The sequence below is a fragment of the Thermoanaerobacter siderophilus SR4 genome, assembly GCF_000262445.1.
Taxonomy (GTDB): domain Bacteria; phylum Bacillota; class Thermoanaerobacteria; order Thermoanaerobacterales; family Thermoanaerobacteraceae; genus Thermoanaerobacter; species Thermoanaerobacter ethanolicus.
Genome location: NZ_CM001486.1, coordinates 1,265,158 through 1,309,301, shown reverse-complemented (window position 1 = coordinate 1,309,301; position 44,144 = coordinate 1,265,158). Strand labels below are relative to the sequence as shown.

Annotated in this window: 44 protein-coding genes, 5 tRNA genes, 1 other RNA gene, 3 pseudogenes, 2 riboswitches and 1 other annotated feature (1 of these 56 running past the window's edge); of the genes and pseudogenes, 4 read left to right on the top strand and 49 right to left on the bottom strand. The window is 34.4% G+C overall.

The genetic code is table 11. The features are described from left to right. Positions 1-44: 44 nt before the first annotated feature. From THESIDRAFT1_RS06350 to THESIDRAFT1_RS06270, 18 genes and pseudogenes are all read right to left on the bottom strand, one after another. Positions 45-308 (bottom strand): DUF1657 domain-containing protein, encoded by a 264-nt coding sequence (locus THESIDRAFT1_RS06350; RefSeq protein ID WP_003869940.1) that lies wholly within the window; start codon positions 306-308, stop codon positions 45-47. Between the two features lie 81 nt (positions 309-389). Further along, entirely contained in the window at positions 390-662 is a 273-nt protein-coding gene (locus THESIDRAFT1_RS06345) for a pro-sigmaK processing inhibitor BofA family protein (protein ID WP_003869941.1), read from the bottom strand. A gap of 53 nt (positions 663-715) precedes the next feature. Continuing rightward, positions 716-988: a DUF2508 family protein gene (locus THESIDRAFT1_RS06340; protein WP_006569873.1), complete on the bottom strand. Its 273-nt coding sequence runs from the start codon at positions 986-988 to the stop codon at positions 716-718. Positions 989-1,037: 49 nt separating this feature from the next. After that, on the bottom strand, positions 1,038-2,210 hold the full coding sequence (locus tag THESIDRAFT1_RS06335; protein ID WP_006569872.1) for an HD-GYP domain-containing protein: 1,173 nt from the start codon (positions 2,208-2,210) through the stop codon (positions 1,038-1,040). Between the two features lie 54 nt (positions 2,211-2,264). Next, positions 2,265-2,648 (bottom strand): fluoride efflux transporter CrcB, encoded by a 384-nt coding sequence (gene crcB / locus THESIDRAFT1_RS06330; protein WP_003869945.1) that lies wholly within the window; start codon positions 2,646-2,648, stop codon positions 2,265-2,267. Next, a complete protein-coding gene (gene crcB, locus THESIDRAFT1_RS06325; RefSeq protein ID WP_006569871.1) occupies positions 2,645-3,052 on the bottom strand; it encodes a fluoride efflux transporter CrcB in 408 nt (135 codons plus the stop codon). Before crcB (THESIDRAFT1_RS06325) ends, crcB (THESIDRAFT1_RS06330) begins: the two co-directional genes overlap by 4 nt. Positions 3,053-3,113: 61 nt before the next feature. Next, a riboswitch (Fluoride riboswitch) is annotated at positions 3,114-3,173 on the bottom strand. Between the two features lie 48 nt (positions 3,174-3,221). After that, entirely contained in the window at positions 3,222-3,821 is a 600-nt protein-coding gene (gene recR, locus THESIDRAFT1_RS06320) for a recombination mediator RecR (protein ID WP_003869947.1), read from the bottom strand. Between the two features lie 9 nt (positions 3,822-3,830). Beyond that, positions 3,831-4,166: a YbaB/EbfC family nucleoid-associated protein gene (locus tag THESIDRAFT1_RS06315; RefSeq protein WP_004399453.1), complete on the bottom strand. Its 336-nt coding sequence runs from the start codon at positions 4,164-4,166 to the stop codon at positions 3,831-3,833. 66 nt (positions 4,167-4,232) lie between these two features. Further along, a pseudogene (dnaX, locus tag THESIDRAFT1_RS06310) lies at positions 4,233-5,788 on the bottom strand (DNA polymerase III subunit gamma/tau). A gap of 61 nt (positions 5,789-5,849) precedes the next feature. Beyond that, complete coding sequence (locus tag THESIDRAFT1_RS06305; protein WP_006569869.1) at positions 5,850-7,751, bottom strand: HD domain-containing phosphohydrolase; 1,902 nt, start codon at positions 7,749-7,751, stop codon at positions 5,850-5,852. Positions 7,752-7,884: 133 nt separating this feature from the next. Further along, an RNA gene (gene ffs, locus THESIDRAFT1_RS12965) (signal recognition particle sRNA large type) lies at positions 7,885-8,151 on the bottom strand. A 19-nt stretch (positions 8,152-8,170) separates the two neighbouring features. Continuing rightward, positions 8,171-8,264 (bottom strand) — tRNA-Ser (locus THESIDRAFT1_RS06300). A gap of 55 nt (positions 8,265-8,319) precedes the next feature. After that, positions 8,320-8,410 (bottom strand) — tRNA-Ser (locus THESIDRAFT1_RS06295). 4 nt (positions 8,411-8,414) lie between these two features. Beyond that, a complete protein-coding gene (gene tadA, locus THESIDRAFT1_RS06290) occupies positions 8,415-8,861 on the bottom strand; it encodes a tRNA adenosine(34) deaminase TadA (protein WP_003869951.1) in 447 nt (148 codons plus the stop codon). Positions 8,862-8,982: 121 nt separating this feature from the next. After that, on the bottom strand, positions 8,983-10,005 hold the full coding sequence (locus THESIDRAFT1_RS06285) for a DUF1646 domain-containing protein (protein ID WP_003869952.1): 1,023 nt from the start codon (positions 10,003-10,005) through the stop codon (positions 8,983-8,985). A 552-nt stretch (positions 10,006-10,557) separates the two neighbouring features. Then, entirely contained in the window at positions 10,558-10,905 is a 348-nt protein-coding gene (locus THESIDRAFT1_RS06280) for a hypothetical protein (protein ID WP_006569867.1), read from the bottom strand. A 1-nt stretch (position 10,906) separates the two neighbouring features. Continuing rightward, the gene (locus tag THESIDRAFT1_RS06275; RefSeq protein WP_006569866.1) at positions 10,907-12,544 is read right to left on the bottom strand and encodes a carbon starvation CstA family protein; all 1,638 of its coding nucleotides are present in this window, start codon (positions 12,542-12,544) and stop codon (positions 10,907-10,909) included. Between the two features lie 34 nt (positions 12,545-12,578). Next, on the bottom strand, positions 12,579-12,947 hold the full coding sequence (locus THESIDRAFT1_RS06270) for a hypothetical protein (protein ID WP_006569865.1): 369 nt from the start codon (positions 12,945-12,947) through the stop codon (positions 12,579-12,581). 267 nt (positions 12,948-13,214) lie between these two features. Here THESIDRAFT1_RS06270 and THESIDRAFT1_RS14575 point away from each other — a divergent pair, with 267 nt between their 5' ends. Further along, complete coding sequence (locus THESIDRAFT1_RS14575; protein ID WP_279624988.1) at positions 13,215-13,343, top strand: hypothetical protein; 129 nt, start codon at positions 13,215-13,217, stop codon at positions 13,341-13,343. A gap of 435 nt (positions 13,344-13,778) precedes the next feature. Here THESIDRAFT1_RS14575 and THESIDRAFT1_RS06265 read toward each other — a convergent pair. The 17 genes and pseudogenes from THESIDRAFT1_RS06265 to THESIDRAFT1_RS06185 all read right to left on the bottom strand — a co-directional run bounded on the left by THESIDRAFT1_RS06265 (position 13,779) and on the right by THESIDRAFT1_RS06185 (position 28,707). Continuing rightward, positions 13,779-14,800 (bottom strand): annotated as a pseudogene (locus THESIDRAFT1_RS06265) (DUF1646 family protein). A gap of 56 nt (positions 14,801-14,856) precedes the next feature. Then, positions 14,857-15,345: a 4Fe-4S binding protein gene (locus tag THESIDRAFT1_RS06260; RefSeq protein ID WP_006569864.1), complete on the bottom strand. Its 489-nt coding sequence runs from the start codon at positions 15,343-15,345 to the stop codon at positions 14,857-14,859. A gap of 15 nt (positions 15,346-15,360) precedes the next feature. After that, positions 15,361-16,509, bottom strand: a complete 1,149-nt coding sequence (locus THESIDRAFT1_RS06255; protein WP_006569863.1) for an NADH-quinone oxidoreductase subunit D — start codon at positions 16,507-16,509, stop codon at positions 15,361-15,363. A gap of 3 nt (positions 16,510-16,512) precedes the next feature. Continuing rightward, positions 16,513-16,989 carry an NADH-quinone oxidoreductase subunit C gene (locus THESIDRAFT1_RS06250; protein WP_006569862.1) on the bottom strand — a complete coding sequence of 159 codons (477 nt, stop codon included), beginning with the start codon at positions 16,987-16,989 and terminating at the stop codon, positions 16,513-16,515. Then, entirely contained in the window at positions 16,979-17,575 is a 597-nt protein-coding gene (locus THESIDRAFT1_RS06245; RefSeq protein WP_006569861.1) for a NuoB/complex I 20 kDa subunit family protein, read from the bottom strand. The genes THESIDRAFT1_RS06250 and THESIDRAFT1_RS06245 overlap by 11 nt, the downstream gene beginning before the upstream one ends. 23 nt (positions 17,576-17,598) lie before the next feature. After that, positions 17,599-18,483, bottom strand: coding sequence for a respiratory chain complex I subunit 1 family protein (locus tag THESIDRAFT1_RS06240; protein WP_003869957.1), 885 nt, complete (start codon positions 18,481-18,483; stop codon positions 17,599-17,601). After that, on the bottom strand, positions 18,480-20,354 hold the full coding sequence (locus THESIDRAFT1_RS06235) for an NADH-quinone oxidoreductase subunit M (RefSeq protein WP_003869958.1): 1,875 nt from the start codon (positions 20,352-20,354) through the stop codon (positions 18,480-18,482). Before THESIDRAFT1_RS06235 ends, THESIDRAFT1_RS06240 begins: the two co-directional genes overlap by 4 nt. 10 nt (positions 20,355-20,364) lie before the next feature. Next, on the bottom strand, positions 20,365-21,828 hold the full coding sequence (locus tag THESIDRAFT1_RS06230; RefSeq protein WP_003869959.1) for a complex I subunit 5 family protein: 1,464 nt from the start codon (positions 21,826-21,828) through the stop codon (positions 20,365-20,367). Beyond that, positions 21,825-22,187, bottom strand: coding sequence for a sodium:proton antiporter (locus tag THESIDRAFT1_RS06225; protein ID WP_003869960.1), 363 nt, complete (start codon positions 22,185-22,187; stop codon positions 21,825-21,827). Before THESIDRAFT1_RS06225 ends, THESIDRAFT1_RS06230 begins: the two co-directional genes overlap by 4 nt. A gap of 4 nt (positions 22,188-22,191) precedes the next feature. Next, the gene (locus THESIDRAFT1_RS06220) at positions 22,192-22,932 is read right to left on the bottom strand and encodes an MnhB domain-containing protein (RefSeq protein ID WP_004399468.1); all 741 of its coding nucleotides are present in this window, start codon (positions 22,930-22,932) and stop codon (positions 22,192-22,194) included. Beyond that, positions 22,922-23,164, bottom strand: a complete 243-nt coding sequence (locus tag THESIDRAFT1_RS06215; protein ID WP_003869962.1) for a Na(+)/H(+) antiporter subunit B — start codon at positions 23,162-23,164, stop codon at positions 22,922-22,924. Before THESIDRAFT1_RS06215 ends, THESIDRAFT1_RS06220 begins: the two co-directional genes overlap by 11 nt. A 1-nt stretch (position 23,165) precedes the next feature. Beyond that, the gene (gene mnhG, locus THESIDRAFT1_RS06210; protein WP_003869963.1) at positions 23,166-23,480 is read right to left on the bottom strand and encodes a monovalent cation/H(+) antiporter subunit G; all 315 of its coding nucleotides are present in this window, start codon (positions 23,478-23,480) and stop codon (positions 23,166-23,168) included. A gap of 1 nt (position 23,481) precedes the next feature. Continuing rightward, on the bottom strand, positions 23,482-23,733 hold the full coding sequence (locus THESIDRAFT1_RS06205) for a monovalent cation/H+ antiporter complex subunit F (protein WP_003869964.1): 252 nt from the start codon (positions 23,731-23,733) through the stop codon (positions 23,482-23,484). Beyond that, positions 23,730-24,203: a Na+/H+ antiporter subunit E gene (locus tag THESIDRAFT1_RS06200; protein WP_006569860.1), complete on the bottom strand. Its 474-nt coding sequence runs from the start codon at positions 24,201-24,203 to the stop codon at positions 23,730-23,732. Before THESIDRAFT1_RS06200 ends, THESIDRAFT1_RS06205 begins: the two co-directional genes overlap by 4 nt. Before the next feature lie 312 nt (positions 24,204-24,515). Beyond that, on the bottom strand, positions 24,516-25,241 hold the full coding sequence (locus tag THESIDRAFT1_RS06195) for an SGNH/GDSL hydrolase family protein (RefSeq protein ID WP_004399473.1): 726 nt from the start codon (positions 25,239-25,241) through the stop codon (positions 24,516-24,518). A 590-nt stretch (positions 25,242-25,831) separates the two neighbouring features. Further along, a tRNA-Arg gene (locus THESIDRAFT1_RS06190) sits at positions 25,832-25,908 on the bottom strand. A gap of 70 nt (positions 25,909-25,978) precedes the next feature. Continuing rightward, positions 25,979-28,707, bottom strand: a pseudogene (locus THESIDRAFT1_RS06185) (UPF0182 family membrane protein). A gap of 206 nt (positions 28,708-28,913) precedes the next feature. Between THESIDRAFT1_RS06185 and THESIDRAFT1_RS06180 the strand changes: the two are divergent. Further along, complete coding sequence (locus tag THESIDRAFT1_RS06180) at positions 28,914-30,131, top strand: LCP family protein (RefSeq protein ID WP_006569858.1); 1,218 nt, start codon at positions 28,914-28,916, stop codon at positions 30,129-30,131. Between the two features lie 61 nt (positions 30,132-30,192). Here THESIDRAFT1_RS06180 and THESIDRAFT1_RS06175 read toward each other — a convergent pair. From THESIDRAFT1_RS06175 to lepB, 4 genes are all read right to left on the bottom strand, one after another. Next, positions 30,193-30,286, bottom strand: a tRNA-Ser gene (locus THESIDRAFT1_RS06175). Between the two features lie 33 nt (positions 30,287-30,319). Next, positions 30,320-30,409: transfer RNA gene (locus THESIDRAFT1_RS06170), tRNA-Ser, on the bottom strand. An 82-nt stretch (positions 30,410-30,491) separates the two neighbouring features. Continuing rightward, positions 30,492-31,763, bottom strand: a complete 1,272-nt coding sequence (serS, locus tag THESIDRAFT1_RS06165) for a serine--tRNA ligase (protein ID WP_006569857.1) — start codon at positions 31,761-31,763, stop codon at positions 30,492-30,494. Between the two features lie 36 nt (positions 31,764-31,799). After that, positions 31,800-31,990: a binding site (T-box leader), on the bottom strand. A gap of 48 nt (positions 31,991-32,038) precedes the next feature. Beyond that, positions 32,039-32,569 carry a signal peptidase I gene (gene lepB / locus THESIDRAFT1_RS06160; RefSeq protein WP_004399479.1) on the bottom strand — a complete coding sequence of 177 codons (531 nt, stop codon included), beginning with the start codon at positions 32,567-32,569 and terminating at the stop codon, positions 32,039-32,041. Between the two features lie 137 nt (positions 32,570-32,706). On the opposite strand from lepB, the gene THESIDRAFT1_RS13385 reads away from it, so the two are divergent. Both THESIDRAFT1_RS13385 and ytvI read left to right on the top strand, forming a co-directional pair. Beyond that, complete coding sequence (locus THESIDRAFT1_RS13385; protein ID WP_003869971.1) at positions 32,707-32,877, top strand: hypothetical protein; 171 nt, start codon at positions 32,707-32,709, stop codon at positions 32,875-32,877. Between the two features lie 103 nt (positions 32,878-32,980). Beyond that, on the top strand, positions 32,981-34,045 hold the full coding sequence (gene ytvI, locus THESIDRAFT1_RS06155) for a sporulation integral membrane protein YtvI (RefSeq protein ID WP_006569856.1): 1,065 nt from the start codon (positions 32,981-32,983) through the stop codon (positions 34,043-34,045). Positions 34,046-34,063: 18 nt separating this feature from the next. On the opposite strand, the gene ribH is transcribed toward ytvI, so the two are convergent. From ribH to THESIDRAFT1_RS06105, 10 genes are all read right to left on the bottom strand, one after another. Then, positions 34,064-34,528, bottom strand: coding sequence for a 6,7-dimethyl-8-ribityllumazine synthase (ribH, locus tag THESIDRAFT1_RS06150; RefSeq protein WP_003869973.1), 465 nt, complete (start codon positions 34,526-34,528; stop codon positions 34,064-34,066). A gap of 73 nt (positions 34,529-34,601) precedes the next feature. Then, positions 34,602-35,792 (bottom strand): bifunctional 3,4-dihydroxy-2-butanone-4-phosphate synthase/GTP cyclohydrolase II, encoded by a 1,191-nt coding sequence (locus THESIDRAFT1_RS06145; protein ID WP_003869974.1) that lies wholly within the window; start codon positions 35,790-35,792, stop codon positions 34,602-34,604. Between the two features lie 36 nt (positions 35,793-35,828). Further along, entirely contained in the window at positions 35,829-36,452 is a 624-nt protein-coding gene (locus THESIDRAFT1_RS06140; RefSeq protein ID WP_003869975.1) for a riboflavin synthase, read from the bottom strand. 10 nt (positions 36,453-36,462) lie between these two features. Beyond that, the gene (ribD, locus tag THESIDRAFT1_RS06135) at positions 36,463-37,545 is read right to left on the bottom strand and encodes a bifunctional diaminohydroxyphosphoribosylaminopyrimidine deaminase/5-amino-6-(5-phosphoribosylamino)uracil reductase RibD (RefSeq protein WP_006569855.1); all 1,083 of its coding nucleotides are present in this window, start codon (positions 37,543-37,545) and stop codon (positions 36,463-36,465) included. 84 nt (positions 37,546-37,629) lie between these two features. Then, a riboswitch (FMN riboswitch) is annotated at positions 37,630-37,744 on the bottom strand. Continuing rightward, a complete protein-coding gene (gene ilvB / locus THESIDRAFT1_RS06130; RefSeq protein WP_006569854.1) occupies positions 37,742-39,406 on the bottom strand; it encodes a biosynthetic-type acetolactate synthase large subunit in 1,665 nt (554 codons plus the stop codon). Its footprint overlaps the riboswitch before it by 3 nt. Beyond that, a complete protein-coding gene (gene ilvD / locus THESIDRAFT1_RS06125) occupies positions 39,403-41,073 on the bottom strand; it encodes a dihydroxy-acid dehydratase (RefSeq protein WP_039929224.1) in 1,671 nt (556 codons plus the stop codon). The genes ilvB and ilvD overlap by 4 nt, the downstream gene beginning before the upstream one ends. A 5-nt stretch (positions 41,074-41,078) precedes the next feature. Continuing rightward, positions 41,079-42,146 (bottom strand): 3-isopropylmalate dehydrogenase, encoded by a 1,068-nt coding sequence (gene leuB, locus THESIDRAFT1_RS06120; RefSeq protein ID WP_003869979.1) that lies wholly within the window; start codon positions 42,144-42,146, stop codon positions 41,079-41,081. A 2-nt stretch (positions 42,147-42,148) separates the two neighbouring features. After that, entirely contained in the window at positions 42,149-42,631 is a 483-nt protein-coding gene (leuD, locus tag THESIDRAFT1_RS06115) for a 3-isopropylmalate dehydratase small subunit (protein ID WP_003867393.1), read from the bottom strand. Beyond that, entirely contained in the window at positions 42,631-43,887 is a 1,257-nt protein-coding gene (leuC, locus tag THESIDRAFT1_RS06110) for a 3-isopropylmalate dehydratase large subunit (protein ID WP_003869980.1), read from the bottom strand. Before leuC ends, leuD begins: the two co-directional genes overlap by 1 nt. Continuing rightward, positions 43,878-44,144, bottom strand: partial view of a 2-isopropylmalate synthase gene (locus tag THESIDRAFT1_RS06105; RefSeq protein WP_003869981.1) — the final stretch only. The gene runs 930 nt beyond the window's last position; 267 of the gene's 1,197 nt are visible here — the last part of the coding sequence; its start codon lies off the right edge, out of view — the gene reads right to left on this strand; the stop codon is at positions 43,878-43,880. Before THESIDRAFT1_RS06105 ends, leuC begins: the two co-directional genes overlap by 10 nt.

The window sequence follows — 44,144 nt, the reverse complement described above, 5'->3', positions numbered from 1 at the left end:
ATTAAAATAGAGCGGAGGCACAAGGCCTCCTATAAATTATCTTTTCACTTTTTATTTGTGAGAACATTTTGTTGATTTTGTTGTGTCGCTTGCTGTGTAGCTTGAGACTGTTGATTTAGTTTGTTATGGGCATTTATATAATTTAACCTATTAGTAAGCATAGTGACATGTCTTTGCATATCTTGTTGCATCTGTTGAAACATTTGTTTTGCAGCAGGGTCATCTGTAGAGCTTGCAAATTGCGCATAGGTTCCAAGAGCCGATTGTGCGGCTGCAATAGCTTTTTCCATATCACTCTTAACAGTCATAATAATCCTCCTTTTATCTTTTTTACACAATTATTATTCCAAAAAGGAGGCTTATTTAAACTGTTTATTTTTGTAGTGATTTCAAACAATATGCTGCAAAATTATCAAAAGGATAATTCCTGGAATACCCAAAAAGCCTACAACAAGAGCAGTCACAGGATTTATAGCAATATATAATCCAAGAGATTTTCCTATCAAATTGATAATAAACAAAATTAAGCCGCCAATAATTCCATTTATTATAATTCTTAGCAAAATTTTTCTTGGAACTACTAATAACCATCCTAAAAGATAAAGTAAAAACAAGCCAATTAAGTAAGCAATGATTATATTGTATTCAATGCTTATATTCATACAAAAACCCCCTAAGAGTCTACTGTTATATTTATACTTAGGGGGAGGACAAATTATGATAGGAGGGACGAAAAATTATCAAAATTTATTCCCTCTTCTTTTGCTTTTTTCAATAAATATATGTACTTTCTCTTTAAACTCTCTAACCGATATATAGCATAATCTACTAAGTCAGGGTCTGTGACACTTTGAAAATAAATTTCTGCATCTTTCAATTCTTTTATCGTTTGTCTCACTTCATTTACCAATTGATAGTTCTCACTATTGTAGTCATATATATTTTTTGTTACCGCAATCTCTTTTAAATAATCGAAAAGCATTCCCATAATATACCTCCTCAACCGTATTATTTCCTAAAATACGGTTGAGTATACATCAAAGTACCACTTCTTTTAAAATTTCTAAAGACTCTCCGCTTACTTTATTATCTTTCACCGATTTTGCAATAATGTCTATCGCCTGCTTCGGTTCAAGTCCCTTTCTATAAGGCCTGTCTTCTGTCAATGCTTGATACATGTCACAAACCGCCACATGTCTATCAATCTCTCCAATTTCGTCACCTTTTAATCCCTCAGGATACCCGCTTCCATCTAATTTCTCGTGATGATTTGCGGCCCATTCTGCTATATCATCTATTCCTCCTATTTCTTTGAGTATTTCTTTAGTATAATAGGTATGAGATTTTATAACCATAAACTCCTCTTCAGTAAGCTTGTCCGGTTTGTCAAGAATAGAATTAGGTATGGCTAGCTTTCCAAGGTCATGAAGCAATCCCGCAATTTTTATTTTCCTGGTCACTTCTTCATCATAGCCTATCACTTTGGCCATATTATATGCCAAGTTTGAAATACCTCTTGAATGGTTATATGTAAATCGGCTTCTATTATCGATAATCTGTGCAAAAACCTCTGCTATATCCTCTAATTCATTAATTCCTATTGAAACCGTGTCTTTAGGTTCAATCCTTTTTAATATACTTTTTATATCAAAAAATTTATAATCAAGCCAAAATTTTTCTTGTCTTGTAAGGTCAAGTAATGCATTTGCAACCACGGGATTAAACATCTTGCCAGTACCACTTTTTATACCTTCTTTGATATTATTCCGAATATTATACTCACTTTCTTTCCCAACCGATGAGGTGTACCGTATATCAAATTGATCAGATATAAAAACAATCTGAGCTCCTAAAGGAATAGAATCGCCATTTAGTTTAAAATGTCCGCTTCCATCGTAATTTTCATGATGATATCTTATAATATCCGAAAAATTTTCTCCAAAAGGCAACTTCTTTACAATTTCACTTCCTCTTTCACTGTGTTTCCACCATTCGTCTTTGTTAAAATCTTCGTATATATCTCCTTGTCCTATATCATGTAACAAAGCAGAATAATACACTTTTTTTGTTTCTTTTTCATCCAAATTCAGCATCTCAGAAATCCTTAGAGAAATATAAGCCACCCTTCTTGCATGTCCCATGTTCTTATACTCTTGCACGTCAAGGGCCAAAGATAAAGCAGACAGCAGATTATTATAATTTAAATTCACATTTTATTCCTCCTAACTGATATTTATTTTCTACTGACATATATTATACACCAATCAAATCAATTTTCCCATATAATTTCCGAGATAATATCCCAATACTCCTCCTATTAGTCCAAATATAATTGTTAAGGACATATATATAAATGCATGAAAATATTTTTTATTCTTGATTAAGTCTACTGTCTCATGGGAAAAAGTTGAGTATGTTGTAAAAGCACCTAGAAATCCCGTTGTCAGAAAAAGTTTAACATCATAGCTTAAATTTACATTTATTTTAGGACTTGATAAAAAGTTTAATAAAAACGCACCTAATACATTTATAATAAAAGTTTCGATAGGAATAACTATCTCTCGGTTTTCCTTTATATGCCGCGATATTTCATATCTCAATATTGCTCCCAAAATTCCTCCAATTCCTACATATAGTATACTTGTCACTCTTCTTCCTCCCGCTCCTTTAATAGTAAGTCAAAAGTTTTGTCAGCAAATTCAAATCCTAAATAAGACATCAAAAGGCCACCAAATATTGATAAAATTATATAACTTAGAGCAATATAATCTTTCCCTGCTTTTAATAAATTTATTGTTTCCATACTAAAAGTAGAAAATGTTGTAAAAGCCCCAATAAATCCCGTTGTTATCGCCAATCTCAAATTAGTATTTACCTTGTACTCATCCATAGTAAAATTAGCAATAAAACTTAACAAAAACGAACCTAAAATATTTATTACAAAAGTTTCAAAGGGAAATGCAGTGTGATACATCTTTGTAAAGTAAATTGTTATTAAATATCTTAGTACGGCTCCAAAAAACCCGCCAATCCCTATATAGATGTATTCCATGAAAATCTCCCTTTCTGTTTACATTTTTGGGCAATAAAAAGCTCCTATTAGGCCTTATATCATCCTAATAGGAGCCATCAGCGTTTCCGCATTTATGGCGAGCTCCATCGCCTTCTGTTATTTACCACAAATTTATTATAATAAAGTACAAATGAAAATGCAATACCTTTTACAATTCTCTTCTACCTTCAAGAGCCCTTGAAAGAGTTACAACATCGGTGTATTCCAAGTCACCACCTACCGGCACCCCATGAGCAATCCTTGTGACTTTTATTCCTAACGGTTTTAATAGCTTAGCAATGTACATTGCTGTCGCTTCTCCTTCTATGTCAGGATTTGTAGCAAGTATGACTTCTTTTACATTTCCATTTTTTACTCTGTCTAAAAGTTCTTTAATTTTTATATCTTCAGGGCCAACGCCCTCTATAGGAGAAATAACACCATGAAGTACATGATACACTCCTTTATACTCTCGTATTTTCTCCATTGCAACAACATCCATAGGATGAGAAACAACACATATAAGAGAATGATCTCTTTCTTTATCACTACATATGTTACAAACCTCTGTGTCAGTTATGTTATAACAAATTCTACAATACTTTATCTTTTCTTTTGCATCAATAATCGCTTGAGACAAGCTTTTTACCTCTTCCAAAGGCATATTTATTATGAAAAAAGCAAGCCTTTGTGCTGTTTTAGGACCTATACCGGGCAACTTTGACAGTTCTTCTATAAGCTTCGCTATAGAAGTAGAATAATAGTTCATTTTTTCACCTCAAAACAGTCCAGGAATGTTTAGTCCTCCGGTTATCTTTGCCATTTCAGAAGCAATCATTTCTTCTGCATTCCTTAACGCTTGATTAACCGCAGCTAATACAAGGTCTTCTAACGTTTCTACATCATCTTTATCTACAACATCAGGATTTATTTCAATACTTACAAGTTCTTTTCTGCCATTAGCAACTGCTTTTACCATCCCACCACCGGCAGTAGCTTCTACAGTCTTTTGCATTAGCTCTTCTTGCATTTTCTTTATTTCTTCTTGCATCTGTTGGGCTTGTTTAATCATGTTATTTATATTAAACCCGCCCGGAAATCCGCCTTTTGCCATAACACTATAACCTCCTAAATTTTATTCTAAAAATATTTATATGCTTTTTTGAATTATTTGTGAAAATTATATTATCTCTATATCTTCACCAAAAAACTCCTTAACTTGCTGTACAAGTAATTCCTCTTCATTTTTTCTTAATTCAAACTTCAAAGGAATTGCCTTCCCAACTAGTTCTTTTAATATTCCTTCAATAAAACTTTTGTTTTCCGCTTTGCTCAATTCCTCCTTTAATAAAGCATACTCTTCAGGATATTCTACCACAATTGTTCCTTTTTTAAATAAGGAATCCCTTTTTCTATAAAGGCATACAAAGCTATTCTTTCTTTTTTTATCATTTCTTTTACTTCAGCCCACACCTTTTCTAGATCTATATCCTCTTGCTGTACTATTTGCGATGCCACGTTTTCTTCTTTTCCTTCTTCTGGCGAATTTATTTTTTTATTTTTCTCTTCTTTTTCTTCCCTCAAAAAAAATTGTCCTTTTTCTAATTTGTCTTCTATTTGTTCTACTCTTGCTAACAAACTCATCATATCGTAAGAAATTTCCGGCTTTATCAACCTCAAAATAGTCACTTCTAAAAGGGTTAACGGAGATATAGCATATCTAACTTCTTTTTGTAGATTTGTAAATTTTTCTAAAGCGTTAGTCAAAAAAGCTGTACCAAAGTTTTGCACTCTTTCTTTTACAGTTTCTACATCGCTGTATAAAATTTCTTTTAATTCCTCTCCTCCTGTTTTGTAAAGCACCATATCTCTCAAAATATAAGTTAAGGACTTTAAAAAATTCCCCACGTCTATTCCATAAGACAAAATTTTATCTAATTGTTTCAATGAAGCTGCTACATCTTTAGCATTCATGTAATCTAAAAGAGAAAATAACATTTCATCATTAGCTACACCTAACATTTCGCATACATCTTCATAGGTTATAAGGCCTTCTTTATAAGAAGCACATTGTTCTAAAAGACTAATAGCATCTCTCATAGAACCATTGCCATAAAGTGCGATAGTTTTAAGACCCTTCTCTTCAATTTTTATGTTGCTGTCAATGCAAATTTTTTCAAGATTTTGCGCTATTAATCGAGTAGGTATTTTTTTAAAGTCAAACCTTTGACAGCGGGATAAAATAGTATCTGGCAATTTGTCCGGCTCTGTAGTCGCAAGAATAAAAATCACATGAGGAGGTGGCTCTTCCAATGTCTTTAAAAGAGCATTAAAAGCCCCTGTAGAAAGCATATGCACCTCATCAATTATATATACTTTGTACTTAGCTAGGGATGGAGAGTAAATTACAGATTCTCTCAATTCTCTTACATCATTTACACTGTTATTAGACGCAGCATCAATCTCTAAAACATCCATCGTAGTGTTGTTATTTATAGCTTGACAAATCTCACAAGAATTACAAGGCTCTCCATCTTTATTATTTAAACAATTAACTGCTTTTGCAAAAATCTTAGCTACACTGGTTTTTCCTGTTCCTCTTGTACCTGTAAAGAGATAAGCATGTCCTATCTTTTTTAACTTTATTTGGTTTTTTAAAGTTCTTACAATATGTTCTTGCCCCACCACTTCTTTAAAACTTCTTGGCCTATACTTTCTATACAAAGACTGATACATGTTTAACACCTCGTTATTTTCAATTGTAACAAAAAAAAGATATATTTCTACATCTAAAATTTTAAGAAACACTTTCAAATATCTGATTTTTTACTTCCTCTAGCTTTTGCCTCGCATTCATGTAAATTGAGATAAATACATCTACTATTTCAGGATGAAATTGAGTACCTTTATGTCTTAAAATTTCATTTACTGCTTCTTCAATAGTCATTCCTTTTCTATAAGCTCTATCAGAAGTCATTGCATCAAAGGCATCAGCCACACCAAGAATTGCTGCTTCTATAGGGATTTCTTCGCCTTTTAAACCATAAGGATAACCTTTCCCATCATATCGTTCATGGTGTTTGGAAATAGCTTCTAATATTTCTTTCGGCAGATCTATAGGCATTAAAATTTTTCTTGATATCTCTGGATGACTTTTTATAACGTTATACTCTTCTTCCGAGAGTTTGCCTTTCTTTAGAAGAATAGTATCAGATATACCTATCTTTCCTATATCATGTAATATCCCTGCAATCCTTAATTGTTCTATTTTTTCCCTTGAAAAGCCCATATATTCCCCTATTAAAACAGCATATTGAGATACTCTCATAGAATGTCCTTTCGTATATAAATCCTTTGCTTCCATTGCATAAGCTAAAGCTTCTATAGTCTTTATATAGACTTTTTTAATCTCGTCATACAGTTTGGAATTTTCAATTGCCACAGACACTGCGCTGGCAATAGATCTCAATAAACTCATATTTTTGACCGTATTTGCTGCAGTCCAAACTGTTAAAATTCCCTTAGTTTCATTTCTAAAAATTAAAGGCACTATCACAACTGAATAAACATCTTTAGCTGCAAAAATAGGTGTTATTTTTTCACTATGAGAAAACTCTTCTACATCTTTTATTTTTATTTCTTTTTGATTTACTAATTCATTTATGTCCTCTTCTGATAATTTAATTTCTTCATAGACAGGATAATCTTTTAATTCTCCCCCTTTTACAAGTAAAACAAACTTATGAAAATACGGATTATATTCTCTTATAGTGCACAAAGGTGAATTTAACAATTCAGCAACTTTTTCTACTATGTTATTCAATACCTCTTTTATGTCACTTCCCGATGTAAGTAGCCTTCCTACATCACTAATAGCCAATATTTCATTATTCTTTTCAGCTATCTGTTTTTTTACATAATACATTTCTGTAATATCTCGAGAAATGCCTTGAATGCCTACCACTTTTTCATCAATTTTTAGCCTTTTAACATGGGTTTCTGTTATAACCAATAAGCCTTCTTTGTTTTTAAAATTGATTTCTGAAAAATTAATTTTACCTTCCATCATGTTTTTCAAGATTTCTCTGCTGTCTTCATCTACAATTTCAAAAATGCTTTTTCCTATCAATTCGTGAGGAGTATAATTTAAATACCTTATAACTCGTGAATTGACAAATTCAATAATAAAATTTTTATCAGTCACCCACAAAATATCCCGAATATTTTCTACTAACAATCGATACTTTCTTTCAGAAATTTCTAATTCATGAGTCAAAGTCTCTAACTGCTCGTAGGAAGCTTCTAATTCCGCGTTAAACTCCTGTAATTCTTCATTTTGTTGTATTAAACTTTCCGTCTGTTCTTTTAATTTTTTATAACTTTGAGATAAGTCTCTAGCCATGGAATTAAAATTCTCTGAAAGTTCCCTAAACTCTTTTGAATCAGTAATATTTAACTGATAATCAAAATCCCCGCGAGAAATCCTTTTAACAGCTTCGTTTAATTTTTTAATAGGTTCAGACAATTTTTTAGATAAAAAACTCGATAACCCCAGCGAAATTAATAAAATTATTCCCCCTATAAAAACTCTATTTTCAAACCCTGACAAAAAATGAGCTAATGACAACGAGTAAACAATTACAGAAATTCCAAATAAAGTAAAAAATATCCGTGTATTATAATAATATCTTTTAAACATACTATCCTCCATCTCTTTTCTTTTGTAAGAATAAGTTCCCTATATTTATTTCGGCTAAAAGCCTTCACATTTTAAGTAAGAGTTATAAAAAATAATAAGAAATATTTTCCAGTAAAAGAACAAAAATAAAAGGCCGTACACCCAGCTTCGACCTGCCACCATAAGCGTTACATAAGCAGTTAGCTCCACTCAAGCTCCCCTGCGGCACACGGAAGTGTTTGCTTACCGCTGCTTCCTTCCGGACCTGACGGGGTTCGCAAATTTCCGTTGCGCAGGACTCAAGTATCAACGCCACTTACTTATGCCAGACCTTACAATGGTCAGGCCTCAGCCTGGGAATTCGACCCTGCTATAGCGGGTTGCAGGTTACAGGGCACCGCTACCTCCCCATCTAGTACGGCCAAGAATTACCTTTTTCATGGCGGAGAGAGAGGGATTCGAACCCTCGGTACCCCTTTTAAAGGGTACACACGATTTCCAGTCGTGCACCTTCGTCCACTCGGTCATCTCTCCACGTTTTACTGGACTTCAACCCATGTAATTACTCCACCTTTTTATTCAATTTTCATGGCGGAGAGAGTGAGATTCGAACTCACGAGGCGAAAAATTCGCCCACTCGCTTTCGAGGCGAGCGCTTTCGACCACTCAGCCATCTCTCCGCACTTATCCCCTTAAATTTTCAAAGAAATCTTTTAAAAGAGTTTTGCATTCCTCTTCCATTATTCCAAAATACACTTCTGTTTTACTTCCTAAATAGCTGTTATTTAAAATATCAACTACTGTACCTGCAGCACCTGTTCTTTCACTTTCCGCTCCTATATATACCCTCTTTATGCGGGATTCTAAAATAGCTCCAGCGCACATAGGGCAAGGCTCTAAAGTCACATACATGCTACAGTCATCAAGTCTCCAACTGCCAAGGGTTTTACAAGCTTCTTTTATCGCTAATATTTCCGCATGAGTTGTTGCATCATTTGATGATTCTTTTTGATTGAATCCTTTCCCAATTATTTGTCCATCTTTTACAATAACAGCTCCAACAGGTACTTCTCCAAGTTGGTAACTTTTCTTCGCCTCTAAAATAGCAGCTTCCATGAATCTATTAATCATACAATCCACCGTAAATATGCATGCCCACAAAATAAACCTGTGGCTTTTTATTTGTACTCTGCATAAAGGTATTTTATCAGAGAATTATTTAAGTGTCAAGTATACTCCTACTTGAATTTATTTAGATCACAAACAATACAATATAATACACTATCAAAAGTATTGCACCTAGAGGAACAGCAGTTCGTGCCCATTCTGTACTTTTTATTTTTAATTTTCCCGCTGAAATGATGTTTGGAATATTACCTGGAATTAACATCCCTCCACTAATAAGCATTCCCATTAAAATAGCTCTTATCTGTTCCGGCGTCATTGATGGAGAAATTTCTGCTGCTGCTAGCGTAGCATTATCAACAATTGCGGAAATTGTATTTACCCAGTATAAAAGCTCACTTTTCATTTTAACAATATATAAATCAATTATAGGCTTAAAACCTGTTCCAAGTAGCTCTAATGCAAAAATAAAGACGAATACTTTAAAAGCTCTAATGAATACTTCTTTTATATTCTCATCTGCCTCAACATCTTCTGTAGGCTCACCTATCCCACTTTCTCTTTTTGCAAAAAATGTTCCTATTAATCCAAGAGCTAAAATTGCAATTATTATATCAATACCTATTAATCGTGCAAGATAAAAGAAGTCGGCATGTAACTTGGATACAACAATAGTAGCCAGTGGCTCTCCTACAGGCGTTAAAACAGCACCAAGGCCTATGGAGAAACAAGCAATGACAATCAAATTTATTTTGTTTTTTCTAGTAAGAGGCAAGTAGTTTACGACTTCAACCAAAACCAAAGAGGCAATTATTGCTGTAATAATGCTTGACATGAGCCCAAGTACCACGATTATAATGAATGCGAAAAGCCTCAAAGATATTTTATCTGCAACTTTTTCAACACCTATTTTCAATTTTTCTTTTAACAATGTAAAAATTAACCCTGCAATCAAAACTGCCAAAGTAATATAGTAAATGAGTGGATTTTTGAAAATATGGAAAAACAATTCTGCACTAAATTGTTTTGACACAATTACAGATATAATTCCCATTGTAAATAAAAAATATTCCAAATTGTGTTCTACTTGTTTTACCACAAATGGCAATAACAGAATAAGTACTAAAATTACAACTAATGCTGTTACCATATATATACCTCCTTGTAAGATATATTTAGATACAAAAGAGTATATAAACACGAACATTAACTTTTGAGGTGCCCCAGGGGTGTTGCAAAGAGTTTTTGTTGTATAATACTCATAGGATAGTGGCATCGACATAAATGCCTCCTGGGAAGCCTTCTACTAGCTTATTCCATCAAAATAGCACGTCGCCCATCCCTTGAGTATATACAATTGGGTTAGTTGAGGCCCCCTAGGGTATCCTCGCTTCATATGCAAGGCTGTATACTCAAGTAATGTAGGGAGGAACTTATGAAGTCTTTCTAAAAGCATTAAATGAGGTGATTTTTTATGATAAACAATAATATTGTTGTGGGAATTGACGTCAAAAGCAGGACTGCACCCAAACCTCACTTTTCTTTTGATTTTTGTTTTTATTGTTTTTGGCAGTGAGGTCTTTTTTCGATATTTAAGTGCCTTTTTCCTTCTTAGACCACCTACTTAAATTTTGCACTATCATCTGTCAACATTTTTGTAGAAATTCTTTCATTAATTTGAAGAATCCCTTGAAATAATATTTTAATGCGCCTGCAAAATTTGTTCAAGTTGTTCAATGGTAGGTATACCTTCAAAAACTTTTTTACCTTCCATTATCCAGGCAGTTTTACCACCTTTTATATTGTATTTGAGCAGATAAAGAAAAAAGAAAAAATTCCTCGAATCCACAACTTCAACCTCGATTTCGGGATGTTTTTCATAAAGATGTTTCAATACTACTGATAAATTTACAGGGTCATCCGCCGATGGGTGGACGCTAAAGTCTTTTATTTCTCTCAGATCCACGTTTACACATCCTGTAGTATTGTTAAAAAATTCAGCAAAGACCAAGAGGCGCCGTTTAGCGCCTCTTTTTTTAATATCATTCATACTACTTATACCTTCTCCTCCTCTGTTTTTTCTTAATTAACGCTAGGTAAGCTTCCACAACCAGCCAAACAGCCAACACAATAAGTATTATAGAAACAATTCCCAATGGAAGTGTAGGACCGCTAAGATTAGCCTTGATTAGCAGTATCAATGCTGCCAAAGTTGTCACAATCATAAACACCATGGGCAAACCAGTAAACCAGGCCGGTTTTTTCAATCCCTTCATTATGTAGGCTGTTATGCCTAATAATGCTAGACCTGCTGTTAATTGGTTAGCGGAACCAAATACCGGCCAAATGAGCTGCCAAACTGGAGTTTCACCACTTTTCATAAATACTAATACCAAAGCTGCCAAAACCGTAATGAGTGTTGCAGTATACTTATCAAGTTTACCTGAGGTTAACTCTTGAAGCTGATACCTGCCCAAACGCGTCGCAGTATCCAGTGTAGTAAGAATAAACGTATTGATAGTAAACATGCCAAAAGATATACCAACTTTTTCTGGCAAACCAAATAAGCTCCAAAACTTAGCAAAACCGACGCCGTAAGTGTACTGTGGATTAGCTGGTAAACCTTCAGCAGGAGACAAAATTTTACCAGCCATTATTATCGTAATCAAAGCTATAACAGCAACTACCCCTTCTAATAACATGCCTCCATAACCAATAAACTTGGCATCTTTTTCATTTTTTAGCTGTTTTGCCGTTGTTCCACTGCCCACCAAAGAGTGAAATCCACTAATGGCGCCACATGCAATGGTAATAAACAGGATAGGCCATAGGTAGTTACTGCCACCTGCATACCAACCTTTAAAAGCATCTAAGTTTACAGGATACTTGCTACCGCCAAACAAGATGCCTATCGTGCCGATAAACACACTCAAATACAAAAACCAGGAAGAAAGATAATCTCTGGGTTGGAGTAATAGCCAAACGGGAAGCACAGAAGCAACCGAAATATAGACAATTAATATCCACCGCCATGTATTAACATCCAGCTTGAACACAGATTGCACCAAAGGTGAATAGTTGCCCCAGAAAATTGCGCCTATCACAAATGGGAGCATAATAAGAGTAACCCAGCCCAAGGATAAATTGTACTTATACACCAACAAGCCGAAAATAACAGCTAATACAATATACAGAACTGCACTGAAAGCAACAGCAGGGTCCCCAGCAAAAGAAGTAACTGCCAGTTCTAAAAAAGCTGCCACCACCAGCACTAATGCAAACCAAGCAAATGCATTGAATAATACTTTGGCCCGTTTACCTATGTAGCGGTTTACCAGTTCTCCCACGCTAAGGCCTTTGTGCCGTATGGAACCTACAATAGCACCCATGTCATGAACACCGCCAAAAAAGATAGAACCAATCACAATCCATAAATAAGCAGGAAGCCAACCAAACATGGAAGCAGCTGTAATAGGTCCAACTATGGGACCTGCACCTGCAATACTGGAAAAATGGTGCCCTAAAAGAATCATTGGATGGGTTGGTACGTAATCGATGCCATCGTACAATTCGTAAGCGGGAGTTTTGTTGTTGTTATCCAAGTTATACAGCTTTTCTTGCCATCTCCCATACAACCAATAAGCTAAGACAAACAATAATACCGCCACTACAAATAACGTTAAAATCAATTCAAACCCTCCTCACTATATATTTCTAAAGCCCTTAGGGCTTTAGTGCTTGTTTAACCTCACTCCTCATATCGTCAAATAACTTTTCCTTGCCCTCCAAAAAACCAATGTATGCCCATCCCCTTAATCCAAACCAAAAGGACTTCTTGATTATTTTCCCTTGACCAGGTAACAAGAATCTCTCCACCATTACGTCGGGAATAGGCTTAATTAGTGGCAAAAGTTCCTCCGGTGTTAAATCTACTACAATGAAATCCAATAACTTGTAATCGGCAATTTTCCCTAGTATTCCACTCTTTTCCATAATAAAAACTCTTCTGTATAAGCGGTGTCCCCTAAACTCATGGGGTTCATAATAAAACTCTCTCAATTTGCTTTCATCTAAAGCCAGTTTGTATTGCATTTTTCCTTCCTCTCGCTTCCTTTCTTGCTTGATATAGTTTTATTATAGTAGTGTTAACGTATACATGAGTTATCTTAGAAAATTCTCCTATGCACTTCAAAATCCTTTTAATTAGCATTATACATCATATATATGTCCCTGTCAAGATTTCACAGGTAAATTATAGTGTAAAATTATCGTAGGATTTTTAAGTGATAAAAAACAAAAGGTAACCCCCGTGATAAAATAGAATTTGAAAACAAAATATCGCAGAAAGGGGTGTCTCTTGTGAAAAAAATTAGTTTTGAGGATATTATACTACAAAATGCAATAAATCTCACTCATGAAGTGACAGAAATTTTTAGGAAGTTATTAAGTAACACCAATATACAGAATTTTAAAAGCAATAAAATATGAAAGTGTGATATAAAAAACATAATGGATGGAAACCTTGATTTAATGAGATTTCAGGGGTTGTCTTTAAAAAATATCCTACAGTATTTTGACACTATCTAGGTAAAATGTGTGGGTATAACTCTATAAATGGCTGACATTTTGCACAAAGGGCAGTACTTGACCGCCCGGCACTCAAGTAAATTTACTATTCCCTTGCTTTGCTTTCTGATAACATGTTCGCTTGAGTGCCGGGAAACTTAGCGAGACCGAAGAAGAAGGCAGGCCGAAAGTAAGAATGCCAGATGCTGGCTTAAGGCAAGGCTTAAAGGGGGAGGAACCCCACCGGAATCCGAGGTCTAGCGTTAGTTTAGTCTGCGAGGATACCGGAAAAATTTAAACAAAATTCCAGCTATATTATTTTAATACTAAATTTTATACTATGTCTCCTTGACTTATTTAGACCACAAACAATACAATATAATACACTATCAAAAGTATTGCACCTAGAGGAACAGCAATTCGTGCCCATTCTGTACTTTTTATTTTTAATTTACCCGCTGAAATAATGTTTGGAATATTACCTGGAATTAACATCCCTCCACTAATAAGCATTCCCATTAAAATAGCTCTTATCTGTTCCGGCGTCATTGATGGAGAAATTTCTGCTGCTGCTAGCGTAGCATTATCAACAATTGCAGAAATTGTATTTACCCAGTATAAAATCTCACTTTTCATTTTAACAATATATAAATCAATTACAGGCTTAAAACCTGTTCCCAGTAGCTCTAATGCAAAAATAAAGACGAATACTTTAAAAGCTCTAATGAATACTTCTTTTATATTCTCATCTGCCTCAACATCTTCTGTAGGCTCACCTATCCCACTTTCTCTTTTTGCAAAAAATGTTCCTATTAATCCAAGAGCTAAAATTGCAATTATTATATCAATACCTATTAATCGTGCAAGATAAAAGAAGTCGGCATGTAACTTGGATACAACAATAGTAGCCAGTGGCTCTCCTACAGGCGTTAAAACAGCACCAAGGCCTATGGAGAAACAAGCAATGACAATCAAATTTATTTGTTTTTTCTAGTAAGAGGCAAGTAGTTTACGACTTCAACCAAAACCAAAGAGGCAATTATTGCTGTAATAATGCTTGACATGAGCCCAAGTACCACGATTATAATGAATGCAAAAAGCCTCAAAGATATTTTATCTGCAACTTTTTCAACACCTATTTTCAATTTTTCTTTTAATAATGTAAAAATTAACCCTGCAATCAAAACTGCCAAAGTAATATAGTAAATGAGTGGATTTTGAAAATATGGAAAAACAATTCTGCACTAAATTGTTTTGACACAATTACAGATATAATTCCCATTGTAAATAAAAAATAATTCCAAATTGTGTTCTACTTGTTTTACCACAAATGGCAATAACAGAATAAGTACTAAAATTACAACTAATGCTGTTACCATATATTATACCTCCTACTTTTGCATATGTTTATCAATATAATCACAATGAGTAATTTTTATCCTAATATTTTCTTGGTTTTCCCAGTATTATACCCTATATCATCTCCCAAAGATTCATCCGGCATAAGCTTAAATTTTTGCTTTATATGCTCTACCTCTTCCTTTGCACTCATCGATTTTACTGTTTTTACTTTGTATATATAATGTCTTGACATTTTTAATGAATTAGTTGGACAAACATCTACGCAAAATCCACAAAAACTACACCTTCCATAATCAACAACTGGTTTTTTAATAGCTCTACCTTGCTCATTTTCGCTAACAACTTTCATTTCTATAGCATCGAAAGGACATATTCTCTGGCACATTCCACATCCAATACATTTGGTTAAATCATTGGTATGAAGCCCTCTATAAATAGGCGATACGCCATCTTTTGGAAACACTTTCAAAATTTCTTTAGGATACTTTACTGTCATAGGTTTTTTAAATAAATTTTTAAGGTTAGTAAGTGGGGAATATACACTCTTATCTCCCAGCGCCATATCGTTACTTCCCTCCTATTTGTCAATATCAGGCGGACAAATTGCAAGTGATGCCATCCACGCAGCCACATCATCTATTTTCATTTTGGGAAGATGTTTTTGCGCAAGCAGTAATCCTGCAGGAAGAGAAGGGCCTCTAACTGCAACTCTGTATGGCTTCATTCCGCCGTCTGACACTACATAATATCCAAACTCTCCCTTTGACGATTCAACTTTTGCATATGCTTCTCCTTTTGGCACTTTAAGTGTCGAGAGATTTCCAAGATTTAGTCTAATCTCTCCTTCTGGCATGGTCTTAAGTGCCTGCCTTATAAGTTTAATCGTTTCTTCAAACTCCAATCTTATTTGAACGGCCCTAGTTAATGCATCTCCACCTTCTTGTGTTATTACCCTAACGTCAAGGTATGGGTAAGCTGCATATGGATCATCAACTCTTACATCATAGGGGTTACCTGATGCTCTAAGATTCGGCCCAGTAAGCCCATATTTTACTGCATCATCTTTAGATACATAACCTAATCCTTTTAATCTTTTGTGGATTATAGGATTTTCAAACAGTAATTTATCATATTCAATCAGCCTTTTTTCTAAATGGTCCAATACTTTATATAGTCTTTCTACAAAACCATCAGGCAAATCATTTCTAACGCCTCCTGGTATGCTAAACATGTGGTATACTCTTGCTCCTGTTAACCATTCGAATAAATCAAGTATTAAATCCCTATCTGCTGTCATAATGTTCATAGCCGTATATAGACCTACAGATGCAGCAAGGGCACCCATTCCCATTAAGAAAGAAGACAGCCTGCTCATTTCAAGAGTGATTGTTCTTAAAAATTTTGCTCTATCTGGGATGTCAACCCTTAGTATCTTTTCAATGGCTGTACAATAGGCTACTTCATTGGGGTCTGGATCAGCAACACATATTCTAGGAACAAGTGCTATATTTTGAACCCACAGCTTCTGTTCCATTAATTTTTCAAATCCTCTATGCAAATGTCCTGCATTGGGTCTGACTTTAACTATTTCCGTCCCTATCATTTCAAGTACATAACCAAAATTACCATGCATTCCTGGATGATTAGGACCAAAAAAAAGCTCGTATACAGTTAAATTGTCTTTTTCAGCTATTTTGCTCAACATATATGATGGTGCATCCATCATATATCACCTCCTTATCTCGGCACCAAACAATCTTGCAGAAAACTCTTTTGTATCAAAATCTTTTCTAAGCGGCGGTATATCTACCCAATTTTCCAAGAACAGTGGAGATAAATCTTTGTTTCCCTCAAAAGTTATCCCAAAAAACTCGTGTATTTCTTGCTCATAAAACTGTGCTTGTTCCCAAAGATTTACTATCGTTGGTATAACAGGATTTGTCCTACTTATTCTTACTTTATTTAAAATATGAATTTTATGAGTGTAAGACCAAACATGATAAACAAGTTCAAATTCACCTTCATCTATAAAATCAACTGCGTTTATAAATGATAGATGATCAAAACCTATTGACCTTAAAAATACCAAATGGTTTAAGAGGTTATCTTTTTTAATATTTACACTTATTTGATTTGGATAAAGGTCTAAAACCTCTACTCCTTTTTGATTTAAAAGTTCTATTATGCTTTCTTTATCAAGTTTCATAATTCCCCTCCTTTTCTTGATAAATTGATTCTGTTTCGCTGCTTCCTAATATTGGAGCTTCCTTCCTTAAAACTCTATCCTGGTTCTTTTTATAGTATTCATAGTTTTCTTTGTATTTTTTGTACGCTCCTCCCTCGCCAGACTGTATCATCTCCATTAGCGTTTGCAATGCATCTATCACTGCTTCTGGCCTAGGCATACAGCCCGATACAGTAATATCAACAGGAATATATTCCGCAAGATTTGTTATGGTGTTATAAGAATCCCAGTAAATTCCTCCATTTACTGTACACGAACCAAATGCTAAAACCCATTTGGGTTCTGGCATTTGTTCATAAATCTTTATAATCCTCTTTAATGTCTTTAGTGAAACATATCCTGTTACTAAAAGGACATCTGCCTGTCTTGGTGTCGCCATTGGCACTATGCCAAATCTTTCAATATCCCACCTGGATGTCATTGAAGGCGGTAGTTCCACTGCTCCGCAACCTGTACAGTAATGAAGTATCCATATAGATCTTTTTCTGAAAAAATCTATCAAATTATCAATATAGCTTCTTTTATCATTAGCCTTTAAATCTTCCATTCAAATTGCCCCCTTCTATTATCTTACAATAATATTATCGCAAGCTGGACAACTGCAATGCTCATGGGAACAGTCCAGAGAAATTTAACTGCCTGCTCTATTCTAAATCTCGGGAATACGGCCTCAATAAGTACAGTAATTAAATATATTTCAAATTGTTTTAATACAAAAGTAAATACATTTGAAGCACCGCCCATAAATAAATTTACCATTATCCCCGTTTCAACAAAAATTGAAACTGCATGTGTCAAAAATGCAAGTCCCAGGTACTTACCACCAAGCTCCACCATAGGTCCTGAAGCTATCTCAGCAGGTGCTACCATTGCATCAAATGGTTTTTCTCCCATTATCGCTTGTAATGCAATTTCAGCTGCTAAAAATCCAAGCGGAAATTTAACCATATTCCAATTCAATAATCCACCTGCCTGACTTTGCGCAATAAGCTCAAGAGAAGAAGTCCCATTAAAAATTATTAATCCTAACATTACTGTAAAAAACGGAATTTCATATCCCAGCATCATTGTAAGTGCACGAGATACACCAATTGTTGCATTGGGATTTCCACTAGCAGAAGCTGCCATCGCCATTCCAAGATGTCCAATGGCCATAAGGTAAATTATTAGAATTAGATTAGAACTACTCTTTATAGCCATATGTCCAGCTACTGGAACAAATAGCATAGTTGACAGTAGTCCCGCAAGCGACATTATCATACCAAGGTCCATCACAAAATTGTGTGTTATGGACTTTCTGGCAAAGAGTTTTCCTACATCTAAAAATGCCTGATAAAATGGTGGGCCTAATCTCAACTGAATTCTTGCAATAATCTTCCTTCCTATTCCCATAAATAAAAGTCCAATAAATATTGCAAACAAACTGTAACCAAAAACTCTTATAGCTGCTATCATAAAATCCAACCTCCTAATATCAATAAGAGAACACCAATGCTAAAAAGCAACACTGCTCCTTCTCCTCTTTTATACAACCCTTGAATGGTTGGGCTTATATATTCAAAATTTTTACCTATACTTGAAAAAAATCTATCTATTGAAATTCTTTCAAAAAGCGGGTCAAACATCTCCTTAAATGGTTGGTAAAATGAATAAGAATAGTTAAACTTGTCTGCATCAACTCCCCATTCTATTGGGTTCTCTCCTGCTGTGTAATTATCATGCTGTGGTACAGTTTCGGATTTGTTTCCAAACAAATACATCAAAGCTGCAACTACAATACCCATAGCAAACATGTAAAATACTATTTTTAAATCTATCGTCGCATTTTTAAAAGACGAACTAAGAGTAGTCCAAGTAGCGATATCAACTTTATACCCTAATGCATCCAGTGCAATAGTTAATGGTTTCATCACAACCCCTGGTACCACACCAATTAGAAGCATCAAGCCCATCATTATAATCATGGGTATTGACATTGTATATGGTACCTCTTTTACATCCTTATATCTTTCGGGAAGTTGTCCTAAAAATATAGAAACAAGTGCCCTAAATAAATACATAAACGCTCCGGTTGATGCAAATACCATGGATATTACAAGAACAACCATCTTCTTCTCCATAAGCGCTTGTATTATCATCCACTTTGAGCCAAAGCCATTAAGCGGTGGTATTCCTGCTGCTGCTATTATTCCAAAAAGAAATGTCAAAAAAGTAATAGGCATTTTATATACAAGTCCACCTAATTTGTGCATCTCACTCTCACCCGTCCTATACACTACAGCAGCAAGAGATAAAAATATCGCAGCTTTTAAAACAATATGATTAACAACATGGAAAAGCGAACCTTCAAAACCTACTATACTCATAGATGCGAAACCTAAAAGTATATATCCCATGTTTGCCACAGAGGAATACGCAAATAATTTTTTCATATCAGTCTGAAACATAGCAAGTAAAGTCCCTACAACAGCACTAAGCGCTCCAAGATAACCAATAAAATATTGCATCCAATTACCTGCATTAAATATCTTAGGAAGTTGTAAATTCCCAATTACAGGAACTATGAATATTGCCATAGGATAAATGCCATATTTTATCATTACTGAAGACATAAACGCAATGTAATCTTCAGGACCTACAGCATATACTTTTGAAGGCCACATGTAAAATGGAAATATTGCCGATTTTATGAAGAATGCCATAATAAACAAAAGTAATATTGTTGTAAAAACACCTTCTGCCAAATTAAACAGCTGGATCAATCTATAAGCAGAAGTAATAATAATAAAAGTTTTAGTATATGCACCAAGCAGTAATATTGCAATTAACATGGAAGACCCACCAAGAAGAGAAAGAGCCAAGTAATATTTTGCACCATCTAATGCTTTAGTATTTCCATTGGTTATTGCGAAAAAAGATGTCCATCCCATTAGTTCCCACATCATAAAAAATGTTATCCAATCTGCTGCATAGAATATTCCAAGATTAGCAAATATAATTAGCATCCATATAGGAGCTACATTTCCTTTAGAGTTTGTATTAAATCCTATAGAAAATATAGCAATTACTAAGGTAACAACAGCCGAGAAAAAGGCAAAATACCATCCTAAAGGATTATTTGAAAGTCCTAAACTTAGTTTTGCACCAAATATTTGGTAATCAGTGTTTAATATATAAGTTAAATCCCACTTTCCATACAATGAGTAAAGTTTATATAATATATAGCCATTAGAAATCAGAAAAAGAAACCATACGAGCCGCTTGTTTTTTATAAAAATAGCCGATATAACTGCTGTTATAAGAGGAACCAGTAAAATTTCTACCATAGTCTCACCCTCACTTTAAAGGCAAAATTACTTGTATATATTTTTCTGGTGTATTCTGTATTTCATTTATCATCGTCCATATTATATTTTCAATTGAATTTGGATATATCCCTATAATCAAAATAACCGCCGCTAAAATTATTGGTAGCACGCAATTAATCCTTGATAATTTAGTGTCTTGAATATTTCCATCACTAAAAAATGTATGAGATATTCTAAGATAATAAACACCTTCAATTACAGAGGAAATCAGTATTATTATTACACCTGTAATGGCAATTTTGTCCATTAAAAGTGCATTTCCAACTATGGAAAGTTTACCCCAAAATCCTGCGAAAAAAGGCATTCCCATAAGACTTAAAGCTGATATTGTAAAAGCTATCGCGAGTCCAGGATATTTTCTCCCTAATCCTTTCATCGCGTTGTAATTTCTGCTTCCTGCAACAACAGAATAATTTTTTGCAACAATAAACATTATAAGTTTCGCAAAATAGTTTGATATAACTATATAAAATGCTCCTTTTAGTGCTTCATAATTGCCTAAACTTATTCCAAACAGGAATATACCAAGTTGTGCCATAGAGGAAAACGCCAAAACTTTAATTAAATTTTTTTCTGTCAAAGCTCCAATTTCGCCAATCATTACTGTTATAAAAGCTAACAATATTAAAATATTTGCTATGTTGCTACTTTGATCTGACATTACACCATTTTTTGAAAATACCATAAGAAGTATTCTTATTGCCCCATATACACCGGCAGTGCTAACCATCCCATGAAGAAAAAGATTTACTGCTGGAATAGAAGCATCATAAGCCTTTACAACCCAAAGGTTAAAAGGAAAAATCTTCAGTTCAACCAACATACTAGAAATAAAAAGTATTAAAATTAAAGATAATGATGCCTTGTTTAAATTAGAAATTTTGCTGGCTATGTCTGCAAAATTAAGGGTCCCCAAAGTCTTGTATATGAGGCCTATTGCTGCTAAGCTAAAAATAGATGCAGTTGATGATAATATTAAATATTTTAGTGATGCACCTGTAGCTAATCTATCTCTTTTGTACGCCACAAGTCCTCCAATTGCAAAGGTAGTAAGCTCTGTAAAAAGATAAAAGTTAAATATATCACCTGTCAAAACCATACCATTAGTCGCAGCAAGTAGTATAAAATAGAAAGCATAGAATTGGTACTCCATATGTTCCTTTATTGTTGTCAGTGAAAGAACTGCTGCTACATTAATAAGTAGTAAAAAGAAAATTGTGATATCAGTAACAACAAAGTTTATTCCATATGGAGCCCTCCAACCTCCAATTGCAACATTAAAGGGTATTTTCCCACTTACAAGGACAACTACAGAAAAAGATAAGTTAAAAATTGTAACTATATATGCAATTAATTTATTCACCTTGCCTAAAAATAAAGATAAAAACGCCGCAATAATTGGTATTACAACTAGAAAAACTATGCTATTCATATACCTCTTCCCTCTTCCTCTTCAGATGCATTTATTAAAATAGAATTATGAGTAATTTTGTATCGTATTGCCAATGCTAAAGCAAATGCAGTTGTTCCCAAGCCTATAACTATTGATGTAAGAACAAGCGCCTGTGGAACTGGATCTACCATTTTATTTAGGTTAAGTATACTCTCCTGTGAAGTTAAAATAGGTGTTATTCCATGATCAATGTATCCAAAGGAAACCAAAAGTAAGTTGATACCTGTTTCTATAATATTTAGCGCTATAATTATTTTTAGTAAATTTTTTCTCGTCAAAACTCCATATAGACCTATAAACATAAGAGAAAGGGAGGACAGTATAAAAACTTGCGTCATAACATCACTCCTCATAAAATTCAAAATAGATATTTGAAAGCTCAGCAGCAACTTTAAAGGCTATTAAACCATAAAATATAGGTATCAAGCCACCTGAAAATAGATCTCCTATCTTGTCATTTAATATAAAATTCTGAAAGAAGCTACCAGTTAGAAAATAGCTTATGATTCCGATGGAAAATATTGATATACCTGTTATTGCCTCTATTATTTTAAGGGATTTTTGACTTATTGTTCTCCTTCCAGTCAAAACACCCGTCAAAATAGCCGTCGATATAATAGCACCTGCCGGGAAACCCCCTCCAGGAGATAAGTGTCCATTAATAAATGTGTATCCCCCTATCATAAGCATAAGCAGCATCAGAATTGGCGCCCACCTGTTAAGTATAGTGGTAGGTTTAATTATCTTTCTCTTGTCTTTAGGAATAACAAAGCCAAAACCTAATATTGTAATAAATAAAACTATTACCTCAAGAGTTGTATCAAATAATCTATAATCAACAACAACCGAAGTTACAATATTAGCAGCTGTATCTTCAGCTGTACCTCCCCATTGATATGTGCTATTATCATCTAACACGTTCTTGTTTAGATATTTATCGGCCACCCTCATGGTAGGAGTTATATTATCCGTTATTTTTATTCCTGCTCCTGTATCAATAGCTACACTATATATATAAATTCCTATCACAAAGAGAATTAAAAAAGCAATAATATTTACTAATACAGATGTTTCATCTTTCATCTTTTTCCTCCTCCACTTTTTTGTATGTGAAAATAAATAGCGCAGTAGTTATGCCCGAGCCTATAGCCGCTTCCGTTATAGCAACATCTGGCGCCTGCATAAGTAAAAACATTATAGAAGAAGAAAGGGATACTATTGCAAATATAACAATAGCTTTAAATAAATCTTCAGTTACAATTGTCCACATAGCACCAAATATCATAATAACCGCAATAATTACTGATAAAAACATATTACTCACCTTCTTTTGAAAAAGCATTTTCTTTTAATATAAGTTTTGCTTTATTTCTCTTTATCGCTGCCTTACATATTGCATGTGAAGCAATCGGCGAAGTAAAAAGAAAAAACAATGCCATAAGAATTAACTTGGGTGCCCACAATGGCTTGAGAAAAGCAAAACCAATAAATAGTCCAACAATCCCCATAGTTGATGCTTTAGTCCCCGCTTGAGATTGATTTAATACATCCGGCATCCTATATATTCCGAGACCTGCTAGCGCTAAAAAAACAGCTCCAATAAGCAAGAAAAAGTATCCAATATACTGCATACTAAATTCCTCCTTCTAAATAACGAGCTATTGCTACAACCCCAATAAAAGACAAAATACCATATACCAGCGCCACATCTAAAAATAACCCGTTATCGCTTATAAAAGCAAAAATCACTATTAGTCCCGAAGAAATAGTTGTCATAATGTCAATAGCAACCACTTTGCTTTCAATTGAACTGCTCCTTACCAACCTTATAAAGCTTAATAAAAGACCGAAAATCACTAATCCTAAAATAACATTTATTATCATTCAAAAGCCTCCCTTAAAATCTTTTCAAAGGGTCCTTTTAAATCTTCAACGTTTTCTACTTTATCACCCTCAACCACATGAATGTATAATGTATCCCCATCAAGTTCTACAGATATTGTTCCTGGAGTTAAAGTTATAGAATTTGCAAGTAATGTTCTTGCTATTGGAGACTTAAGGCTTGTTGTAACCTTGAAAATCTTAGGCGAAATAGGTAAAGAAGGAGTCAAAACTATTCTTGCCATATTCAAATTAGCTTTGACAAGTTCTTTTAAAAACACGACGAAATATTTAATCAAATAAAAAAAAGTTTTTAATTTAAATTTTTTTTGCTCTTTATCATATACATTAGCAATTACTGCAATCAAAAATGATAAAATAATTCCAAAAATAGTTTTTTGGGCTGATAGTGGCGCATTCAATGCAGTCCATACCAAAAACATCGCTACCCAAATAAATAACAAATTGCTCAATTAGTCACACCTCCATTTTCATTAGTATCACGTATAAAGCTCCGCTGTATCGTCGTTTATTACCGCCTTACTCTAGGGAGGTATATATTATTTCCACTTGAAATTATATCACACAAAACATTCATAGTAAACATTCTCAACAAAATTTTTTTAATTTTGTTCAACTTTTATAATAGTTGTAGCAAAATTATTATTTAATACAAAAATAGATTGTCACAGATTCCTTACTTCCTTGATAAAAATAAAAGGATATCGTTACAACATAAGTCTTTGCTATCTTTTTTTTTAAATTTTGGATTAATCTTTATATGTTTACTCTTTTAAAAGATATGTATAATTTCTCTGCAGATACTCATATATCTTATGTGCTATTATTTTATGGCCTTTTTCATTAGGATGAATACCATCTGCACAAATAAATTGCCTAAAATCTGGGTAATCCAAAAAAGCGCTCCTTATATCAATAAGCCTTGTTTTTGTTTCTTCAGCTATACTCAATATAGCTGAGTTATACTTTTCCTGCCACCAATATATTTTAGTCACACTGCCTAACCACTTTAAAATGTTTTTGCCCATCTCTTCACTGTTTTTACTTATCCATTTAAAATATCTGTCAGCATCCAAAGGAGGTAATGTCATTAACACAGGAATTATGTTTGCATCATCTAAGGATTTTATCAATTCTTTAAGCTTTTCTTTAAAAATATAAAAATCTGTTTTGGGTCTATGCTCATCATAAGGATTCTTTGCAATTTCTTCCCAGTCGAAATCACAGTCATTTCCTCCAAATTCTATTACAACTATATCAGGTTTATCTTTTGACAAGTACCTCTTCAAAGTGTCAATACCTTTTAAAAGAGTGTTCCCAAACTTAGCAATATTTTTTACTGTTCCTTTTATGTTATTCTTTAGTAAATTTACATAATTTACATCTGATATAACATATTTATTTTTTTCTTCGCTGTATACTACACCCCTTGAAATAGAGTCCCCTGCTATAACAATGTCATAATAATTTTGCAATGTCACACTGGCCATTTTTACCACCCCACCATAAAATTTTTATTTGCCAAAACATCAACTGACATCACCCATTTTGTAACAAAAGTTAACTTTTTAGCAATTTCCATTATCATTATACCACTAATAACCACTTACACCAATGGAGGAAATTTGGCACTTTTGTACAAAATAATGTCGCTTAAGTCCAAATAATCGGAATTTCTAACACCAGGTGAAATAGTTAAGAAAATTAGAAAAATGCTAAAAATGAAGCAAAGAGAATTACAGGTTTGTATAGATACCTAAATATAAAAAGAAAATATTGGATGTTAATATTGCAAAAGTGCCTACTTACTTGCTTCGTAAAAAGGTGAAAAATATGAATAAAAATAGAAATACTGGTTTTTTATATCATTGCAGATAATTTCGGATATAGGAAATTGGTAGATAGAATTGCTGTTTTAATGTTAGTATACAATATTAATAAGTCACCTGTAGACATGTCATTTCTATCTATTATGATGTTATGCCTTCAATAATATTTGGAGCTTTTGCTGGGAATGCATGAAAAATATAAAAATCAAAAAAGGTATCGGCGCAATTCCGATACCTTCAATCTCTCAAAATGGTGCGCCCGGAGGGAGTCGAACCCCCAGCCTTTTGATCCGTAGTCAAACGCTCTATCCAATTGAGCTACGGGCGCTTAAGCTATAATATATAATAACACATTTTAATTTCAATTGCAATTGTAACTTTGCTTTATTTCCCTTATATTATTTTTTCACACTTTTATTTAATTCATCTAATATCTTCCTTAATTCCTCCATATATTTTCCAAAATCAGACCAATTTCCTTTCTGAACTGCTTCCATAGCGTTTTGATATGTTTCATGAGCCTTCTCTATAAGCTGCTTTTGTGTATCATTTGCTGTATTTGAAGGTACATTTTGCTGAGATATTTGCTGAGTATTCAGGTTAAACAATTTATTTAAAGCATTTTTTAAAGTATCTTCCATTACAATCTGGTCTTTATAAGCTACAATAACTCTCTTTACTTCTGGCAATGCATTCTGATTTTGCGACTGTATATACAAAGGCTCTACATAAAGCATAGAATCATCAATCGGAATCGAAAGGAGATTTCCTCTGCTGACTGTTGAGCCCTGTTGGTTCCACAAACTTAATTCTTTAGAAATATTAGGGTCTTGATCAATCATGTTTTCTATTTGCAAAGGTCCATAAATAATGGTATTTTTGGGAAATTTATATACAATAAGTTTGCCATAATTTTCTCCGTCCATTCTCGCTGCCATCCAAGCCACCATGTTAGCTTTTGTAGCAGGAGTATAAGGTATCATCAAAATGAATTCTTCCTTGCTTTCCCCAGGTAACCTCATTATCATATATTGAGATTCTTGATATTCTATTTTATCTTCAAATTTTTCTTTTGCAATATCCCATGCGTCTTCTTTATTGTAAAACACTTGTGGGTCAGTCATGTGATAATTTTTATAAACCTCTGCTTGAATGTCAAATAGAAATTGAGGATACCTTATATGTCGTTTCAAACCATGAGACATTTCTTTTATATCTCTAAATAATGTAGGGAAGATTTTGCTATATACTTTTATTAAAGGATCATTATTGTCTGAAATATAGTACTTAACATCTCCATTATAAGCATCTACTACTACTTTCACAGAATTTCTTATATAATTGATTCCCATACTCCCATAAGGCTGAGAATATGGATAATTGGCAGAATAAGTGTAAGCGTCTATTATCCAATATAATTTACCATTATCTATTACAATGTAAGGGTCATCGTCATAGAGCAAAAAAGGAGCTATTTTAGAAACCCTTTGCTCTATATTGCGATATATGAGTATCTTACTGTCTTTTGTTATATCAGTAGACAATAAAATTCTTGCATCCCCTGTATATATGCTAAAAAGTATCCTGTTTATAAATGTCATAGGTATACCTGTAGTTCCTTTATAATTTGTCTGGACATTTTTGTCTCCAGAAGGATAATCAAATTCTCCAGTTTTTGTATTTACAATAGCATAATCGTTAGTAAGTTCTCCAAAGTAAATTTCAGGCCTATCAATTTTTATATCAGTATTAGTAGAAGGTGGTATGTTTTTTATTATCATAGCCGGTTGGCCTGTTGGTGTAACATCATTGACTAGAGACATTACTACACCGTAGCCATGGGTATATTTTAAATGCAAATTTATCCATGTTTTTGCTTGAGGAGATAAACTCTCATGGTCCATCTCTCTTGCTGCTAAAAATACTTGCCTGTACTTTCCACTTATTGTATACCTATCTATGTCAATGTCATTAAACTTGTAATAAAGCCTTATCGCTTGTAATTGATTATACGCCTGTTTAACTGGTCTATAGTCGTTAATCATTATATTATCAATAGTAGCCTTATTTTCTTCCAAAACTTTAGGAGTTAACTCTTTTTTCATATCATAATTTTTTTCTGTTACTCTATCTAACCCAAAAGCCTTTTTTGTGTATTCTATGTTATAGCTTATATATTTTTTTCTTTGTCTAACTCATTAGGAGAAACAATTAAATTCTGAACGGCTGTTTCAGTGATCACCATTATGGCTGCTAAAATTATTATAATAGCCGGAGCAGCAACTATATATTTTATATTTTTCTTATAAAATCCTATCAAAAGTAAAATAGCTGCTACAAAAGAAATTATTGCAAGTGCCCTGTAAAACTGCAGTGAAACGTGAATATCAGTATAAGTCGCTCCAAAAACTATACCTTTGGTAGAATACAAAAGTTTAAAAGCTTTTAAATAATACCCTATGCCCATGAGTACAAAAAAGATAAATCCTAAGAGGACAACTTCTTTAAATGCTTTTATTAAAATGTCTTTGTTATAAATGGCTTTAAATAAATTTCCGTCTCTGTCTGAAATCTCATAAAACCTTGTTTTATCAGACAAGTACATTAGTCCATACGCGATTATTACGACAACTATCATCACAGGTATAAACACAATTAAAAGATTGTAAATATCATAAAAAAGCGGTAACTTAAACATATAGAAGCTAATGTCTTTATGAAATATGGGGTCAGTTTCATTAAAATCTACAGAATTTACAAAAAACAATAAATCATTCCACCAATTTGTCGCTGCATATAGCGTTATAAATAGTGCAATTAATAGAGAAATAGCAATACCTAATCTTCTATATATGTTAATATTCTTTTTAACGATTATATCCTGTGCAAAGTTAACATAATCTCTTATTATCTTGTTTGTATAAAAATACAACACCATAAATACAAGAATGAAAATCGGCACACCCATTGTAAGCTGAGTCAAAAATTTTTTAAAAAATACATTAAGATAATGCAAATCAGAAAACCATTGAAAATCCACGAGGATGTTTATAAAACTTACAATAATTCCCAAAATCACAAAAATTAAAATGATAAAAGAAATTAAAAAAATATTAGGTCTTTTCAAACTCAGCACCCCTTTTTCATAGCTTTTCTTTTTATTAATTATATCATAATCTTGATATGTAGTCTTTAAATAGAGAAAGAAGGAGAATAAACTTAATAAATATTTAATAACTTGTAACATTCTATTAATTGACTTTTAATTTTTAAAATGCTATATATTCATTATATAAACAAAATAATGGTACGGTAGTTATAGGAGGAAAAACCATGAAAAGAATATTAAAAATAATAATTCTTATTATAATAGGTATTGTCCTTTCCCTTGGTGTGGGAACTTATATATTTTATAAAAATATTCATGTCCCTGCTTCAAATGAAAAAAATACTTCTACCGTTAGTAGAAATGAGTCTCAAAATAAAGAGCAAGCTATAGAAAGGAAAAACATTCTTTTTGTAGGCAGTGATGAAAACAATTTATCAGATACTATTTTTGTAATAAACTATGACGCTGTAAACAAAAAAATAAATATATTATCAATTCCAAGAGATACATACTATCCAAGGCCAGGATTTAACGCTCCAGAAGAGAAAAAAATAAATGCTGCCTTTTCTGAAGGAAAAATTGAAGGGTTAGAAAAAGCAGTAGAAGATTTATTAGGTATCAAAATCGATAATTATGTAATTTTAAATTATGAAGGTTTCAAAAAAATAATAGATACAATCGGGGGAGTAGAAGTCGATGTACCCTTTAACATGAAATACGATGACAACAGTGCAAATCCCCCTCTTCATATAGATTTAAAAAAAGGTAGGCAAGTATTAGATGGAGAAAAGGCAATTCAGTTTGTAAGATATAGACATGGTTATGTAGACGGTGACCTTGGAAGAATAAAGGCACAGCATCAATTTCTCGAAGCTTTCTTAAAAAAAATGCTGCAACCCTCAATATTACCAAAAGTACCTTCTTTAGCAATAACAGTCAGTCAATATTTGAAAACAGACTTAACCGCCTCTGAGATAACTCAATACGCTTATCAATTTATAAAAGACAAGCCTTCGACTATAAATGCAATGGCTCTTCCCGGAGAAGGCCGATATGAAGGAAATACCAGCTATTTCTTTGTAGACAATATAAAAGTTCAAGAAATAGTAAAAGAACTTTTTTGCGATGAGGTTTCAACCTCAAATACTTCAACAACATCTTTTGCAGAAAACAAAAACATAAAAGTAGAAGTGTTAAACGGTGCAGGAATACCAGGGCTTGCCACAAAGTACGCTGAAGTTTTAAAAAATGAGGGTTTTGACGTTGTGAAAATCGGAAACGTCATTGGCATGACTTTTACTTCTTCCCATGTATATGCAAGAACAGATGAAGAAAGGGCTGAAAAAGTCGCAAAAACTCTTTTTATAACCAATGTAGAAAAAGATATCTCTCCTGATGCAAATGTAGATGTGACAGTTATATTAGGCAAAGACAAAGAATAAAAGTAGGCAAAAGCCTACTTTGTATTTTTTCTATGAAAAATAGAGCAACACTATAATAAAATGGCGGAGAAGGAGGGACTCGAACCCTCGCGCCGGGTTATCCCCGACCTACAGTCTTAGCAGGACCGCCCCTTCACCATCTTGGGTACTTCTCCACGTTAGTTGCTCATAAAAAAATATTAACTTTCTGGCGGAGAGGGTGGGATTCGAACCCACGGCTCCGTGAAGGAGTCACTGGTTTTCAAGACCAGCTCCTTAAACCACTCGGACACCTCTCCCAGCTGGGACGATATAAAGTATATCATACCCCAGCTTTATTGTCAATATGCTTATATAGTATAATATTGGAAAACAATATATTTATTTCTTTATCACATCTACTTTCATGTAGGGCCTTAAAACTTCTGGTATTACAACAGATCCATCTTCTTGTTGATAATTTTCTAATATTGCAGCAAAAGTTCTTCCTACAGCAACTCCAGAGCCATTTAAAGTATGGACATATTGAGCCTTTCCACCGTCTTTAGGCCTATACTTTATATTAGCTCTTCTTGCTTGAAAGTCTTCACAATTGCTACAAGAAGAAATTTCTACATATCGTCCATAGCTTGGCATCCACACTTCTATATCGTATTTTTTAGAAGCAGTAAAGCCTAAATCTCCTGTGCATATGGCCACTACTCTGTAAGGAAGTCCTAACGCCTGCAATACTTCTTCAGCATCTCTAGTCATTTTTTCTAACTCTTCATAGGATTTGTCTGGATCTGTAAATTTGACAAGTTCAACTTTATTAAACTGGTGCTGCCTTATAAGCCCTCTCGTATCTCTTCCTGCAGAACCTGCCTCTTGTCTAAAACAAGCGCTATAAGCACAGTGGTATATTGGAAGCTTATCGCCGTCTATTATTGTGTCTCTGTACATATTAGTAACAGGCACTTCTGCCGTTGGTATCAAAAAATAGTCTGTACCGTAAACTTTAAAAGCATCCTCTTCAAACTTAGGAAGTTGACCTGTGCCAAACATGCTTCTTCTATGTACCATAAAGGGAGGAAACACTTCAGTATAGCCATGTTTTTCAATGTGTAAATCTAACATAAAGTTTATAAGCGCTCTTTCTAGTCGTGCCCCCAAACCTTTATAAAAAGTAAATCTAGAACCTGTAACTCTTGCAGCCGCTTCAAAATCTAATATACCTAATTCCTCCCCTATTTCCCAATGAGGTTTTGGTTCAAAGTCAAATTTCCTCGGTTCTCCCCATCTCCTTATTTCAACATTATCTTCATCACTATCGCCAATTGGAACACTCTCATGAGGTATATTAGGGATTGTCCATAAAATTCGCTCCAATTCTTCTTCTACTTCTTTTACCTCTTGTTCCATTTCTTTAATCTTATCCGATAATTCTTTCATTTCAGCAATCAAATCGCTAGCATCTTTGCCTTCTCTTTTAAGTTTTGCAATATTGTCTGATTCCACATTTCTACGATTTTTTAATGTTTCCAACTCCACTAGCATTTGTCTTCTTTTTTCGTCTAATTCTAAAAACCTATCTATATCTGCTTTTTCTCCTTTAAGCTCTACAGCTCTTCTTACAGCCTCTGGATTATTTCTTATCCTCTTTACGTCTAACACTTTACCACACCTCCCTTAAAAATAATTCCCGTCCCATAAAGGGACGGGAATGCCGTGTTGCCACCCTCTTTTGGCTTAAATAAGCCCTCCACATGATTTAACGGTCGCCCGAAGGTCATTACACCTTAGCTCCGGGATGGAATTCATAAGTAAAACTTACTGGTTCGCACCCACCACCAGCTCTCTTAAAAGTTTATACTTACTACTCGTCCCTTCATTGCCGACAATATTATGTTTTTTAATATTATACTACTTTATAACACTACTTTCAATAACTATTTTCCAGACATAGAACCAATTCGATCAGGAGGCCAAATTCTAAAAACTATTTTACCCAAAATTTGGTCTTTTGATACATACTTGTGCTGCCAAAATCTACTATCCATAGACTCATTTCTATTATCACCTAACATAAAATAATGACCAGGTGGGACGACATATGGTCCAAAATTGCCTTTCATAGGTTCTTTTATATAGGGCTCCTTAACTACTTTTCCATTTCTTATTAACTGACCATTTTTTATTTCAATTACATCTCCACCAATGCCAATAACTCTTTTTACAAAATTAACTTTTGGGTCGTCAGGAAAACGAAATACTACAATATCTCCTCGTTTTATAGGTTCAAACCTGTATATAAACTTGTTTACAATAAATTTATCATTTATTTGAATAGTATTTAACATTGAACCTGTGGGTACATCTACCAATTCAAAAACATAAGTTCTTATAAACATTGCAATTAAAAAAGCAAGAGCTATAGTAAATATCCAGCTTAATATTTCTTTTTGTACATTTTTGCCCATATTTTCTCTCCTCACTTAAAAGTACAGTGATATTATAGCATAAACTTCAAACAAATTCTAATTTTTTTATTTTGTATGCATATTTTTCTAATATATGTCAATAATAAAATTAAAGAATTATTTGGGAGAGATGTAAAATGAGAGAAATAGAATATCTTCTAGATTTAGCCGAAATAAAAGACACAGAGTACAAAAATTTATTGGCTTTACTTTCCCTCATAGATTTACTAGTAGAAAAAGGAATTATAACGCGAAGCGAACTTGCCCAAAAATCAAAAGAAATAGCAAAAATAAAAACCGCCCTTTAAAAAATCCGTTTCGGCGGATTTTTTTATTATAGTCAATAATTACTCTTAATGATAGACTTTCATCAATTCTCATATTATAATAAAGAAAAAGGAGGTCAAAACGGTGAATAATTTTCTATTGAGATACGGTGATATAATAAAAAAAGCACTGCTCATTGTTGCTGTCTTTATTATATTTTACTTAATCATATTTAAAATTATTCCTTTCTTGATGCCATTTGTAGTGGCTTTGCTTTTCGCTGTGATAATCGATCCTGGTGTAAATTTCTTAGAGAAAAAATTAAAGGTGCCGAGAGGATTAGCATCCTTTATTTTACTTTTGATATTAATAGGCGTGATAGGATCACTTATTGCAATATCAATAACACAACTTATATATGAACTAAGTTCTCTTGCGGAAATAAGTACAAATTATGCAAATACTATTAATGACATAATTTTAAATCTCGTTGATAGAATAAGAATGTATTACGTAACATTACCCCCAAATATTACATCCCTTATTGAAAACAACATGCAATCGATTTTAAACTATATATCATTATTTGCAAAAAATCTTGCTACATGGCTTTTGAATTTTGCAACAAAATTGCCTAATTTTTTCTTTATGACTTTGATAACACTCGTTGCTACTTTTTTTATAAGCAAAGATAAACAGCTTATACTAGATTTTATAAAAAGGCAGATTCCATCTCATTGGGCACAGCATGCAAAAAATATTCAGGTAGACCTTTTAAAGACATTTTTCGGTTATCTGCGAGCAGTAGCAACAATAATGCTTATAACCTTTTTGGAAGTCTCCATAGGCCTTGCAATGATAGGTTTTGACTATCCATTTCTATTGGGTCTTCTTGTAACCATTGTAGATGCATTGCCCGTACTTGGTTCTGGTGCTGTCATGGTACCATGGGCGCTTTATAACATCATAATGAAAAACTACATGGTAGGGATATATCTTTTAATACTGTACGGCTTGGTGGTAGTTGTAAGACAAATGATAGAGCCTAAGATTGTAGGTCAGAGTATCGGACTTCATCCTCTTGTTACGCTTTTATCTATGTTTATAGGTGCAAAACTTTTCGGTGCTTTAGGGCTTGTAATAGGGCCTGTATTTGTAGTAGTATTTAAAGCTCTTCAAAAAGCAGAAATTATTCCTCCTTGGAAATAAAATAAGGGCATTTTGCCCTTATTTTATTTCATCTATTAGATTTGCCATCTCTATTGCTGTAACGGCTGCCTCAAAACCTTTATTCCCACCTTTTGTTCCCGCCCTTACAATAGCTTGCTCAATTGTATCTGTGGTAAGAACGCCGAATATAACTGGAACTTCTGTATCAAGAGATATTTTTGCAATACCTTTTGATACCTCATTTGCAACGTAATCAAAATGGGGTGTCTCTCCTCTTATTACTGCTCCAAGTGCAATTACTGCATTATATCTTTTAGATTCAGCCATCTTTTTAGCTATAAGTGGTATTTCAAATGCTCCAGGTACCCATGCAATTTCAATATCTTCATTTAAAGCACCATGCCTTTTTAGGGCATCAAGTGCTCCTTCGAGAAGTTTGTTAGTTATAAATTCATTGAATCTGCTTACCACAATTCCAAATTTCTTTCCTTCTACCGTAAGTTTTCCTTCGTATATTTTCATAACTATGCACTCCCCTTACTAGTGTTCTTCACTGTGCTTATAATTACATTCAATTCACTTTTTGCATAGCATTTCACACTTCCAAAATTAGATGTCCCATTTTTTCTTTTTTTGTTTTGAGATATTTTTCATTATAATAATTTGGACAAATTTCTATAGGAATCCTTTCTACAACCTCAAGACCATAGTCTAATAATTCCATAATTTTTTGCGGATTATTTGTCATAATCCTTATCTTTTTAACTCCTATATCTTTCAAAATCTGGGCAGCTATGCTGTATTCTCTTAAATCGGGTGGAAAGCCAAGCTTAATATTCGCTTCAACAGTATCAAACCCTTGATCCTGCAAATGATACGCCTTAATCTTGTTTAAAAGTCCTATACCCCTTCCTTCCTGTCTCAGATAGACTAGTACTCCTCCTTCCTGTCCTATTCTTTCCATTGCCGCATGAAGCTGGTCACCACAGTCACATCTTAATGACCCCAATATATCCCCCGTCAGGCACTCTGAATGTATCCTCACAAGTACAGGATCCCTATTTATGTCTCCTTTAATCAGAGCTACATGCTGTTTTCCTGTTAATATTTCTTCATACCCGACAATTTCAAAATTCCCATATTTTGTTGGAAGTTTCGCCTGTGCTACCCTTCTCACAAGTATTTCATTTTTCATTCTGTACTCTATTAAATCTTCAATAGATATAATCCTCAACCCAAATTTTTTTGCAAACTCCAAAAGGTCAGGCAGCCTTGCCATATTTCCATCATCTTTTATGATTTCGCATATTACTCCAGCAGGTTTGAGTCCCGCAAGAACTGCAAGGTCTACAGCTGCTTCTGTATGTCCTGCTCTTACTAAGACACCACCATCTTTTGCTCTTAAAGGAAAGATATGTCCTGGCTTTGTAAAATCTTCTGGCTTTGAATTATCATCTACTAATTTATTCACCGTTAGTGCTCTTTCGAAGGCAGAAATACCAGTGGTACATTCTTTATAGTCTACAGATACAGTAAAAGCAGTTTCTTTATGGTCAGTGTTATTCTCAACCATCTGGTAAATGCCAAGGTCATCAAGTCTCTTTTCTGTCATTGGAACACATACAAGACCCCGTCCATACTTTATCATAAAGTTGATATGTTCTCCGGTAACTTTTTCTGCTGCCATGACTAAGTCGCCTTCATTTTCCCTGTTTTCATTATCAACAACAATAATCATTTTTCCTTGCTTTATATCTTCTATTGCATCTTCTATCCTATCAAACATAGTCTTTCCTCCTTAACTTAGAAAAGTCATCTAAATCTATATAAATCCATTTTCTTTCAATAAATCTTTTATATCCTTTTGCGCTATTAGTTTTTCTACATACTTAGAAAGTATATCAACTTCGATATTCACACTATCTCCTACCCTTTTATAACCCAATGTCGTCTTAAGCATTGTATGTGGAATAATTGAAACAGTAAAATAATCATCTCCATCTTCAACAACCGTTAAACTTATACCATCTACCGCAATGCTTCCCTTACGCACAATGTATTTTGTAAATTCTTTATTGATAGCTATCTTAAATATAAAAGCATTTTTTTCCTGCCTTTTGTCTATGATTTTTCCAGCGCAATCTATATGACCAGTTACGATATGCCCACCCATTCTCCTTCCAACTTGAAGTGCTCTTTCAAGATTGACAATGTTTCCAATTTTTAAATCTTTTAAATTGCTTGCTCTCATGGTTTCAGGCATAACGTCAGCTACAAAACTTTCGTTTGACATATTAGTAACAGTTAAGCATACACCGTTAACTGCTATACTATCACCTATTTTTGTTCCCTCAAGGACTTTGCTACATTTTATAACAATTTTTGTAAAAGTACCATGTATAATATTTTTAACAGTTCCTGTTTCTTCTATAATTCCAGTAAACATACGCCATAACCTACTTTCTTACATATGCTGTTATTAGTATATCATCATCTATTCTATCAATCTCTATATTTTTTAATTCTATTGAATTTTCTATATTTGAAAAGCCTATACCTTCTACAGGTGTTAAAGCATTTTCTCCTCCTACTATTCTAGGTGATATAAAAAACATAACTTTATCAACAATTCCCTCTTTAAGTGCAGACCAATTTAATGTCCCACCGCCTTCAATCAATACACTATCAATCCCCCTCTCTCCAAGTTTTATCATTAGCTCTTTTAAAGGTACTTTTCCATTGTCGTTTTTTAATATAATAACTTCAATATCCATATCTTCAAGTTTCTTTCTTACACTGTTTGGCATAAGTTCTGTTGTAGCAATTATCGTTTTTGCCGCTTTGTCTCTTATTACATTTGAGGCAAGTGGCGTTCTACCTCTACTATCCACAATAATCCTTACAGGACTTTTGTACCCCTCTAACCTTGTTGTAAGCATTGGGTTATCCTTAATTACTGTATTTACCCCAACCATAATCGCGGATACACGTCCTCTTATTTTATGAGCAAATTTTCTTGATTTCTCATTTGTAATCCATTTAGAATTTCCATTATAACAAGCAATCTTCCCATCAATGCTCATAGCAGATTTTAATATTACAAATGGAATTTTTGTCGTAATATATTTAACAAATATTTCGTTGAGTTTCCTCGCTTCTTTCTCCATCATCCCAACCTGTACTTCTATTCCCGCCTCTTTTAACCTTTTTATACCATTTCCGCTAACTTTAGGATTTGGGTCTTCCATCGCTATATACACTCTCTTAATGCCAGATTTAATTATTTCTTCAACACAAGGTGGTGTTTTGCCATAATGGCTGCAAGGTTCAAGTGTTACAAACATAGTAGAACCTTTAACATCTTCAACTGCATTTTTTAATGCATTTACTTCAGCATGGGGACCTCCAAAATATTCATGATAACCCTCACCTATTATTTTTCCATTTTTAACTATTACAGCACCCACAAGTGGATTAGGGTTTGTGTATCCCCATCCTTTTTCAGCCAGTTTTAAAGCCCTTTTCATATATTCTTCCAATTTAATCCCTCCTATACTAAAAAATCCTGAAGGTTAAACCTTCAGGGTTAAAAAAACCCCAGAGAATATATTCCCTGGGGAATATTTCTCCTTCTCCCATCCAGACTTTAACTGTCGGCCTCGGAATTTCACCGAGTCTGCCAAAAGGCTCGCGGGCTATACCGCCGGTACGGAATTTCACCGATCCCTGAAGGTTTTATCCAATTGTATTTTCAACAGTTCCCCCCGCGGGGATAAATGGAAGCACCATCTCATCTTTGTCTATAATACATTCTATCATAAAAGGTCTTTTTTCGCTATAGGCTTTTTTAAACGCTTTTTCAAATTCTTCTTTTGTTGTAACTCTTATTCCTTCTACTCCAAAGTCGTTTGCAAGCTTAGCAAAATTCAAATTTGCGTTCAAATCTGTGTGGGAAAATCTCTTGTCATACAAAAGATTTTGCCACTGTCTTACCATGCCTAAAGTTTGGTTGTTGAGTAGTACCGTTATAACCGGAATATTATATACAGCAGCTGTTTCTAAGGCATGTATATTCATTCTTAAACTTCCATCACCTGCAATGTTTACAACTCTTTTATCTGGCCTTCCTACTTGCGCTCCTATTGCAGCAGGAAGCCCAAAGCCCATTGTCCCTAATCCCCCTGATGTAACAAAGGTTCTGGGGTGTTTAAATTTATAAAACTGGGCAGCCCACATTTGATTTTGTCCCACTTCAGTGGCTATTATAAGGTCATCGTTCGAAATTTCTTGAATTTTTTCTACTATCCACTGAGGCCTCAAAACTTCATCGTTTTTATACTTTAATCCGTGCTTTTCTCTCAAGAAAGAAATTTCCTCTAACCATTCTTTTCTCTCAATGAATGGAAGTTTATTCGTTAAAAGTTTCAATACTTCTTTTACTTTACCTATAATTGCTACCTCTACTTCCACGTTTTTCCCTAATTCTGCAGGGTCAATATCAATATGGACTATTTTGGCATTCGGTGCAAGTCCTCCTGCTTTGCCAGCGACTCTGTCGCTAAATCTCGTTCCTATCGCTATCACAAGGTCTGATTTATACACAGCCAAATTTGCAAATCTGCTTCCATGCATGCCAATAAGACCTAATGACAAAGGATGGTCTTCTGGAAAGCATCCTAATCCCATTAAAGAAGTAGCAACAGGTATATTGGTCTTCTCTGCAAATTCTATAAGTTCCTCTGATGCTTCTCCCCAAATCACTCCTCCTCCTGCAAATATTACAGGTTTTCTACTTTGCAAAATGAATTCAATGGCTTTGTCTAACTCTTTTTGCGAAACTATTCCATTGACATTGTTTTTTATATTAATACTATCTCCCATTTCCTTAACATATTCTATATCAGCATTCTGTATATCTTTTGGAATATCTACTAACACAGGACCAGGCCTTCCACTTTTGGCTATTGCAAATGCCTGCCTTATTGTATCTGCCAGTTTATCAGGAGACTTTACAATAAAGTTGTGTTTAGTTATAGGCATCGTAATACCTGTTATGTCAACCTCTTGAAAAGCGTCTTTTCCTATGAGATTTGTAGGAACCTGTCCTGTTATCGCCACAACAGGTACTGAATCCATATAAGCATTAGCTATACCCGTTACAAGATTGGTAGAACCGGGGCCAGAGGTAGCAAAGCAAACCCCTACCCTTCCCGTAACTCTTGCATAACCATCTGCCATATGGGCTGCCATTTGCTCGTGAGTAGCTAAAATATGCCTTATATCAGAGTCATAAAGAGCATCATAAATGGGAATAACTGCTCCTCCTGGTATGCCAAATATAGTATCAACGCCCATCTCTTTTAAAACTTCTATAACTACTTGCGCTCCTTTTAACTTCATATACCTCCCCCCTTAAAAACTGCACCTGTATTTGCAGAAGTCACCTGTTCTGCATATCTTGCCATATAACCAGTTTTTATCTTTGGTTCAGGTCTTACCCATCTTTTCATTCTTTCTTTAATCTCCTCATCAGTTAATTTCACATTAATTTTTCTTGCGGGAATATCAATTTCAATAATATCCCCATCTTCAATAATCGCTATTTCTCCTCCTTCCATAGCTTCCGGAGAGACGTGTCCTATGGAAGCTCCTCTTGTTGCACCTGAAAATCTACCGTCTGTTATAAGAGCGACATCTTTGTCAAGTCCCATACCTGCAAGGGCTGAAGTAGGACTTAACATTTCTCTCATTCCCGGCCCACCTTTTGGACCTTCGTATCTTATTACTACCACATCGCCTTTCTGTATTTTCCCACCATATATTGCTTCAATAGCCTCTTCTTCAGAATTAAATACCTTTGCTGGTCCTTCATGTCTTAACATCTCTTTTGCTACAGCAGATGCTTTTACAACAGCTCCTTCTCTTGCAATGTTCCCGTACAGTATCGCAAGACCTCCAGTACTGCTGTAAGGGTTGTCTATTGGCCTTATCACATCATGATTTAAAATTTTCGCGTCTTTTATATTCTCTCCCAATGTCTTTCCTGTAACTGTTAACACTTCAGTATTTATGAGATCAGCTTTCGTCAGCTCTTTTAAAACAGCTGAAATTCCGCCTGCAAAATAAAGGTCCTCTATGTGGTATTTCCCTGCAGGACTTAATTTACATAAATTAGGTACTCTTGTACTAATCTCATTAATCTCATTTAAAGGTATATCTACGCCTGCCTCATGAGCTATAGCTTTTAAGTGCAATACTGTATTTGTAGAACCACCTAAAGCCATGTCTAAACTAAAGGCGTTTATAAATGCCTCTTTTGTAAGTATATCGGAAGGTTTAATTCCTCTCTCTACAAGCTCCATGATTTTCATTCCAGCTTGTTTTGCAAGTCTTATCCTTTCAGAATAAACAGCTGGAATTGTGCCATTTCCTGGAAGTCCCATTCCTAAAGCTTCTGTCAAGCAATTCATAGTATTTGCGGTAAACATACCAGAGCAGGAACCACAGGTAGGGCAAGCGTTAAGCTCTATCCTGTAGAGGTCTTCCTCAGTGATTTTACCAACCTTGTGAGCCCCTACCGCCTCAAAAACACTGCTCAAATCACAGGTATCTCCATTACACTTTCCTGCAAGCATTGGGCCTCCGCTTACAACTATTGCAGGAATATTTAGGCGTGCTGCTGCCATAAGCATTCCCGGTACTATTTTGTCGCAATTAGGTATAAGCACAAGCCCGTCAAAACCGTGGGCCATTGCCATGATTTCAATGCTATCTGCAATAAGTTCTCTACTCCCTAAAGAGTATTTCATACCTTTATGGTTCATGGCAATGCCATCACAAACACCAATAGTGGAAAACTCTATAGGGGTTCCTCCTGCCATTCTGATGCCTGCTTTTACAGCTTCAGCTATTTTGTCTAAATGCATATGACCTGGTATAATTTCATTTTTTGAGTTTGCAACTCCTATAATAGGCCTTTTTATCTCTTCATAAGTCAAGCCTAAAGCATATAAAAGTGACCTATGCGGCGCCTTTTCAACTCCTTTTTTTATGCTATCGCTTATCAATCTCCTCACCCCTTTACATACTCTACCACTTTATCTCCCATCTCCTGAGTATTTAAAATTATTCCTTTTCCTAAATCAAAAGTCCTATAACCTGCCTCTAAAACTTTATTTACTGCATCCTTTATGTCATTAGCAGCATCTATAAGGTCAAAAGAATATTCCAGCATCATAGCAACTGACAGTATTGTAGCTAAAGGATTTGCTTTTTTTGTTCCAGCAATATCTGGAGCAGAACCGTGTATAGGTTCATAAAGCCCCACTTTATCTTCTCTTAAGCTAGCAGAAGGAAGCATACCTATAGAACCTGTAAGTTGGGAAGCCTCGTCACTTAATATATCGCCAAACATATTGGAAGTGAGAATTACATCAAATTGAGAAGGATTTTTAATTAGTTGCATAGCACAATTATCTACATACATATGGTTTAACTCAACATCAGGATATCTCTTACTTATTTCTTCTACCGTTTTTCTCCACAATCTTGAAGAATCCAAAATGTTTGCCTTGTCTACAGAAGTGACTTTCTTTTTCCTCTTTAAAGCCGCTTCAAAAGCAATAACCGCTATCCTTTCTATCTCTGAAGTCTGGTACACTTCTGTATCATAAGCCTTAAAACCATAATCTATAGCAACTGTTCCTCTCGGTCCAAAATAAATGCCACCAGTAAGTTCTCTTACCACAAGAATATCTAAACCCTCTTGTAATAACTCGTTTTTTAAAGGAGAAGCTTCTTTTAAAGGAGGATAAAGAACAGCAGGCCTTAGATTTGCATAAACCCCTAGGCTTTTTCTTAAAGCCAGAAGACCCGCTTCTGGCCTTTTATCCCCCTCAAGGTCATCCCATTTATGTCCACCTACTGCTCCCAAAAGAACAGCATCGCTGGAAAGACATGCATTTTTTGTCTCTTCCGGATAGGGAACACCATATTTATCTATAGCTTCTCCTCCAAAGGGATACTTTTTTACATCAAATTTAAGTTTGTACTTGTCTTCTATAGCAGACAAAACTTTTAACCCTTCTTCTATGACTTCAGGTCCAATTCCATCTCCAGGCAAAACAGCAATTTTAAACAATGTCACACCTTCTCTCTGACATAATTTATAAGTCCACCATATTTCATTATTTCTTTTATGAAGTCAGGAAAGGGTTGAGCTTTAAATTCTGTTCCCTTAGTCAAATTTTTTATGATTCCATTATCTGTATCAACCAAAACAATATCACCTTCTTCAATCCCATCTACTGCCTCTTTGCATTCTAATATCGGAAGCCCTATATTTATCGCATTTCTGAAAAAAATTCTTGCAAACGACTTAGCAATTATACAGGATATACCAGATGCTTTAATAGCAATTGGCGCATGCTCTCTGGAGGATCCACTACCAAAATTTTCACCTACAACCAGTATATCTCCTTCTTGAACTTTGTTTTTAAACTCTTTGTCTAAATCTTCCATGCAATGCTGTGCCAATTCTTGTGGGTCTGATGTGTTTAAATACCTTGCTGGTATTATAACATCTGTATCTATATTGTCCCCATATTTTATGGCTTTCCCCTGCATCATTCTACCTCCTCTGGACTTACGATATATCCTGCAATAGCTGAAGCCGCCGCAACAGCTGGACTTGAAAGATACACTTCACTCTCAGGATGTCCCATTCTTCCTACAAAATTTCTATTAGTAGTAGCCAGTGCCCTTTCTCCTTTAGCCAGAATTCCCATATGTCCGCCAAGGCAAGGTCCACACGTAGGAGTAGATACTGCCGCACCTGCTTTTATAAACTCTTCGATGTAACCTCTTTTAACACATTCTAAGTATATTTCCTGTGTTGCAGGAAAAATTAAAAGTCTTACATCAGGATGAACCTTTTTGCCTTTCAATATCTTATAAGCTATCTCCATGTCTGATATGCGTCCATTGGTGCAAGAACCAATAACCACTTGGTCTATTTTCACTTTTCCAACCTCATCAATATTTCTGGTGTTTTCAGGCAAATGAGGAAATGCTACTTGAGGCCTTATCTCATCCAAATTTATCTCATAAACCTCACTGTACTCAGCATCTTCATCCCTTTCAAATACTTTATATTCTCTTTTTGCTCTCCCTTTAACATATGCGTCGGTAATTTCGTCAAAATCGAAAATACCGTTTTTAGCCCCTGCTTCAATTGCCATATTGGCAATTGTGAATCTATCGTCGATTGACAAAGCTTTTATGTTTCCTGTAAATTCCATAGATTTGTATAAAGCTCCGTCAACTCCTATTTTTCCGATTATATACAAGATAACATCTTTTCCGCTTACCCATTTTTGCAAATTGCCTTTTAACACAAATTTTATAGCTTCTGGCACTTTAAACCAAGCCTTGCCTGTCGCCATCGCTGCCGCCATGTCAGTGCTTCCAACTCCTGTAGAAAAACAAGTAAGAGCGCCATAGGTACAAGTATGAGAATCGGCACCTATGACAACATCCCCAGGAAGTACAAGTCCTTTTTCGGGTAAAAGTGCGTGCTCTATTCCCATTTGCCCTACTTCAAAGAAATTTACTATTCCATGTTTTTTTGCAAATTTTCTCATTATATTCACTTGCTCCGCCGATTTTATATCTTTATTAGGAACAAAATGATCAGGAACAAGGGCAATTTTTGTATTGTCAAAAACTCTATCAATGCCTATCTTTTCAAACTCCTTTATAGCAACAGGAGCAGTGACGTCATTGCCTAACACCATATCCACATCAACTTCAATTAACTCCCCTGGTTTTACTTCTCTACCAACTTTTGCTGACAATATCTTTTGTGTCAATGTTAAGCCCAAGCTTCTCCCTCCTTAAAACTCCTAAACTCTTCCAAAGTCTCTTCAACAACAAATCTTATATCCTCATCCACAATGACCTTTTTTCTGTCTGCCAAATCTTTAAACCTTCTAAAAGCATCACTTAATTCTCCTGGTGAAAGATTATTGTACCCCAATTGTTTGACTTTCAATTCAAAAGCATTTCTTCCTGAAAGCTTACCTAATGCAAAAGTATCTGGAATTATTCCAATGTCCTCTGGTTTCATTATTTCATAAGT

Excerpts from the sequence above, each read along its gene's own strand:
- THESIDRAFT1_RS06350 (WP_003869940.1), bottom strand. The coding sequence starts at position 308 with ATGACTGTTAAGAGTGATATGGAAAAAGCTATTGCAGCCGCACAATCG.
- THESIDRAFT1_RS06345 (WP_003869941.1), bottom strand. The coding sequence starts at position 662 with ATGAATATAAGCATTGAATACAATATAATCATTGCTTACTTAATTGGC.
- THESIDRAFT1_RS06340 (WP_006569873.1), bottom strand. The coding sequence starts at position 988 with ATGGGAATGCTTTTCGATTATTTAAAAGAGATTGCGGTAACAAAAAAT.
- crcB (WP_006569871.1), bottom strand. The coding sequence starts at position 3,052 with ATGGAATACATCTATATAGGGATTGGCGGGTTTTTTGGAGCCGTACTA.
- recR (WP_003869947.1), bottom strand. The coding sequence starts at position 3,821 with ATGAACTATTATTCTACTTCTATAGCGAAGCTTATAGAAGAACTGTCA.
- THESIDRAFT1_RS06315 (WP_004399453.1), bottom strand. The coding sequence starts at position 4,166 with ATGGCAAAAGGCGGATTTCCGGGCGGGTTTAATATAAATAACATGATT.
- THESIDRAFT1_RS06305 (WP_006569869.1), bottom strand. The coding sequence starts at position 7,751 with ATGTTTAAAAGATATTATTATAATACACGGATATTTTTTACTTTATTT.
- tadA (WP_003869951.1), bottom strand. The coding sequence starts at position 8,861 with ATGATTAATAGATTCATGGAAGCTGCTATTTTAGAGGCGAAGAAAAGT.
- THESIDRAFT1_RS06285 (WP_003869952.1), bottom strand. The coding sequence starts at position 10,005 with ATGGTAACAGCATTAGTTGTAATTTTAGTACTTATTCTGTTATTGCCA.
- THESIDRAFT1_RS06280 (WP_006569867.1), bottom strand. The coding sequence starts at position 10,905 with ATGAATGATATTAAAAAAAGAGGCGCTAAACGGCGCCTCTTGGTCTTT.
- THESIDRAFT1_RS06270 (WP_006569865.1), bottom strand. The coding sequence starts at position 12,947 with ATGCAATACAAACTGGCTTTAGATGAAAGCAAATTGAGAGAGTTTTAT.
- THESIDRAFT1_RS06260 (WP_006569864.1), bottom strand. The coding sequence starts at position 15,345 with ATGGCGCTGGGAGATAAGAGTGTATATTCCCCACTTACTAACCTTAAA.
- THESIDRAFT1_RS06255 (WP_006569863.1), bottom strand. The coding sequence starts at position 16,509 with ATGATGGATGCACCATCATATATGTTGAGCAAAATAGCTGAAAAAGAC.
- THESIDRAFT1_RS06250 (WP_006569862.1), bottom strand. The coding sequence starts at position 16,989 with ATGAAACTTGATAAAGAAAGCATAATAGAACTTTTAAATCAAAAAGGA.
- THESIDRAFT1_RS06245 (WP_006569861.1), bottom strand. The coding sequence starts at position 17,575 with ATGGAAGATTTAAAGGCTAATGATAAAAGAAGCTATATTGATAATTTG.
- THESIDRAFT1_RS06240 (WP_003869957.1), bottom strand. The coding sequence starts at position 18,483 with ATGATAGCAGCTATAAGAGTTTTTGGTTACAGTTTGTTTGCAATATTT.
- THESIDRAFT1_RS06235 (WP_003869958.1), bottom strand. The coding sequence starts at position 20,354 with ATGGTAGAAATTTTACTGGTTCCTCTTATAACAGCAGTTATATCGGCT.
- THESIDRAFT1_RS06230 (WP_003869959.1), bottom strand. The coding sequence starts at position 21,828 with ATGAATAGCATAGTTTTTCTAGTTGTAATACCAATTATTGCGGCGTTT.
- THESIDRAFT1_RS06225 (WP_003869960.1), bottom strand. The coding sequence starts at position 22,187 with ATGACGCAAGTTTTTATACTGTCCTCCCTTTCTCTTATGTTTATAGGT.
- THESIDRAFT1_RS06220 (WP_004399468.1), bottom strand. The coding sequence starts at position 22,932 with ATGAAAGATGAAACATCTGTATTAGTAAATATTATTGCTTTTTTAATT.
- THESIDRAFT1_RS06215 (WP_003869962.1), bottom strand. The coding sequence starts at position 23,164 with ATGTTTTTATCAGTAATTATTGCGGTTATTATGATATTTGGTGCTATG.
- mnhG (WP_003869963.1), bottom strand. The coding sequence starts at position 23,480 with ATGCAGTATATTGGATACTTTTTCTTGCTTATTGGAGCTGTTTTTTTA.
- THESIDRAFT1_RS06205 (WP_003869964.1), bottom strand. The coding sequence starts at position 23,733 with ATGATAATAAATGTTATTTTAGGATTAGTGATTTTCGGTCTTTTATTA.
- THESIDRAFT1_RS06195 (WP_004399473.1), bottom strand. The coding sequence starts at position 25,241 with ATGGCCAGTGTGACATTGCAAAATTATTATGACATTGTTATAGCAGGG.
- THESIDRAFT1_RS06180 (WP_006569858.1), top strand. The coding sequence starts at position 28,914 with ATGAAAAGAATATTAAAAATAATAATTCTTATTATAATAGGTATTGTC.
- lepB (WP_004399479.1), bottom strand. The coding sequence starts at position 32,569 with ATGGGCAAAAATGTACAAAAAGAAATATTAAGCTGGATATTTACTATA.
- THESIDRAFT1_RS13385 (WP_003869971.1), top strand. The coding sequence starts at position 32,707 with ATGAGAGAAATAGAATATCTTCTAGATTTAGCCGAAATAAAAGACACA.
- ribH (WP_003869973.1), bottom strand. The coding sequence starts at position 34,528 with ATGAAAATATACGAAGGAAAACTTACGGTAGAAGGAAAGAAATTTGGA.
- THESIDRAFT1_RS06145 (WP_003869974.1), bottom strand. The coding sequence starts at position 35,792 with ATGTTTGATAGGATAGAAGATGCAATAGAAGATATAAAGCAAGGAAAA.
- THESIDRAFT1_RS06140 (WP_003869975.1), bottom strand. The coding sequence starts at position 36,452 with ATGTTTACTGGAATTATAGAAGAAACAGGAACTGTTAAAAATATTATA.
- ilvB (WP_006569854.1), bottom strand. The coding sequence starts at position 39,406 with ATGAAGTTAAAAGGAGCGCAAGTAGTTATAGAAGTTTTAAAAGAGATG.
- leuD (WP_003867393.1), bottom strand. The coding sequence starts at position 42,631 with ATGCAGGGGAAAGCCATAAAATATGGGGACAATATAGATACAGATGTT.